At 59.4% G+C, this 57,145-nt stretch carries 55 protein-coding genes and 2 tRNA genes (1 of these 57 cut by a window edge); 40 read left to right on the top strand and 17 right to left on the bottom strand.

Translation table 11 applies throughout. From position 1 onward, the window contains the following. The 3 genes in view from fusA to AB7E65_RS00830 are tightly spaced (at most 26 nt apart) and all read right to left on the bottom strand, a layout consistent with a single transcriptional unit that may run on beyond the window. A protein-coding gene (fusA, locus tag AB7E65_RS00840) for an elongation factor G (protein ID WP_428745091.1) crosses the window boundary here: on the bottom strand, positions 1–560 show its beginning. 1,507 nt of this gene lie to the left of the window's left edge; only the first 560 of its 2,067 coding nucleotides appear in the window; its start codon is at positions 558–560; its stop codon lies beyond the left edge, outside the window. Positions 561–586: 26 nt separating this feature from the next. Then, positions 587–2,407: a TIGR04442 family protein gene (locus tag AB7E65_RS00835; protein ID WP_072286413.1), complete on the bottom strand. Its 1,821-nt coding sequence runs from the start codon at positions 2,405–2,407 to the stop codon at positions 587–589. Continuing rightward, positions 2,404–3,264 (bottom strand): GPMC system MBL fold metallohydrolase, encoded by an 861-nt coding sequence (locus AB7E65_RS00830; RefSeq protein WP_320361363.1) that lies wholly within the window; start codon positions 3,262–3,264, stop codon positions 2,404–2,406. Before AB7E65_RS00830 ends, AB7E65_RS00835 begins: the two co-directional genes overlap by 4 nt. Before the next feature lie 338 nt (positions 3,265–3,602). On the opposite strand from AB7E65_RS00830, the gene AB7E65_RS00825 reads away from it, so the two are divergent. The 39 genes from AB7E65_RS00825 to modA all read left to right on the top strand — a co-directional run bounded on the left by AB7E65_RS00825 (position 3,603) and on the right by modA (position 44,670). Beyond that, positions 3,603–5,102, top strand: a complete 1,500-nt coding sequence (locus AB7E65_RS00825; RefSeq protein WP_320361364.1) for a leucyl aminopeptidase — start codon at positions 3,603–3,605, stop codon at positions 5,100–5,102. Between the two features lie 244 nt (positions 5,103–5,346). Further along, positions 5,347–5,547 carry a cold-shock protein gene (locus AB7E65_RS00820; protein ID WP_072286416.1) on the top strand — a complete coding sequence of 67 codons (201 nt, stop codon included), beginning with the start codon at positions 5,347–5,349 and terminating at the stop codon, positions 5,545–5,547. Positions 5,548–5,742: 195 nt separating this feature from the next. After that, positions 5,743–7,029, top strand: a complete 1,287-nt coding sequence (locus tag AB7E65_RS00815; RefSeq protein ID WP_072286417.1) for an ATP phosphoribosyltransferase regulatory subunit — start codon at positions 5,743–5,745, stop codon at positions 7,027–7,029. Positions 7,030–7,050: 21 nt separating this feature from the next. Then, positions 7,051–8,361 (top strand): adenylosuccinate synthase, encoded by a 1,311-nt coding sequence (locus AB7E65_RS00810; protein WP_072286418.1) that lies wholly within the window; start codon positions 7,051–7,053, stop codon positions 8,359–8,361. Positions 8,362–8,504: 143 nt separating this feature from the next. Continuing rightward, positions 8,505–8,580: transfer RNA gene (locus tag AB7E65_RS00805), tRNA-Lys, on the top strand. Between the two features lie 5 nt (positions 8,581–8,585). Continuing rightward, a tRNA-Glu gene (locus AB7E65_RS00800) sits at positions 8,586–8,663 on the top strand. Positions 8,664–8,742: 79 nt separating this feature from the next. Next, positions 8,743–9,198, top strand: coding sequence for a ribonuclease HI (gene rnhA, locus AB7E65_RS00795; RefSeq protein WP_428745090.1), 456 nt, complete (start codon positions 8,743–8,745; stop codon positions 9,196–9,198). A gap of 174 nt (positions 9,199–9,372) precedes the next feature. Beyond that, positions 9,373–9,795, top strand: coding sequence for an NADH-quinone oxidoreductase subunit A (locus AB7E65_RS00790; RefSeq protein ID WP_072286420.1), 423 nt, complete (start codon positions 9,373–9,375; stop codon positions 9,793–9,795). A gap of 15 nt (positions 9,796–9,810) precedes the next feature. Further along, the gene (locus AB7E65_RS00785; RefSeq protein WP_428745089.1) at positions 9,811–12,195 is read left to right on the top strand and encodes an NADH-quinone oxidoreductase subunit B/C/D; all 2,385 of its coding nucleotides are present in this window, start codon (positions 9,811–9,813) and stop codon (positions 12,193–12,195) included. Between the two features lies 1 nt (position 12,196). Next, positions 12,197–12,685 (top strand): NADH-quinone oxidoreductase subunit NuoE, encoded by a 489-nt coding sequence (nuoE, locus tag AB7E65_RS00780; RefSeq protein WP_320361366.1) that lies wholly within the window; start codon positions 12,197–12,199, stop codon positions 12,683–12,685. Further along, the gene (nuoF, locus tag AB7E65_RS00775; protein ID WP_428745088.1) at positions 12,682–13,959 is read left to right on the top strand and encodes an NADH-quinone oxidoreductase subunit NuoF; all 1,278 of its coding nucleotides are present in this window, start codon (positions 12,682–12,684) and stop codon (positions 13,957–13,959) included. Before nuoE ends, nuoF begins: the two co-directional genes overlap by 4 nt. 34 nt (positions 13,960–13,993) lie before the next feature. Then, a complete protein-coding gene (nuoG, locus tag AB7E65_RS00770; protein ID WP_428745087.1) occupies positions 13,994–16,387 on the top strand; it encodes an NADH-quinone oxidoreductase subunit NuoG in 2,394 nt (797 codons plus the stop codon). Positions 16,388–16,390: 3 nt separating this feature from the next. Beyond that, positions 16,391–17,383 carry an NADH-quinone oxidoreductase subunit NuoH gene (gene nuoH / locus AB7E65_RS00765; RefSeq protein WP_428745086.1) on the top strand — a complete coding sequence of 331 codons (993 nt, stop codon included), beginning with the start codon at positions 16,391–16,393 and terminating at the stop codon, positions 17,381–17,383. A gap of 1 nt (position 17,384) precedes the next feature. Beyond that, positions 17,385–17,915 carry an NADH-quinone oxidoreductase subunit NuoI gene (gene nuoI / locus AB7E65_RS00760; protein WP_072286426.1) on the top strand — a complete coding sequence of 177 codons (531 nt, stop codon included), beginning with the start codon at positions 17,385–17,387 and terminating at the stop codon, positions 17,913–17,915. 39 nt (positions 17,916–17,954) lie between these two features. After that, entirely contained in the window at positions 17,955–18,467 is a 513-nt protein-coding gene (locus tag AB7E65_RS00755; RefSeq protein ID WP_072286427.1) for an NADH-quinone oxidoreductase subunit J family protein, read from the top strand. Further along, positions 18,464–18,769, top strand: coding sequence for an NADH-quinone oxidoreductase subunit NuoK (gene nuoK, locus AB7E65_RS00750; protein ID WP_428745085.1), 306 nt, complete (start codon positions 18,464–18,466; stop codon positions 18,767–18,769). The genes AB7E65_RS00755 and nuoK overlap by 4 nt, the downstream gene beginning before the upstream one ends. After that, positions 18,766–20,619, top strand: a complete 1,854-nt coding sequence (gene nuoL, locus AB7E65_RS00745) for an NADH-quinone oxidoreductase subunit L (protein WP_428745084.1) — start codon at positions 18,766–18,768, stop codon at positions 20,617–20,619. The genes nuoK and nuoL overlap by 4 nt, the downstream gene beginning before the upstream one ends. A 37-nt stretch (positions 20,620–20,656) precedes the next feature. Next, a complete protein-coding gene (locus AB7E65_RS00740) occupies positions 20,657–22,132 on the top strand; it encodes an NADH-quinone oxidoreductase subunit M (RefSeq protein WP_320361767.1) in 1,476 nt (491 codons plus the stop codon). Then, complete coding sequence (locus AB7E65_RS00735; protein ID WP_072502115.1) at positions 22,129–23,520, top strand: NADH-quinone oxidoreductase subunit N; 1,392 nt, start codon at positions 22,129–22,131, stop codon at positions 23,518–23,520. The genes AB7E65_RS00740 and AB7E65_RS00735 overlap by 4 nt, the downstream gene beginning before the upstream one ends. Before the next feature lie 18 nt (positions 23,521–23,538). Beyond that, positions 23,539–23,943, top strand: coding sequence for a CoA-binding protein (locus tag AB7E65_RS00730; RefSeq protein ID WP_072286432.1), 405 nt, complete (start codon positions 23,539–23,541; stop codon positions 23,941–23,943). A gap of 912 nt (positions 23,944–24,855) precedes the next feature. Continuing rightward, positions 24,856–25,278: a NifB/NifX family molybdenum-iron cluster-binding protein gene (locus AB7E65_RS00725; protein WP_428745083.1), complete on the top strand. Its 423-nt coding sequence runs from the start codon at positions 24,856–24,858 to the stop codon at positions 25,276–25,278. 369 nt (positions 25,279–25,647) lie between these two features. Beyond that, positions 25,648–25,968 (top strand): hypothetical protein, encoded by a 321-nt coding sequence (locus AB7E65_RS00720; RefSeq protein WP_072286434.1) that lies wholly within the window; start codon positions 25,648–25,650, stop codon positions 25,966–25,968. Between the two features lie 136 nt (positions 25,969–26,104). Next, entirely contained in the window at positions 26,105–27,130 is a 1,026-nt protein-coding gene (locus AB7E65_RS00715) for a molybdopterin-binding protein (RefSeq protein ID WP_072288037.1), read from the top strand. A 107-nt stretch (positions 27,131–27,237) separates the two neighbouring features. Further along, positions 27,238–30,012 carry a molybdopterin-dependent aldehyde oxidoreductase gene (locus AB7E65_RS00710; protein ID WP_072286435.1) on the top strand — a complete coding sequence of 925 codons (2,775 nt, stop codon included), beginning with the start codon at positions 27,238–27,240 and terminating at the stop codon, positions 30,010–30,012. 184 nt (positions 30,013–30,196) lie between these two features. After that, complete coding sequence (locus AB7E65_RS00705) at positions 30,197–32,545, top strand: pyridine nucleotide-disulfide oxidoreductase/dicluster-binding protein (RefSeq protein WP_072286436.1); 2,349 nt, start codon at positions 30,197–30,199, stop codon at positions 32,543–32,545. Further along, positions 32,532–32,735 (top strand): DVU_1557 family redox protein, encoded by a 204-nt coding sequence (locus AB7E65_RS00700; RefSeq protein WP_072286437.1) that lies wholly within the window; start codon positions 32,532–32,534, stop codon positions 32,733–32,735. Before AB7E65_RS00705 ends, AB7E65_RS00700 begins: the two co-directional genes overlap by 14 nt. A gap of 16 nt (positions 32,736–32,751) precedes the next feature. Then, positions 32,752–33,471: a DVU_1556 family methyltransferase gene (trsM, locus tag AB7E65_RS00695; protein ID WP_320361754.1), complete on the top strand. Its 720-nt coding sequence runs from the start codon at positions 32,752–32,754 to the stop codon at positions 33,469–33,471. Positions 33,472–33,484: 13 nt separating this feature from the next. After that, entirely contained in the window at positions 33,485–33,931 is a 447-nt protein-coding gene (locus tag AB7E65_RS00690) for a DVU_1555 family C-GCAxxG-C-C protein (RefSeq protein WP_072288038.1), read from the top strand. 7 nt (positions 33,932–33,938) lie between these two features. Beyond that, positions 33,939–35,330, top strand: a complete 1,392-nt coding sequence (gene trsS / locus AB7E65_RS00685; RefSeq protein ID WP_428745082.1) for a radical SAM (seleno)protein TrsS — start codon at positions 33,939–33,941, stop codon at positions 35,328–35,330. Continuing rightward, complete coding sequence (locus tag AB7E65_RS00680) at positions 35,299–36,666, top strand: DVU_1553 family AMP-dependent CoA ligase (RefSeq protein WP_320361750.1); 1,368 nt, start codon at positions 35,299–35,301, stop codon at positions 36,664–36,666. The genes trsS and AB7E65_RS00680 overlap by 32 nt, the downstream gene beginning before the upstream one ends. Beyond that, on the top strand, positions 36,647–37,702 hold the full coding sequence (locus tag AB7E65_RS00675) for an XdhC family aldehyde oxidoreductase maturation factor (RefSeq protein WP_072286441.1): 1,056 nt from the start codon (positions 36,647–36,649) through the stop codon (positions 37,700–37,702). The genes AB7E65_RS00680 and AB7E65_RS00675 overlap by 20 nt, the downstream gene beginning before the upstream one ends. Further along, on the top strand, positions 37,695–38,837 hold the full coding sequence (locus tag AB7E65_RS00670) for a DVU_1551 family NTP transferase (RefSeq protein WP_428745081.1): 1,143 nt from the start codon (positions 37,695–37,697) through the stop codon (positions 38,835–38,837). Before AB7E65_RS00675 ends, AB7E65_RS00670 begins: the two co-directional genes overlap by 8 nt. Before the next feature lie 12 nt (positions 38,838–38,849). Then, positions 38,850–39,602, top strand: a complete 753-nt coding sequence (cobC, locus tag AB7E65_RS00665; protein WP_072286443.1) for an alpha-ribazole phosphatase — start codon at positions 38,850–38,852, stop codon at positions 39,600–39,602. Between the two features lie 259 nt (positions 39,603–39,861). Beyond that, a complete protein-coding gene (gene modB, locus AB7E65_RS00660; protein ID WP_072286444.1) occupies positions 39,862–40,548 on the top strand; it encodes a molybdate ABC transporter permease subunit in 687 nt (228 codons plus the stop codon). After that, entirely contained in the window at positions 40,541–41,242 is a 702-nt protein-coding gene (locus AB7E65_RS00655; RefSeq protein WP_072288039.1) for an ATP-binding cassette domain-containing protein, read from the top strand. The genes modB and AB7E65_RS00655 overlap by 8 nt, the downstream gene beginning before the upstream one ends. Before the next feature lie 282 nt (positions 41,243–41,524). Further along, positions 41,525–42,271, top strand: coding sequence for a Rossmann-like domain-containing protein (locus tag AB7E65_RS00650; protein ID WP_428745080.1), 747 nt, complete (start codon positions 41,525–41,527; stop codon positions 42,269–42,271). Between the two features lie 37 nt (positions 42,272–42,308). Continuing rightward, on the top strand, positions 42,309–42,578 hold the full coding sequence (locus AB7E65_RS00645) for a DUF3343 domain-containing protein (RefSeq protein WP_428745079.1): 270 nt from the start codon (positions 42,309–42,311) through the stop codon (positions 42,576–42,578). A gap of 35 nt (positions 42,579–42,613) precedes the next feature. After that, positions 42,614–43,783, top strand: a complete 1,170-nt coding sequence (locus AB7E65_RS00640; RefSeq protein ID WP_428745078.1) for an aminotransferase class V-fold PLP-dependent enzyme — start codon at positions 42,614–42,616, stop codon at positions 43,781–43,783. Positions 43,784–43,857: 74 nt separating this feature from the next. Continuing rightward, the gene (gene modA / locus AB7E65_RS00635) at positions 43,858–44,670 is read left to right on the top strand and encodes a molybdate ABC transporter substrate-binding protein (RefSeq protein ID WP_072286447.1); all 813 of its coding nucleotides are present in this window, start codon (positions 43,858–43,860) and stop codon (positions 44,668–44,670) included. 13 nt (positions 44,671–44,683) lie between these two features. Here modA and AB7E65_RS00630 read toward each other — a convergent pair whose 3' ends face one another. After that, positions 44,684–45,079, bottom strand: coding sequence for a hypothetical protein (locus tag AB7E65_RS00630; protein ID WP_072286448.1), 396 nt, complete (start codon positions 45,077–45,079; stop codon positions 44,684–44,686). Positions 45,080–45,125: 46 nt separating this feature from the next. Between AB7E65_RS00630 and grxC the strand changes: the two genes are divergently transcribed. Then, positions 45,126–45,398 carry a glutaredoxin 3 gene (gene grxC / locus AB7E65_RS00625; RefSeq protein WP_428745077.1) on the top strand — a complete coding sequence of 91 codons (273 nt, stop codon included), beginning with the start codon at positions 45,126–45,128 and terminating at the stop codon, positions 45,396–45,398. 2 nt (positions 45,399–45,400) lie between these two features. Here the strand turns inward: grxC and AB7E65_RS00620 are convergent, their stop codons facing one another. The 13 genes from AB7E65_RS00620 to folK form a co-directional block, all read right to left on the bottom strand. Next, on the bottom strand, positions 45,401–47,230 hold the full coding sequence (locus AB7E65_RS00620) for a bifunctional homocysteine S-methyltransferase/methylenetetrahydrofolate reductase (protein ID WP_320361037.1): 1,830 nt from the start codon (positions 47,228–47,230) through the stop codon (positions 45,401–45,403). Further along, entirely contained in the window at positions 47,227–47,823 is a 597-nt protein-coding gene (locus AB7E65_RS00615) for an NUDIX hydrolase (protein WP_235605477.1), read from the bottom strand. The genes AB7E65_RS00620 and AB7E65_RS00615 overlap by 4 nt, the downstream gene beginning before the upstream one ends. Further along, a complete protein-coding gene (gene rpe, locus AB7E65_RS00610; RefSeq protein ID WP_428745076.1) occupies positions 47,820–48,482 on the bottom strand; it encodes a ribulose-phosphate 3-epimerase in 663 nt (220 codons plus the stop codon). Before rpe ends, AB7E65_RS00615 begins: the two co-directional genes overlap by 4 nt. 39 nt (positions 48,483–48,521) lie before the next feature. Then, the gene (gene rsmB, locus AB7E65_RS00605) at positions 48,522–49,877 is read right to left on the bottom strand and encodes a 16S rRNA (cytosine(967)-C(5))-methyltransferase RsmB (protein ID WP_072286451.1); all 1,356 of its coding nucleotides are present in this window, start codon (positions 49,875–49,877) and stop codon (positions 48,522–48,524) included. 86 nt (positions 49,878–49,963) lie between these two features. Continuing rightward, on the bottom strand, positions 49,964–50,803 hold the full coding sequence (htpX, locus tag AB7E65_RS00600; protein ID WP_320361034.1) for a zinc metalloprotease HtpX: 840 nt from the start codon (positions 50,801–50,803) through the stop codon (positions 49,964–49,966). 130 nt (positions 50,804–50,933) lie between these two features. After that, positions 50,934–51,767, bottom strand: coding sequence for a DUF116 domain-containing protein (locus tag AB7E65_RS00595; RefSeq protein ID WP_083558556.1), 834 nt, complete (start codon positions 51,765–51,767; stop codon positions 50,934–50,936). Next, entirely contained in the window at positions 51,745–52,716 is a 972-nt protein-coding gene (gene fmt, locus AB7E65_RS00590; RefSeq protein ID WP_072286453.1) for a methionyl-tRNA formyltransferase, read from the bottom strand. Before fmt ends, AB7E65_RS00595 begins: the two co-directional genes overlap by 23 nt. Next, positions 52,716–53,231, bottom strand: a complete 516-nt coding sequence (def, locus tag AB7E65_RS00585) for a peptide deformylase (RefSeq protein WP_072286454.1) — start codon at positions 53,229–53,231, stop codon at positions 52,716–52,718. The genes fmt and def overlap by 1 nt, the downstream gene beginning before the upstream one ends. A 100-nt stretch (positions 53,232–53,331) precedes the next feature. Next, positions 53,332–54,231, bottom strand: coding sequence for a succinate--CoA ligase subunit alpha (gene sucD / locus AB7E65_RS00580; protein WP_072286455.1), 900 nt, complete (start codon positions 54,229–54,231; stop codon positions 53,332–53,334). A gap of 12 nt (positions 54,232–54,243) precedes the next feature. After that, positions 54,244–55,410 (bottom strand): ADP-forming succinate--CoA ligase subunit beta, encoded by a 1,167-nt coding sequence (gene sucC / locus AB7E65_RS00575; protein WP_072286456.1) that lies wholly within the window; start codon positions 55,408–55,410, stop codon positions 54,244–54,246. A 46-nt stretch (positions 55,411–55,456) separates the two neighbouring features. Beyond that, the gene (gene fsa, locus AB7E65_RS00570; RefSeq protein WP_072286457.1) at positions 55,457–56,104 is read right to left on the bottom strand and encodes a fructose-6-phosphate aldolase; all 648 of its coding nucleotides are present in this window, start codon (positions 56,102–56,104) and stop codon (positions 55,457–55,459) included. 58 nt (positions 56,105–56,162) lie between these two features. Then, the gene (locus tag AB7E65_RS00565; protein ID WP_158513988.1) at positions 56,163–56,309 is read right to left on the bottom strand and encodes a YHS domain-containing protein; all 147 of its coding nucleotides are present in this window, start codon (positions 56,307–56,309) and stop codon (positions 56,163–56,165) included. A 133-nt stretch (positions 56,310–56,442) separates the two neighbouring features. Further along, positions 56,443–56,958: a 2-amino-4-hydroxy-6-hydroxymethyldihydropteridine diphosphokinase gene (gene folK / locus AB7E65_RS00560; protein WP_428745075.1), complete on the bottom strand. Its 516-nt coding sequence runs from the start codon at positions 56,956–56,958 to the stop codon at positions 56,443–56,445. Between the last annotated feature and the right edge of the window lie 187 nt (positions 56,959–57,145).

Genomic DNA, 57,145 nt, shown 5'->3' with positions numbered 1-57,145 from the left:
TCAGTGAAAATGAGACAGCGCTCCTCCAGCAGATCGACGACCCCGGCGAATTCGCCCTCCAGCCCCAAAGGCAGCTGCATCAGCACCGGCTGGGCGGCAAAACGCTTGCGCACCTGGTCGAGCACCCGCCGGTGGTCACAGCCTACGCGATCCATCTTGTTGATCATGCAGATGCGCGGCACCGCATAGCGGTCGGCCTGGCGCCATACCGATTCGGTCTGGGCCTGCACTCCCTCGACGGCACTGAAAATCACCAATGCCCCGTCGAGCACCCGCAACGATCGTTCAACTTCGATGGTAAAGTCGATATGACCGGGAGTATCGACAAGATTGATCCGCACATCCCGCCAGTAGCAACAGGTCGTGGTGGCGGTGATGGTTATGCCGCGCTCCTGCTCCTGCTGCATCCAGTCCATGATAGCCGTACCGTCATGCACTTCGCCGAGACGATGACTTTCACCGGTATAAAACAGAATCCGTTCGGAAACGGTGGTCTTGCCGGCATCGATGTGGGAGATGATTCCCATGTTGCGCAGGTTCTGGAGTTTTTGCCGGGCCATGACACCTCACGCCAGCGGAGTTGGTTTCAATTCTCGTTTAACCGGGACAAAAGTTCCATGTCCAGGCCGTTGTACTCGAAATATTCCCGCTCGAGCTCTTCAACGTAAAAGCGGTCCAGGCCGCTGTTGTTGAGAAAATCGTCGCGCAGAGCACGGTTGTTTCCGGCGACAACGCGGGGCAGAAGATTGTGCAGATACAGTTCCTCCATCTGCACATGATGGACAACGCGGCGGAAAAGCTTGTTCAGCAGCTCATCGTCGACGGTACCGTTGAGTCCCGTCTCCCGCACCACCTCCGCCAGCAGCATCTGCTGCTCCGAGGGAGTGCCGTAGCGGGAATAAAAATTGCGGATGCGTTCCTTAGTGTGGGTCAGCAGCATATTGAACTGTTCTTCCTGCCGACAGATATCGCTGATCAGACGTTGCATCCCCTGCAGGGTCAAGCGTCCCTCTTCGATGGCGGTCAACCCCTTGCGCAGCGCCAGGAGCTTGCGCCGGCCGAACTGGCCGAGATAACGGTTCTGCAGGATGCCGGTGAAAAACAGGTCGTCAAACAGGTCCTTGCCAAGGGTATCGAATTCTTTCTTGTTGTTGAGAAGGCTGCGCACCAGCTCTTCGGAAAACCGGATCTTGTCCATGAAGGCAAGCTGATTGATATGCTCCGAAGTGCTGTCGAACAGATCGAAATAAGTAATGATGCGCGAGAAATTCTCCACCAGAAAAACGTCGGCTCCGTCGCGCACCTTTTCGTCGCAGGCTTTGGCCGCCTCCAGCAGCATCTGCTCAAAAGCGTAATCCCGGTTTTCCACGGCGCGGCGCTTGGCTTTCAGCAACTGTACCAGATCTTCACGATCGATACGGGCGTCGATCTGCCGTTCATGCAAAAAGATGCCTTCGAGTATCTGGCGGGTCTCCGAAAGATAGTCCTGCTCCTGGGTACTGACCAGCAATTCCGGCTTGAGCACCTCATCAAGGGCATAGAACAGGGCCGAGGGGATCTTGCTGCGCACGGACAGGGTTTTGAGCCGGGTCAGGCGGGCGCTTTCGGTGGCGCCCATGCGGCCCTTGAGCTTGCAGTCAACAAGGATGTTCTTGTATTCATCGACGATAGGACGGTTGGCGGCATGCTTGTACATGACATCGATGCGGATGCGCTCCTGCTGGTAACTGTCGATGCCGAGGTCTTCGGCCAGCTGCACCAGCCGTGCGAATTCCGGATCCGGAATGTTCTGGTGGGCGTGGTAAAGCTCGCGAAAGGTGTCGCGGTAGCGCTTGTGCTTGGTGTTGATCAGTTTGATCAGGTACAGGGCGCTGCGGTGTCCGAGCAGTGGCAGCAGCTCCTCAACCAGGCGGCCGTCATCCCCCTCGCCAACAAACGGAAATCGCTTCAGGTCCTTGCCGGCGAGGCGCAGAATCTCTTCCTGCTGGTCCTGCAGCGGGCCCGACACAGAGCCGAAAATGAAAAAGAAGTAGTTATGCACCGCATTGCCTTCAAGAAAGACGCGGTCGTATTCCTCATAACCATCGGTGCGGTTGGAAAACAGCAGCGATCCGTCATTGCGGCTGCTGGCGCCGAACATGACCAGCCGGTTGCGCACCTCTTCCTTGATGAGGTCGGCAAGAGGCTGCTCGACGCCGAACATGTATTCGCAGAAGGAGCCGCCGTTGCCCCGGTGAGAAAGGCCCTCGGCATCGATAATCAGCTCATTGCCCGGCGAGAAGATGCGCAGAGACGCTCCGGACACCTCGTAAAAATAACTGCGGTAAGCTTCGGCCGAGGCGACGGTAACGTAGTATTCGATGCTGTCGGTGGCCTGGCCGTGCAGGCGCACTTCCTGATGCTTCATAGTCGGATCCGGTCGGCGGCCTCGCGCGGCAAACGCGGCTCGGGTTTGGGAAGACAGCCGGTTCTCCCGGCGGCCTCGACAAAAAGATGGAAACACTGGCCGTCATAAGCCAGCTCGATTCCCGGGGGCAGTTCCCGATTGTGTCGTGCGTGGCTGACCTCGTGACACAAATGAGTCAGCAGGGTGCGACGGGCGCCGATACGGCTCGCCACTTCGATGGCTTCACCAATGGAGAAATGGCTCGGATGGGAACGAAACCGCAAGCCGTCAAGCACCAGCAGCTCAAGTCCTCCGAGGCGCTCCATGGAAGTTTCGGGCACCCCGTTGCAATCGGTCAGATAAGCGAAAGGACCAATGCGATAGCCGCTGGATGCGCCTGAGCCGTGCCGCAACGGGATCGGCTCGACGGGAAGGCCGAACAGACTGAAAGGACCATGAATATCCCAGGGGTCGAGCCGGGGACGGAACCCCTCCTGAATCCCGCGGTCAAATATGTAGCTGAAATTGCGCCGGATCACCGCCATGGTGGCGGCGGAGCCGAAAATTGGAATGGATTGTCTGCTAACCATGTTGAAGGCCCGCAAATCATCGATGCCATGCACATGGTCGGCGTGAGCATGGGTATAAAGCACCGCGTCCACCCGGGCAACTCCCTCGCGCAGAGCCTGGTGATACAGGTCGGCGCCGGTATCGATCAGGATATTGCGATCGCCCCAGGAAATCAGGGCACTGCAGCGTGTGCGCCGGTCGCGGGGATCGCACGAACGGCAGACATCACAGCAGCACCCGAGCATGGGGACCCCGGTGCTGGTGCCTGTGCCGAGCAGCACAATGTTCATGGTTTGAGGGCTTGCCACGATGGACTCCGAAACGGTCCCGGTCCCGAATTGCATACCGGGCTGACAGAAAGATCCTTTCGATGCGGCGTGAATACATTGTAGTGCGCAGGCAAAATAGCATTTTTCCCGCGGATGAGGCAACAACCACTTGCCTTTTCATGAAGGGGCACAGAAGACGGCGCCGCTAAACACCAGGGGGCAGTAGCATAAAATCGGCGACCCGGCGTTGCCGGAGACCTTGCTTCAGCATGGCGTTGCATCCTTCGGCAAAGGGCATTAGACTCGTTTTCACCCGGAAACGGCTCTTTTCCGCCCTGGCGGGAAAAACATTACCGACTTTCACGAAAGGAAATATCATGCAAATCGCCGCTGTCTGTGCTCCTGCCCTGACCCTGGAAACCGACTGTCTGATCCTCGGCGTCTGGCAGGAACACACCGATGCCCTGCCGCTCAGGGAGCTCGACGTGTCTCTGCGAGGCGCCTTGCGTCAAGCCCTGGACAGCAAGGCTTTTTCCGGCAAAGAGGGCGAGACCCTGCTGTTCCCGACTGGTGACACGCTCCCTGCCGCACGGGTGCTGCTGGTTGGCCTGGGATTTCGCGCCAAAGCATCCGCGGCAGCCTTGCGCCGGGCAACCGCCGAAGCCGCCCTCATCCTGCAGCAGCAGCGGCTCTCCGAAGCCTGCGTGGCGCTGTCCGAACCGCCGCCCGCCGACCTCGCCGCGGACCTGGCAATGCAGGCCCTGGTGGAGGGATTGATACTCGCAGGCTACCGGTTTGATCGCTACCGCACTCAAAAACGCGATGAATTGCCGCCCCGATGGGAAAACCTGCGTCTGCTCGTTGCGGAAAAGGAGTTCCTGGAACCCTCCGCAAAAGGTCTCGACAGGGCGCGGCGGATCTGCGCCGGCGTGACCCTGGCCCGCGACCTGGTCAATGAACCGGGAAACGTCAAGTCCCCGGAATTCCTTGCGGAACAGTCTCGGCAACTGGCCGCGAAACACGGCCTTAGATGCACTGTGCTGGATCAGCAGGATCTGTCTCGCGAGAAGTTTGGCGCCCTGCTCGCCGTAGCCGGGGGTAGCGCCCGGCCGCCACGCCTGATTATCATGGAATACACTGGCGGCAACCCGTCCGACAAACCTCTGGCGCTGATCGGCAAGGGCGTGGTCTTTGACTCCGGAGGGATCTCCCTGAAACCCGGAGAAAAAATGGATGAAATGAAAATGGACATGGCCGGCGCCGCCGCCGTGCTCGGCACCCTGGATGCCGCGGCCGCGCTGCGACTGCCGGTAAATCTGGTTGGCATCATTCCGGCAGTGGAAAACCTGCCGTCGGCCACGGCATACCGACCCGGCGACATCGTCACCGCGCTGTCCGGGCGCACCATCGAAATACTCAACACCGACGCCGAGGGCCGGCTGATTCTCGCCGACGCTCTGAGCTATGCCGCACGTTTCGAACCCCGCGCCATCATCGACCTGGCCACCCTTACCGGTGCCTGTATCATCGCCCTGGGGCACGAAGCGTCAGCCGTTCTCAGCAATCGGGATGAATTGGCCCGGCAACTGATCGCCGCCGGAGAAGACAGCGCGGAACGAGTCTGGCAACTGCCCCTGTGGGAAGACTACGCCAGGCAGATCCGAAGCGATATCGCCGACGTGAAAAACACCGGCGGACGCCCTGCCGGCACCATCACCGCCGCGGCATTCCTGCAGCAGTTCGTCCCCGATTGTCCCTGGGCCCATATCGATATCGCCGGCACCGCATGGGAAGAAAAAGGCACCGCCTTACGTCCCAAGGGGGCCACAGGGGTTGGGGTCCGGCTGCTGATCGCGTTCTTGATGCGGAACGGATAAGGGCCCTTGCGTAACCGAGCAGGCCCGCATGCGAAAATTTTACGGAAAACCCGAAAAAATGACGCCAGCCGTTTGCACACCCCCGGAGCCTGTGTTATTAGGTTTGGCTGATTATGCCACGCCTATGCAGCGGAGCGCGACCGCGAATCAGGACCTCGGCGGTGGCGCCAGCAGCGTGGCCAACGCGCAATGGAAGGTCCGCATGACTCCGGCAGGGCCGGAACAACACAAGGAGTAAACAGGTATGACGCAGGGTACGGTAAAATGGTTCAACGATGCCAAAGGTTACGGTTTTATCACTCCGGATGACGGGCCTGACGTGTTTGTCCACTACTCCGCCATCCTGGCCGACGGTTACAAATCCCTTGCTGAAGGCGACCGGGTCAGCTTCGAAGTGACGCAAGGCAGCAAAGGCCCCCAGGCTTCCAGCGTCGCCAAGGTCTGATCCTTTCGCAAAACGATCTCCAGGGTTCCACGCCTGCCGTGGAACCCTTTTTTCATGCCTGCCGATTCACAACCACCCTGCCCTGCATCTTGACTTTCTCCGGGGGGATTGATAGTTTCACAGTTTGGTGATTTTCGTCAATTGTCCAGACCCGTCGCCGGACCCGATCTTCCCGGAAAGGAATGCCCATTGCCCATGAACCGCCAATCAACCGTCCCGGATGCAACGCTGCCGAGGGGGGTCAAGGACTTTCTGCCCAACAAGGCTGCCAAGATAGAGTTTCTGCAGCACTCCCTCAAACGGGTTTTTCACCGCTGGGCCTTCCGCCCCATCATCCCTCCGACCCTGGAATATCTCGATGTTCTCGAGCGCGGCCTGGGCGCGGACCTGCGGGAGAAAACCTTCCGCTTCGACGACCGGCAGAACGGCAAACTTGTCGCTTTCACGCCCGACATTACACCGCAGGTCGCCCGCATTGTTGCCACTCGGATGCAGGGCGCGCCCCTGCCTCTGCGCCTCTGCTATAGCGGCAAGGTACTGCGGCACACCGAGCAGCAGGCAGGCAAGGACCGGGAGATCATTCAGGCAGGGGTCGAACTGATCGGCCTGCGGGGACCGGAAGCCGATGCGGAAATGATTGCCATGGCCATCGAGTGCCTGCAATCCCTCGGAGCCACCGAATTCACCGTGGATATCGGACAGGTGGAATTTTTCCATGGCGTAATGGGCAACCTCGACCTGCCCGCCGACCGGGCAATGGCCGTGCAGCAGGCCATTGCCCGCAAGGACGCCTCGGGGCTGGCGGAGGTGCTCGCCGATCTGCATCTCGAAGAGCGCAAATACGCGGAAATCATGGCCCTGCCACGCCTGTTCGGAGGACCGGAAGTACTGGACCGGGCGGCGGACATCGTCGCCAACGACCGCTCACGCCAGGCACTGGAAAACCTGCGCCAGATTCTTGCGGTGCTTGAAGCCTACGGCGTCGAGCAGCACGTCACTTTCGACCTGGGCGAACTGCGCGGGCTCGGTTATCATACCGGCGTAACCTTTCAGGGGTTTCTCAGCGGCATGGGCAGCGACGTCTGCTCCGGCGGCAGATACGACACGCTCACGGAGCGATACGGCATGTCCGCCCCCGCAACAGGATTCGCCTTCAACCTGCTCAATCTGCTGACCGCCCTCGATCGGGACCTGGAGCAGACCGCCACGCAGAAGCTCGATGTGCTGATCCTGCAGAGCGGGCCGGACAAGCGAACCGCCCAGCAGCTGGCACGCACCCTGCGTGGCCGCGGGTACGCCTGTGCCCGCGACATCATCGAGCGCCCCCTGCAGGACAGCCTTGATTACGGCCGCAAAATGAATTTCCGTCATGTCATGATCGTGACGGCCCAAACCGGTGAGGTGCGGTTGATCAAGCTTGCGGACAACAGCGAACAGATGATTTCACTGCAAGCGATTCTCGCCGGAGACTTTCGCCTGTAACAGCGATCAGGAGATATACATATGGCAAATGTTGTTATTGTCGGTGCCCAGTGGGGCGATGAAGGGAAAGGCAAGGTTGTCGATATCTATACCGAGCATGCCGATGACGTGGTGCGCTTCCAGGGTGGCAACAATGCCGGACACACCCTTGTGGTGGGAGACGAGACAACCATATTGCATCTCATCCCCTCGGGCATCCTGCATGAAGGCAAACGCTGCATCATCGGCAACGGCGTCGTGCTGGACCCCAAGGTGTTCCTGGAGGAAATCGACAAACTTAAAAAACGCGGCTACATGAAGGATGACCGACAGCTGGTCATCGACGGCAACGCCCATATCATCATGCCCTACCACAAGGCCATTGACATCGCCCGCGAACAGAAATCCGGCGCCCGTAAAATCGGCACCACCGGCCGGGGCATCGGTCCGACCTACGAAGACAAGGTAGCCCGGCGCGGCATCCGGGTCATGGACCTGATCCGCCCCGACACCTTTGCACGCAAGGTCAGGGAAATGCTGCCGGAAAAAAACTTCTACCTGGAGCAGTACCTGGGAGGCAAGCCTCTGTCAGAGGACGCTATTCTGGATGAATACAACGGCTACGCCAGGCAGTTGGAGAAATACGTGGACCGTGCATCCCTGCTGCTGAACCGAAGCATCGCCGCGGGACGCAACGTTCTCTTCGAGGGAGCACAGGGCACCCTGCTCGACATCGACCATGGCACCTATCCCTACGTGACCTCGTCATCGACGGTAGCGGGCGGAGCCTGCACCGGCAGCGGCGTCGGCCCCACCACCATCGACGAAGTTATCGGCATCGTCAAGGCGTATGTCACCCGCGTCGGCGAAGGGCCCTTCCCTACCGAACTGAACGATGAAATGGGCGAGCAGTTGCGCCGGGAAGGCTCTGAGTTCGGGTCAACAACCGGACGCCCCCGCCGCACCGGATGGTTCGACGCCGTGGCACTGCGGGAAGCGGTACGCATCAGCGGCATGACGGGCCTTGCCATCACCAAGATGGACGTGCTCAACAATCTGGACAACATCCACATCTGCACAGCCTACGCCTACCAGGGCCAGTTGCTGGAAGATTTCCCCCACGATCTCGATATCCTCAAAGAATGCAAGCCGGTTTACGAACAAATGGACGGATGGCAGGCGGATCTGGGGACAGCGACTTCTTTTGAAACCCTGCCGGCCAAGGCGCAGGACTACCTGCGCAAAATCGAGGAGGTCTGTGGCTGCCCGATTGTGCTGGTTTCCATCGGACCGCGGCGGGATCAGACCATCCAGCTCAAAAATCCCTTTGACAAACAGGGAAAAATAGAGTAAAAATCCATCCATTCGGCGGCAGTATGCGAGTCGCTTTCCCGCCTTGGGGCAAACATCCGGGGCACGGGAGAAAAAATGACAAACCTGAAAAAAAGGGTTGACTCGCAAAAAGCTTTCAAGTATAAAGTGGCCTCCGTAGCAAGGAGCCGCTAGCTCAGTTGGTAGAGCATCTGACTTTTAATCAGATGGTCGTAGGTTCGAATCCTACGCGGCTCACCATTTAAGTCCCTATCGTCTAGCCCGGCCTAGGACACCGGCCTTTCACGCCGGCGACGGGGGTTCGAATCCCCCTGGGGACGCCAGAGTCAACAGCCCCACTGCCATAAGGCGGTGGGGCTGTTTTCGTTCCGGCCTCCGGCGGCCGTCCGATGAAAGGTCAGCATGTCCGAATCCCGCCCCGTAGTTGAAATTTTCAGTGACGGTGCCTGCTCAGGCAACCCCGGCCCCGGCGGGTGGGGTACGCTGCTGCGCTGCGGAGGCCATGTGCGTGAACTGTCAGGTTTCGATCCGCAGACCACCAACAACCGCATGGAACTGCTCGGTGCCATTGCCGGCCTCGAAGCCCTCAAACGCCCTTGCCTGGTGCATCTGACCACCGACTCCCAATATGTCTGCAAAGGCATCACCGAGTGGATTCACAGCTGGCGCAAAAAAGGCTGGAAAAACTCTAAAAAGGAAGAGGTCGCCAACCGCGACCTGTGGGAACGCCTGCTGAAACTGACGGCCAGACACCAGGTGGAATGGCACTGGGTGCGGGGGCATGCCGGCCACCCGGAAAACGAACGCTGTGACGAACTGGCGCGCCAGGCCATCGCCAGCGGCCAGAAAAGGTCCTGACCCCCCTGCCGGAAAGGCGACCGCGCCGGCCGATGCGGCAAACAGCGGCCCATTGCCCTTTTTCGCCAACGGGCCGCGCTACAGGTACCTTGGATATCCTTTAAAACTGTGTTATCCTTGGCCAGATTCACTGCCGCCGGGCTTTTTCCTGGGACAGAAGGGGGGGAAGACCACATGTCTGCTGACAGAGCCTTGCATCTGGCCGACTCCGGCGTATTGCCGCCGGCTCCCGGTTGGGATTTTGTGGCGTTCTTCATGTATGCCGGGGTGGCACTCAGCATCGTCATCGGCCTGCTGCTGGCGGCACGATTTCTCGGGCATCGCTCCCGCACTCCCCTTAAAAATCAGCCTTACGAATGTGGCGTGGAACCGACCGGAGCCGCCCGGGCAGGCTATCCCGTACCCTTTTACCTGACGGCGATCTTTTTCGTGGTATTTGATGTGGAGGTGGCTTTTATCGCCTCCTGGGCTACGGCTTACGACCTGCTGGGTTGGCGCGGCCTGGCGCAGATTGCCTTTTTCATCGTCACTTTGCTGATGGCGCTGCTCTACCTTTGGCGCCGGGGGGCTCTCGACTGGAGCCGCCAGCGCCGTTAAAGGATCTCCCCGGGAATGAACCAAGCCTTGCCCAAAAATATTATCCTGACCACCCTGGACGATGCCATCAACTGGGGCAGGAAAAACAGCCTGTGGCCCATGTTTTTCGGCCTGTCCTGCTGTTTTGTCGAGATGATGGGCAGCATGACGCCGCGCTTTGACCTGGCGCGATTCGGTGCGGAAGTACTGCGAGGCACGCCGCGCGAAGCGGACCTGATGGTGATTGCCGGCACGCCATTCAAAAAAATGGCGGCCAGCATGCTGCGTATCTACGAAGAAATGGCCAATCCCAAATGGGTGATCGCCATGGGCAGCTGTGCCAACTCCGGCGGCATGTACGATGTCTACAGCGTCATGCAGGGCGTCAACCAGATTCTGCCCGTGGATGTTTACATTCCCGGCTGTCCGCCGCGCCCTGAAGCCTTTATGCAGGGGCTGATGATGCTGCAGGACAAAATCGCCCGTGAGGAGCGCCCGGCGCGGCCTGTATTGAACCTGGCCGGCGGCTGCGAAGGCACCACGGTGCCCATTCTGATTGACGGCCACAGTAAAACCCGGGATACCCGCGGTCCCGGATACGGAAGCTGTCCGATTCGCGGGACCTCCCAGCAGCCCCCCGAATTTCGCGGCAGCCGCGTGGATGGCATGTGGCGGCCACAGCAGCCGCGCATCGCTTTTTCTCCCGCAACCATGCCAATGCTGGAGCAGATCCGGCAGCGTTTCGGCGACAGCGTCAGGGAAGATGCCTCTGCCGACATGCCGACCCTCATCACCGACCCTGCCCGGGTCCCTGCGTTGCTGGGTTTTTTAAAACAGGACATCGAACAGCCCTACCTGCGTCTCGAAGACCTGACCGCGGTTGACGAAACGGCCCGCCGGCACCGCCCGGACCACGAATTGACCCTGATCTATCACCTGCTGTCCTTTGATCGGGCTGCTTACCTGCGGGTCAAGACACCACTGCCCGCGGAACGGGCCGAGGCGCCATCCATCACCGGTTTGTGGCCGGCTGCCGGGTGGTACGAGCGAGAGGTGTTCGACATGTTCGGCGTGAAATTTGCCGGGCACCCGGACCTGCGCCGTATCCTGATGCCGGAAGGCTGGCAGGGACATCCGCTGCGCAAGGATCATCCCAGCCGCGCCACGGAAATGCCGCCGTTTACCCGCGACACCGCAACCACCATGGTGCCACCGGAAGGATCGCACTTTTTCCGGGGCCGCGAAAAAACCGATGGCCAGCGTCTTTCAATCCTTAATCTCGGTCCCCAGCATCCGGGGACGCACGGCATTTTGCGGGTCATAATGATGCTGGCGGGAGAAGAGGTGGTCGATCTCGATCTGGAAATCGGCTATCACCATCGCGGCGCCGAAAAAATCGGCGAACGCCAGAACTGGAATCAGTTCATCCCCTACACCGACCGCATCGATTATCTTGCCGGATCCCTGAACAATCTGGCCTACCTGCAGACGGTGGAAGCCCTCTGCGGCGTGGAAGTGCCAGCCCGCGCCCGCACCATCCGCATCCTGCTCAGCGAACTGTTCCGCATCGCCAGCCATCTGGTCTGGCTCGGCACCTTCGCCCACGATGTAGGAGCCATGACCCCGGTGTTCTACGCCTTTGACAGCCGCGAAAAGATTTTCGACATCGTCGAGTTGATCACCGGCGGGCGCATGCATCCGGCGTGGTTCCGCATCGGCGGCGTGCCGGATGACCTGCCCGACGGCTGGTGGGCGGCCGTGGACGCCTTCTGCAAGGATTTTGCCACCCGCATCGACGAGTTCGATCGCCTGTTGACCGATGGCCCGATCTTTCGGGCCCGCACCGAAGGCATTGGCGCCATCAGCCGGCAACAGGCCATCGATCTGGGGTTCAGCGGACCCAACCTGCGCGCCACCGGACTTTCCTGGGATCTGCGCAAGACCATGCCCTACGCTGGCTACGATGACTTTGACTTCGAGGTGGTGACAGCCCATCAGGGAGACTGCTTTGCGCGCTACCTGGTGCGGCTCGGGGAATTGCGCCAGAGTCTGTCCATCGTGCAACAGGCCGCCCAGCGCATGCCGCAGGGCCGCTGGATCAGCGACGACTACCGGTATGCCTATCCCAAACGCGAAGACGGCCTGCAGGACATCGAAAGTCTGATCCATCATTTCCTGCATGTCAGCCGCGGGCCGGCGGCGCCGCGCGGCGAATGCTACCGCGCCATCGAATCGAGCAAGGGCGAGTGCGGGTACTACGCCGTCAGCGACGGCGGCAGCGGCGCCTACCGAATGCGCATTCGCACCCCGAGCTTCCCTCACCTGCAGGCGCTGCCCGAGCTCTGCCGCGGCCTGCTGGTGGCCGATGTCATCACTATCCTCGGCTCACTCGATTACGTGCTGGCCGACCTGGACCGCTGACATGGCAATGTTGCTTTCGGAAAAACAGATCGCGCAACTTAAACGGCGCGTTACGGAAACACCTCATCCCCGGGAAATGGTACTGGACGTACTGCATGCCATCCAGGAAGCCAAGGGCTGGGTGTCCGATGAAGGTATCGAGCTGGCAGCGGCCATCCTCGGCCTGACGCCGCTGCAGGTCGAGGAAATTGCCACCTTTTATGACAAGATCTATCGCCGCCCGGTGGGACGCAAGGTCATTCACGTGTGCGATTCCATATGCTGCTGGAGCCGCGGCAGCGAGGCCATCATGCTGCGGCTTCAGCAACTGCTCGGCATCGCGCCCGGGGAAACCACCGCGGACGGCATGTTCACCCTGCTGCCGACCTGCTGTCTGGGCGCCTGCGGCGACGCACCGGCGGTACGTATCGGCAAAAACCTGTACGGGCGGGTCACGCCGGAAGACCTGGCCGGGATTCTGGAAGGCGAGCGAACGGAGGCGGGCCCATGAGGATCTGCGCGCCGCTGCTGTTCAAAAACCGCCAACCCTCAATGACGGTCTTTCTGGAGGGTTACCGCAAAACCGGCGGCTACCAGGGTCTGAAAAAGGCCCTGCGCGACATGACGCCGGCGGCGGTACGCCAGGAGGTCAAGGCGTCCGCCCTGCGCGGACGCGGCGGCGCCGGTTTTTCCACCGGCCTGAAATGGTCGTTCTTCCCGGCGGACGAACCCGGTGATAAATATCTGGTGTGCAACGGCGACGAAATGGAGCCCGGCACCTTCAAGGATCGCCAGCTGCTGCTGGCCGACCCCCATCACCTGCTCGAAGGTATCCTCATTGCCTGCTATGCCCTGGGCATCGCCACGGCCTACATTTTTTTGCGCGACGCCTATCGCGACTGCGCGGCCAACCTGGAACGGGCGATGGCCGAAGCTCGCGACGCCGGGCTGCTGGGGGACAACATCCTTGGCAGCGGATTCAACTGTGAAATCCATCTTCATCGCAGCGCCGGACGCTATGTCTGCGGCGAAGAGACCGCACTGCTCAACAGCCTCGAGGGCCGGCGTCCTAATCCCCGCGCAAAACCGCCGTTTCCGGCCGTCAAGGGGCTGTTCGGCAAACCGACGGCGCTGAACAACATCGAAACCCTCGCCAACGTGCCGCATATCATCACCGGCGGCGCCGACTGGTACCGGGGCCTGGCACTGACCGAACAAGGCGCCGGCACCAAACTCTACGGGCTGGCGGGACATATCGAAACCCCGGGTTGCGTGGAACTGCCCATCGGCATGCCGCTGGGGGAACTGATCCGCGATTTCGGCGGAGGCGTATGGCAACAACGCTCTTTCAAGGCATGCCTGCCCGGCGGAGCCTCGACGCCTTACCTGACAGCCGCGCATCTGGATGTGGCACTCGATTACGACCCCCTGGAGCAGCTTGGCACCCGCCTCGGCACCGGCGGCGTGGTGGTGTTCGACGACCGCACCTGCATGGTCGCCGCCACTCTCAATTTACTGCGGTTTTTTGCGCGGGAAAGCTGCGGATGGTGCACGCCGTGCCGCGACGGGCTGCCTCTGGTCTGCTGGCTGCTGGAACGCATCGAATCAGGGCAGGGCAGCCATGAACACCTGGCCATGCTGCAGGAACAGCTGCGCCACATCAACGGGCGTTCCTTCTGCGCCCTTGCCCTCGGAGCGATGGGGCCGGTCGAGGGGCTTTTGCGGCATTTCACCGAAGAAGTAGTGGACCATATCCGGCGCGGTTGCTGCCCGCTGAAGAACTGAAATTCATTTTTCTCGAACCCGCGGAAAGCCCAGAATGCCGACGCTTATAATCGACAACCAAACCGTCACCGTGCCAGAGGGGACCAGCGTCCTTGAAGCCGCCCTCAAGCTCGGCATTGAAATCCCCCATTTCTGCCACCACGAAGCGCTGGGGGCCATCGGGGCCTGCCGCATGTGTGCCGTGGATATCATCGAAGGACCGGCCAGGGGCATCCAGATGTCCTGCATGCTTGCCGCAAAAAACGACATGGTGGTTGCCACCGGCAGCGAGGCTGTGCTGGCCTATCGCGCCCAGGTCATCGAGTGGCTGATGACCAACCACCCGCACGATTGTCCGGTATGCGATGCGGGCGGTGAGTGCCAGCTGCAGGACATGACCGTGGCCGGGGGCCACGGTATCCGGCGTTACACCGGACCGAAGCGGACCTATCGCAACCAGGATCTGGGGCCGTTTATCGCCCATGAAATGAACCGCTGCATCCAATGTTACCGCTGCGTGCGCACCTACCAGGACTACTGCGGCGGTACCGATTTCGGCGTGCTCGGCTCCCGTCAGCGTCTTTATTTCGGGCGCTTTGCCGACGGCCCGCTGGAGAGCCCCTTTGCCGGAAATCTGGTGGATGTATGCCCTACCGGAGTACTGACGGATAAAACCTGCCGATTCAAAAGCCGCGGCTGGGATCTTCAGGAAGCGCCGTCCGTCTGCCTGCACTGCTCGCTGGGCTGTGCCGTGACCGGCGGCGCCCGCTACCGGGAACTGCAACGCCGTCGGGCGCGCACCAACCTGCAAACCAATGGTTATTTCATCTGCGACCGGGGACGTTTCGGTTATGGGTACGTTAACCGCGCCGACCGCCCCCGCCATCCGATGATCGGCCACCGACGAGCGACCTGGCAGGAAGCATTGGCCACCCTCGAAAACAGGTTGCAGGAGATGATTGAAGTTTTCGGCGCCGCCAGCATCGCACTACTGACCTCCTCCCGGGCCTGCCTCGAAACCCAGTTCCTGGCGAAACGCTGGGCCGCGGCGCTGGGAAGCCCCCATGTGTGCTTTGAGCCTCATCCTCGCCGGGATCTTGCGGCCCGCGTCGCCGCCTCGCAATCCTCGGATTGTTGTGCAAGCCTTGCCGACATACGGCAATGCGATGTGGCCGTCCTGGTTGGCGCCGATCCCCTGTCCGAGGCACCGGTGCTGGCTTTGGCCCTGCGCCAGGCAGCGCGCCGTGGCGCACGCATCGTGGTGATCGATCCACGGCCGGTGGACCTGCCCCTGACTTTCGAGCGGCATGCCATACCGCCGGAAAGCCTTTCGCGGGTGCTGCAGGCAATAAGACATCCCGACCAGGAAGACGAAACCAGAACCGGAAGGCTGGGCCGGCCCCTGGGCCGCGCCTTGCGCAAGGCGCAGAACCCGGTGCTGATCGGGGGTACCGATATTCTCGGTCCGCAAGGGTCCCTTGCCCTGCTACAGGCAGCGGCCGCCTGTTCTGGCCACCAGGCTCCCTGCCGCAGCATGCTGCTGCTGGGCGGCGCCAACAGCTTTGGCGGAGCCCTGCTAGGTGGCGACAATCCCGGCTTCGATGACGTGATCGAAGGCATGGAACAAGGCCGCATCAAAGCCCTGTTGTGCATAGAGGCGGATCCGTTGGCCGATTTCCCGGATCGCAAGCGCAACCGTGCCGCCCTGGCCCGGCTCGAATGGCTGGCGGTCTTCGACTACGCCGCCACCGCGACCTTGCAGGAGGCGGATTATTTCCTGCCCACCACCGCACTGGAAGAAAGCTTTGGCACCCTGATCAACAACGAAGGTCGCATGCAGTCCTTCGACCGGGTGTTCACCGCCGGGGCACCTGTTGCCGAAACGGCCGGGGACAGCCACCCGCCCCGCATCTTTACCCGCGAGATTCCCGGAGCCGAACCGCAGCCGGCGTGGGCCTTGATGGCCGGGCTGATGGGACGGGACGCCAACCTTGATGTGTTGCGGGGCGAAATCGATCATGCCGGCCGACATTTTGCGGGCATTTCAACCCTGATCGCCGATGGGGAGGGATGCCGCATCGCCATCCCCGGCCCGGTTCCGGAACTTGCTGAAACCAGCCATGGGGAGACTGTTTTTATCGATGACCTGCGGCTGCTGATCACCCAGTCCTTGTACGGATCGGAAGCACTCAGCAGTCTTTCACCACACATCGAGCCCCTGCTACCCCGTCCATTCGTTATGCTGCACCCCCAGGATGCAGCTCGTTTTAAGATCACGGAAGGCGCGCAGGTCACCCTCTTCACGCCGCTTGGCAACTTCCCGTTGACGCTTCGGCTGAGCGAGGAAATGGCCCGAGGGCTTGCCATCGTGCCGCGCTTGCGCAACACGGTGACCGAACCGCTGGTGTCGGGCGGCGAACCGATGATCTGTCGCATCGAGAAAGTCTGAACCATGAATGAGGTGCTGCCGAACATCATTCTGATCCTGGCCAAACTGGCGCTGGTGCTGGGATTCGCCCTCACCCTGGCCGCGTATCTGGTTTTGGCCGAACGCAAGATCCTCGGCCGCATGCAGATGCGCCACGGACCCAACCGCGTCGGCCCCTTCGGCCTGCTGCAGCCGTTGGCGGATCTTATCAAACTGCTGTGCAAGGAAGACCTGATCCCCGACAAGGCCGACCGCCCAATTTTCATGCTGGCCCCAGCCATCCCCGTCATAACGGCACTGCTGGCCTTCGCCGTCATCCCCTTCGGTCCGCCCGTGGTGTTTTTCGGCCGCGAAATTCCCCTGGTCATCTGCGGTTCGGATATCGGCGTGCTGTACCTGTTCGCCCTGTCCTCCCTGGCGGTATACGGCGTCGCCCTCGCCGGATGGGCATCGGCCAGCAAATACGCCCTGCTGGGCGGCCTGCGGGCCATGGCGCAAATGATCTCCTACGAACTCGCCATGGGGCTGGCCATCGTGCCGGTCGTTATGACGGCGCGCTCCTTTTCCCTCACCGCCATCGTCGAGGCACAGCGCCCCCTGCCGAATCTGCTGGTTCATCCCCTGGCTTTTCTTATTTTCCTGATCGCCATCATGGCTGAATCGAAACGCACGCCCTTCGATATGCCAGAGGCGGAAAACGAACTGGTGGCGGGTTTCCACACGGAATATTCCGGCATGCGTTTCGGCATGTTCTTCGTCGGCGAATACCTCAACCTGATCGTGCTCGGCGCCATGCTCACCCTGTTGTTTCTCGGCGGCTGGCACGGTCCGCTGCTTCCCGCAGCCTGCTGGTTTATTCTCAAGGTGCTGGCCGTGGCCTTTTTCTTCATCTGGGTGCGCGGCACCCTGCCGCGTCTGCGCTACGATCAGCTCATGGCCCTCGGCTGGAAGGTCCTCGTGCCACTGGGCCTGCTGAACATTCTGGCCACGGCGTCCTGGCTGATCTGGAGAGGTTGACATGCGTTTCTGGAAGCACATCAAAGGGGCGATCCTGCCCTTCTGGGTCACATTGCGCTATCTGTTCAAACGGCCAGTGACTGTTTGTTATCCCGAGCGCAAACAAACACCGGCGCCGCGCTACCGGGGCCGGCTGGTACTAACCCGTGATCCCGACGGCGAGGAGCGTTGCGTGGCCTGCTACCTGTGCAGTGCCGCCTGTCCCGTGGACTGTATTTCCCTGCAGGCTGCCGAAAGGGAAGACGGGCGCCGCTATGCGGCCTGGTTCCGCATCAATTTCTCCCGCTGCATTTTTTGCGGCCTGTGCGCCGAGGCCTGCCCTACCCTGGCGTTGCAGATGACCCCTGAATACGAATTGGCCACTCGCGAACTGCTGCAGGTGGTTTATGAAAAGGAAGACCTTCTGATTGACGGCTGCGGTAAAAACACCGAATACCATTTCTATCGGCACACCGGCATCGGGGTCGTCGCGCCACGCGGTGGCAATCCTGGCGAAACGCCACCGGAAGATATCCGGAGCAACCTGCCCTGAGGCTGCGCCGCCCCGGCGCGGAACCCGGAAGGAATCATCATGACGGCTTTGTTGTTTTACATATTGTCCGCCCTGGCACTGCTGGCCACGCTCCTGTGCCTGACACGCCCGAATCCCGTGCATGCGTTGCTCTACCTGATGCAGGCCCTGTTTGCCGTAGCTCTGCTGTATTACCTGCTCGGAGCGCCTCTGCTGGCGGCGTGGCAGGTCATTCTGTATGCCGGAGCCATCATGGTGCTGTTTTTGTTCGTGATCATGCTGCTTGAACCTGCATCCGCAGCAAAAAATGCCGCTGCAAAACGATTTCGATGGATTCCCCCGGCCATGATCGGTAGCCTTTTACTGGCATGCGGCGGGATTCTGGTCGGCATGGATCCTTTAAAAAGCGGCGAGATTGCCGGATTCTGGTTGTCCCCACGAGGCTTCGGCCAGGCCCTGTTCGAACATTTCGGCCTGGCGGTGGAAATCGTATCCCTGATCCTGCTGTTTGCCGCGGTGGGCGCATTTCACCTGGCCCGTCGTCACAGTGCCAACCGGGAGGATGCCTCATGATGGTGCCACTCGGACATGTTGTGACTTTGGCCGGCCTGCTGTTTACGGCAGGGCTTTTGGGCGTTTTGCTGCGACGCAATCTGATCATGATTCTGATTAGCGTGGAAATCATGCTGAATGCTGCCGGGATCGTCCTGGTCGGCGCCTCCGCCTACTGGCGGCATCCGGCCGGCCAATTGTTCGCCCTGCTTCTGATGGCCGTGGCCGCCGCCGAAGTGACCGTGGCCCTGGCTCTGGTCATCTACCTGAAGCGCAGTCGCGGCACCCTCGATGTGAACCGCTTTGACGGGATGAAGGGATGATGGTCGAATTGCTGTTTCTTATACCGTTGCTGCCCCTGGCCAGCGCCTTGTTCATCATGGTTGCCGGCGATGCCGTGCCGCGGCGGGTACTGACAACCATGGCTGCCGGCGCGGTCGGCATCGCCGCCGCGCTGACCATCTGGATGTGGCCCCTGGCGGCCGACGGCGCCCGTGCGACCCTTTACACCTGGATCGAATCGGGCCCGCTGCAGATACCGGTACAGATTCTTTTTTCGCGTCTTTCAGCGACCATGACCCTGATGGTGACCAGCGTTTCATTTCTGATCCACGTCTACGCGGTCTCCTATCTGCACCAGGAAAGGGATCTCCGTCGTTTTTTCAGCCTTTTCAATCTGTTCGTCGGGGCCATGCTGGTCATCGTGCTGGCCGACAATCTGCTGCTGCTGTTTCTTGGATGGGAAGGCGTAGGTTTCTGCTCCTACGCCTTGATCGGCTACTGGTACCGCAATCCGGAGTTCGCCGATGCCGGCCGCAAAGCGTTTTTGACCACGCGCGCCGCCGATGTGCTGTTTGGCATCGCCCTGCTGTGGCTTTTCCAGTTGACCGGCAGTCTGTCCATCACCGCCATCAACCAGCAAGCCGTCATGCTCCCATCAGGCTCGGTGACGGCGGTGGCGCTGTTGCTGGCGGCAGGCGCCTGCGGAAAATCGGCACAGTTGCCCTTCAGTTCCTGGCTGCCCGATGCCATGGCCGGCCCGACCCCGGTGTCCGCCCTGATTCATGCTGCCACCATGGTAACTGCCGGCGTTTATCTGCTCTGCCGCCTGTTCCCGCTGATCTCCCTGTCACCCACGGCGCTCGCGGCCATCGGCCTGACCGGCGCAGCCACCGCTTTCTACGCTGCCGCCAGTGCCTTGGTGCAACGGGACATCAAGCGGCTGCTGGCCTACTCCACGATCAGCCAGGTTGGCTATATGTTTCTTGCCGTCGGTGCCGGAACCGTAACGGGCGCCATGTTTCACCTTCTGACCCATGCGTTTTTCAAATCCCTTATGTTCATGGCAGCGGGGCTCGTTATACATCTGGCCGGCGGCGAACAGGACCTGTACCGGCTCGGCCAATTGCCAAAACGCGCCCCGGTGCTGTTCTGGCTGATGCTGGCCGGCGCCGTGGCTCTGGCCGGAGTCCCCCCGAGCAGCGGCTTCTTCTCCAAGGATGCCATCCTTGCAGCCTGTTTCGCCCGGGCCACACCTTACTGGACCGGGCTGGGCGGCCTGGGCCTGCTGGCCGCCTTTTTGACTGCCCTTTACGCGTTGCGTCTGGTCTATCTGCTGATCGCCGCCCCCATGGACCTCCCGTCACACGGCCAAGCACCGCTGGGCAAGACCTGGCCATTGCTGCCGCTGAGCCTGCTGGCTTTGACGGCCGGCCTGCTCAACGTGCCGCATACGCTGGGCGGGACAGCCCTTCTTGACCAATGGCTGTCCGCACCGACAGGCATCGCGCCTGCCCGGCGCATGGAATGGGGGCTGGCGGTAGCAACCTGCCTGTTGGTCATGGCAGCCTGGCAGCTGATCCGTAATTGGCGCCGGTCCGCGCCGGTTTTCACCGTTGGCGGCTGTACGCGGTTTTTTGCCTCGGGCTGGCGGCTGGACAAAATGATCCGGGCCGTGCTGACCGTACCGTTTCGGAACACCGGGCGATGGCTGCAGAGATGTCCCGAAAAATGGTTGACACTTGTTTTGCCCGGCAGGCTTGGCCGATGGAGCCAGAACGCGGGCCAGGCCTTTCGCCATGTCACATCTGGTCATGTCAGTGACTACCTGTCGGCCATGCTCTGGGGCACGACCTGGCTGCTGATTATGCTGACCGCTTTGCTGGCGCTTTGATATTGATCGTTTCCATCCATCCGATTGCGAGCCGAGAATGAATGGTTTTATCCAATTACCCTGGCTGACCCTGCTGGTGCTTGCTCCCTTGGGCGGCGCCCTGGCCTGCATGGCATGGGGGCGGCGCGCCGCCGTCATCGCGGCAATGACGGAAATCGCCATCGCGCTGCGGCTGTCACTCGGGCAGAAGCCGGCCGTCGAAGCCTGGATCCGCTTTGAGTCCTGGCCCTGGATTAAAACCTACGGAGCCCGTTTTTCCCTCGGCATGGATGGCCTGGCGCTGCTGCTGATCTGGCTTACAGTGATCCTGATGGCCGTGGCGCTGGGCATTTCCTGGCCGCGGTACCGCCAGGGCGGATATTATGCCCTGCTGCTGACCAGCTGCAGCGGCACCCTCGGGGTGTTTCTGGCACGGGATCTGTTGCTGTTTTATCTGTGCTGGGAGATCATGTTGCTGCCGCTGGTGCTGTGCATTGCGCTGTGGGGAGAAGCCCGGAGAGTCGAGGCCGGCCTGAAACTGCTGCTCTTCACCCTGACCGGCAGTCTTTTGATGCTGTTTGCCTTTTTGACACTCTATATCCTGCACGGTCGGACCACGGGGGATTATACCTTCGCCATGCAGGCGATTCTGGCAACCCCTGTCGCCCCCGAGCTCGTACCCTGGCTTTTTGGCTGCCTGATGGTGGCTTTTCTGATCAAGGTGCCGGCAATCCCCCTGCAGGGATGGCTGCCGGATGCCTACCAGCAGGCCCCGCTGGCGGTCGCTCTGCTGCTGGCCGGAGCGCTTGCCAAAACCGGCATCTTTGGCCTGATACGCATCGTGCTGCCCCTGTTTCCTGACTGCTGGGTCGGCTTTGCACCGTTTCTGGCAGGCATCGGCCTGGCAGGCACGATTTATGGCGCCTGGCTGGCCTTCGTACAGGATGACCTCAAGCGCCTGATTGCCTACATGTCCGTTGCGCACCTCGGTTTCGTCCTTCTGGGTATTGCGGCAGGCAACGAACTGGCCCTCCAGGGAAGCCTTTTGCAGCTGTTCAGCCATGGCATCACCATAAGCGCCCTGTTCGTGCTGGTCGCCTTCGTGGAGCGACGCACCACTGTACGTCAGTTGCCCGAACTGGGGGGCCTCTGGTCCCGGGCTCCCCGTCTTGGCGCCCTGTTTCTGCTGTTTTCCCTGGCTTCGCTCGGGCTGCCGGGTCTCAACCTTTTCGTCGGGGAAATTCTCATTCTGATGGGCGCCTTCCTGGTGCGTCCCTGGTGGGGCGCCGTCGGCATGGTCGGTGTCCTGCTGGCAGCCTGCTACACGCTGCGCATGGTGCAGGGGGTACTGTGGGGAGCTTGCAAGGGGGGGGAGCAACCCGCGGATCTTCGCCACGGTGAAGCGGCGCTGCTTATCCCGCTTGCGATCCTGGTACTGTGGACAGGACTTTATCCGGCGCCGTTCATGAAACTGCTGGACAATCCGGTACGGCAGATTGTGCTGCAACTCACGTCCACGGGAGGACTGCCATGATCGGCAACATCCTGGGATTGATGCCGATGCTGGTACTGTTCCTCGGTTCCGTAGCGGCTCTGTTCCTTCCGGCGCGGCGCTCCCTGGTCTTCGGTGCCTGCTGTGCCTTGCTGGCCGCGGCCACGGCCTGTTGGCCGGAACCGCCCGGCGCTGCCGAGACGCCGTTGATCGCAACTCACCTGTTCGCCAGGGGATGCACCATTCTGTGGTCACTGTTCGGAGCTTCCGCCTGCCTGCTGGCCGGGCGTTACCGCCGCGGCAGTCGCCTGCCGGGTCCCGAATTCGCCGCGTTAACGCTGTTTACCGTTCTCGGCATGGCAATTCTTTCAGCCGCGACATCCTTGGTCAGCCTGTTTCTCGGGCTGGAAACCATGACCCTGGGATTCTATATCCTGATTGCTTTCGACCGGCAAAATCCAACCGGTGCCGAGGCCGGTCTCAAATATCTTCTCCCCGGGCTCGTGGCGAGCGCGCTGCTTGCTTTTGGAACGGCTCTTGTTTTTACAGCGACAGGAACTTTTGCCCTGCCCGATGCCGTCACTTTGTCGATGGCCGGCGCTTCCATGCACGGCATTGCGCTTCTGGGGTGGACCTTGATTTTATGTGCCGTTGCTTTCAAAGCTTCTCTGGCGCCGTTTCATCTGTGGACCCCCGATGTGTACCAGGGGGCTCCGGCACCGGTAACCGCACTGCTTGCCAGCGGATCCAAGGGCGCGGTATTTGCGGTGCTGCTGTCATCCGCCCCGATAGCGCTGTTGTTGCCAATGCGGCCCCTGCTGACCGGGCTGGCAGCCTTGTCCATGATCGTCGGCAGCTTCGCCGCCCTGCCTCAGACCAACCTCAAGCGTATGCTGGCTTATTCATCCATAGTGCATATGGGCTACCTTGTCCTCGCCGTGCTTGTCGGAGGGGACTCCGGTCTCAAAACAGGGCTGTTTTATCTGATCTCGTACGCAGCCGCCACTCTGGCAGCCTTTGGCCTGCTCGCTTCTCTGTCCGAAGATGGGGAGGAGCCGCAGCAATACGCCGCGCTGGAAGGGCTTGCCCGCAGGTCCCCATGGCGCGCCGCCATACTTGGCGGCGCGCTGCTGTCGCTGGCCGGCTTCCCCCCCATGGCGGGCTTCATGGCCAAAATGGTGCTTTTCACCAGCAGCCTGAGCGCCGGCTTCAGGGAGCTTGTTATCCTGGCTTTGCTATCTTCGCTGGTTTCCTGTTATTATTACATGCGTCCGATACTGGCCATGTTCCGCCGCAGCCCGATACAAGGGTGTTTATTACCGCCCAGTCTGACCGAGGGCGTGGTGCTTGGCCTCTGGTCGATTATCATGCTGACAGGCGGTTTCTACCCGGAGCCGATTTTTCTCTGGATCGCATCTCTCGTGCCCTGACCCCCGACAGGAGTTGCCATGGACATCACCGAACGTATTGCCCAGTTCCTTGCCGCCGACGGTTTCGCCGTTGCGGGGGCTTCCACCAATCGTGAAAAATACGGCAACAAGGTGCTTCGCTGTTACATGCAGCACGGCAAGCACGTCGTGCCCGTCAATCCCCATGCCGTGCAGGTCGAAGGACTGCCCAGCGTAACAAGTGTTTCCGAACTGCCCGACGGCATTCAGAGCCTGTCCATCATCACGCCGCCGCAAATCACGGACAAGGTCGTCGAAGAGGCCATTGCCAAGGGCATCCGGAATATCTGGATGCAGCCTGGCGCACAAAGTCCCCAGTCAATACAACGCTGCGAGGACGCCGGGTTGAATCTCATTGCCGACGGCAGTTGCGTACTGGTGGTGATGGGCTATCACGAATCCTGATATCGGGCAAAACCGCGTTTTTATTCCACCAGACCAGCCGAATCGCTGCGCCAGGCGCAGGGTCCCGAAAAACCCTGCCAGCCCCCCTGGCGTTTTGCTCAAGCGTATACACAGCATCTGCTAACCTATTTTTTTTAAAGGTTTTTTGTTGCTTTTGCGTTATACCGCATGTTATATAACCGAAACCTGTTTCAGGTTGCAATTTAACAGAAAATGGATTTTGTTTTCCTCTCGGAAACGAGTTGCTCACACTTTAACCAAAGAAAATCAAAGTATTCAGAAATGCACGATAGTGAAGAGCGTCAACGTAGAAGACAAGTCGTCACCAACATCCGGGTTCCTAACTCTGTCTGGAAAAAGCGAGTATGTGATATGTTTGTCGATTTACTCATCATCCCTGAAGGTTTTTCAGGAAAGCTGGTGATCTCATTTAAAGACGGGGGCATCAGTTACATTGAAAAAACCCAGACATACAAATAACCCGCGCTAATTTCGACCTCTGTCTTCCAGTACAGACTCAACGAAACCCGCACTGAATGCCACTCTCGATGGTATTGGTGCGGGTTTTTTCTTTATTCGAAAAACAGCACATAAACACCTGTTTTTCTGTTTTTACAAGGACTTCCATCCTGAAATGGATGGTTAAAAAGGAGAGTTCCATGGCTATTGTCAAATGTGCGATTTGCGGCGAAGAAGTCGATAGCGAATTTTATGGCGTCAAGCAATGCTCTAATTGTGGATTATGGTTCTGTTATAAACACCTGGGGCAATATAAGTCCCAATGCATTGTATGTAAGGAATATGCGCTTAAAAACAAATACGGCAGATAGTCAGGACGAACCTTTCCATGGCAAATTTCACCAACTTCGATCACCCAAAAAAATAATTACAATCCATCAAGGAGCCTGTCTGATGAAACTATGCTTCCCGGTTGCCGAGGATCGCGGCATCAACAGTAAAATTTACGGGCATTTCAATTCCGCGCCTTTTTTCCTCATCGTGGATGCGGATAGCCTGGAAACCGAGACGGTGGCCAACATCGACTCTGACAATCCGGCAACCAGCTGCAACCCCTTCGCGGCCCTCAAAGGGCACCAAATTGACGGCCTGATTACCGCCGGCATGGGGGATTCCGCGCTGCAGGCCATGCATCTGTGCGGATTTCGGGCATACGAGGCCCAATCGGAAAACCTCCTTGAGAATATGGAGATGTTCAAACGCAAAGAGCTCCCGGAAAGCCTCGTGCAGGACAGCGCCGCCCAGGGAAGATGCTCCGATGGCGACGATACTGCCGACAGCGGGTCCGGATCCTGCGGCGATGCCCACGAGCATTAACCCGGGCAGGCTTTCCCGGGGTGTGTGTGGCATGCACCGTTTTGACTCTGCCAGAGGCGTCTGGCCCCTTCGGGCAGGCCCGACCGCTGGGGAATAGGACCTTCGCTATGCTCGGTTGAATGACAAATTTTCGGCAACACTGTTATTTATGGTTGTTTACGGTAATATATAGTTTTTTTTGTCCGGTGTGGTTATTTTTAGCTTGCCTGTTAACAGGTGCTTTGTTAAAAAGGCACTGCAGCCGGATCGCTGGTTCAAAAAAGAAACACTGTTTTTCTCTTAGCACCGGCACTGCGGTCCCAGAAAGGCCGGAATTTCATCGAGCGCAAGTCTGGAGAAGGCATATCGATCCTGTCTGGCGGAGACGATATGCTACATGGGAGCACCGGCGACATGAAACCTCCCTTTACGGCATTCAACGCCAGAGACGTGGGCAAAAGCCTCCAGGTGGAAATCATGCATATCCCTGAACTCTGTTATCAGGACCAGGTGCTGGAACAAAAAGCCCGCCTTCGGGCAGAGAAGAAACGGCTGGGCAACGGACCCAAAAACATCGCTGCGTGCAAAAAGGCCATTGCAAAATTTCTTGCAAGCACTGAATTGATTGCAACGGATTTTTCCGGCAAGTTGATTATCTCTTTCAAGGAAGGTGGCGTGAGCTACATCGAGAAGGTAGAACAGATCAAGTAACCGCCATCGACAAAACCAGAAACTACGCGCTTATTTCGTCCTCTGCTTTGGCAGACACACCGAAACCCGCATTGATTCCGAGTCGTCCCGGAAATTAATGCGGGTTTTTTATTCATCAAAACCTGGGGAAAAGAACATGGTACAGATCATTCCGGTTGAAGAGGCTGTAGGCAAGATTTTATCCCACGATATCACCCGTATTGTGCCAGGTGAGTTCAAGGGTCGTGCCTTCAAAAAGGGTCATATGATCACGGATGAGGATGTACCAAAGCTCAAACAGCTCGGCAAGGACCACATCTATGTACTCAACCTCTGTGAGGGGTTGGTACACGAAAACCTCGCTGCAGAGCGCATCGCCAAAGCGATTTGTGGTCCTTGCCTGAAGTTCGGAGAGCCGAATCAGGGGAAAATCGAGCTGACGTCGCAATTGAGCGGGTTGCTTAAAATCGATGTTTCACTGTTGCAAAAGCTCAATGAGATCCCGGACGTAACCATAGCGACCCTGCTGACCAATCAGCCGGTGTGCGTTGGAACAACGGTTGCCGGCACACGTATTATCCCGCTGTTTACCCGGGAAGAAAACCTGCTTCGATTGGAAGATGTCTGCCGACAGCACGCCCCCCTGATTACGGTCAAACCCTTCCTGCCTTTTCGCGTGGGCCTGATCACAACAGGAACCGAGGTATTTCACGGCCGCATCCCGGACGGTTTCGGGCCTATCGTTCGCAGCAAGTTTAAAGCGATGGGGAGCGAAATCTATCGGCAGGATATTGTTCCTGATGAAATTCCCATTATTGCGGAAGCCATTAGCAGACAAGTCTCCGAGGGTGCGCAACTGGTGGTTCTTACCGGGGGGATGTCGGTCGATCCGGATGACCTCACGCCTGCCTCCATACGCGCCACGGGCGCCTCTGTCATCTCCTACGGTGCTCCTACATATCCCGGTGCCATGTTCATGCTGGCGGAACTGAACGGGGTCCCGATCCTGGGCCTCCCGGGTTGCACCATGTACCACAAAGCCACCATCTTCGAGCTGGTAGTCACCCGCCTGCTGGCGGGCGAAAGAGTCACACGCTCCGACATTATCGCTTTGGGCCATGGAGGTCTTTGCGCTGGCTGCCAGAATTGCCACTACCCCAACTGCGGATTCGGAAAGAGCTGAGAGTTCGCAAAAACGGGAGCATTCGCTTCTAACCGGTTTTTGTTCGGGGTTCCCCGGGGCTTCCGGAAGGACACTAACTGAAAACGACAACAAGGAGGAAAACAGGAATGATCAAAAAGGTACTGAATGTCAACGGCATCGACCGTACCCTGATCGTCGATCAGGAAGCGTTGCTGTGCGACGTACTGCGCAAACAGTTGCAGCTGACCGGCACCAAGGTCGGGTGCGGAACCGGCGTGTGTGGCGCCTGCAACGTCATTGTTGACGGCAAACTGGTGCGTTCTTGCGTGACCAAGATGAAGCGGATTCCGAACCTCGCAAAAATCACCACCATCGAGGGTATCGGATCGCCCCTGAATCTGCATCCCATCCAGAAGGCTTTCATCTTTCATGGCGCCATCCAGTGCGGCTTCTGCACCCCCGGCTTCGTTGTGTCGACCAAGGTTCTGCTCGACCAGAATCCCAACCCGACCCGCGAACAAGTCCGCGACTGGTTCCAGAAGCATCGCAACGCCTGCCGCTGCACCGGCTACATCATGATCGTCAACGCAGTCATGGATGCGGCCAAGGTGCTGCGCGGAGAAATGCCCGTGTCCGCCATCGAGTACAAAACTCCCGCCGATGGCAAGGTCTATGGCACCTGCATGCCGCGGCCGACATCGGTGGCCAAGGCCTGCGGCCTGTGGGACTTCGGCGAGGACATGCGCCAGCAGCTGCCTGAGAACACCCTGGAATGCGCCCTGGTACAGCCGGAAGTTTCCCATGCCATCATTAAGGGCATCGATACCTCCGAGGCCGAAAAAATGCCCGGCGTAGTCAAAGTCGTCACCCACAAGGACGTCAAGGGCAAGAACCGCATTACCGGCCTGATCACCTTCCCCACCAACAAAGGCGACGGCTGGGATCGTCCGATTCTGAACGATGAAAAAATCTTCCAGTATGGTGACGTTGTTGCCATCGTCTGCGCCGATACGCGGGAGAACGCCAAAGCGGCGGCGGCCAAGGTCAAGGTTGATCTGGAAGTGCTGCCCTCCTATATGAACGCCATCGCGGCCAAGGCCGAGGACGCTATCGAGATTCACCCCGGCACTCCCAACGTATATTATGACTGCATCATCAAAAAAGGCGAAGAAACCAAGCCGATCTTTGAAAAAGCCGCCCACGTGGCCGAGGGCTATTACTACCTGCAGCGCCAGCCGCATATGCCCATCGAGCCCGACGTCGGCTTCGCCTACATCGACGACGACAAGCGAGTGATTGTGCATTCCAAGTCCATCGGCATCCATTTGCACCACGCAATGATCTGCCCGGGGCTGGGCCTCGAGCCCGAACAACTGGTGCTCATCCAGAACCCCACCGGCGCCACCTTCGGCTACAAATTCAGCCCGACCATGGAAGCCTTGGTCGCCGTGGCCACCATGGCTACCGGCCGCCCCTGCTTCCTCGGTTACGACTGGGCCCAGCAGCAGTTCTACACCGGCAAGCGTTCGCCGGCATTCCTGAATGTACGCCTTGCCGCTGACGAGGAAGGCAATTTCCTGGGCTTGGAAAGCGACTGGGATCTGGACCATGGCCCCTATTCCGAATTCGGCGACCTGGTAACCGTGCGACAGGCCCAGTTCTGCGGCGCCGGTTATGACATCAGAAATATCCGCGGCCACGGCCGCACCGTCTGCACCAACCACGGCTGGGGCTCGGCCTTCCGCGCTTACGGTTCCCCCCAGGCGTTCATGGCTTCCGAGTCGCTGGTCGACGAACTGGCCAAGCAGATGGGCGTGGACCCCTTCGAATTGCGCTACAAAAACCTGTATCGCGAAGGCGCCACCACGCCGACCGGCCAGGAACCCGAAGTGCTGTGCTTCCCGGAGATGTTCGACATCCTGCGGCCCAAGTACAAGGCAGCCGTGGAACGTGCCAAGCGTGAATCCACCGACACCAAGAAACGTGGCGTCGGCATCTCCCTCGGTATCTATGGCTGCGGTCTCGACGGACCGGATACCTCCGGTGCCTGGGCGCAACTGGAAAAAGACGGCAGCGTAACCATCGGCAATGCCTGGGAATGCCACGGTCAGGGCGCGGACATGGGTACAGTGGCCTTCGCGCATCATACCCTGCGTCCCCTCGGCCTGTCGGCCGATCAGATTAATCTGTGCATGAACGATACCAGCCTGACCCCCAACAGCGGCCCGTCCGGCGGCAGCCGCCAGAACGTGGTTACCGGCAACGCCATCCACTCGGCCTGTACCAACCTGCTGAACGCCATGCGCAAGAGCGACGGCAGCTTCCGCACCTACGACGAAATGGTCGCGGATGGCAAGGAGCTCAAATACGAAGGCACCTGGACAACGCCCTGCACGCACATGGACCTCGATACCCAGCAGGGCAAGCCTTTCTGCATCTACATGTACGCGCTGTTTATGGCCGAGGTCGAAGTGGACGTTACCACCGGCAAGGTTGACGTGCTCAAGATGACCTATGTCGGCGACAACGGCACCATTACCAACCGTCTGGTGGTTGACGGGCAGGTCTATGGTGGCCTTGCCCAGGGTATCGGCCTGGCCCTGACCGAAGATTTCGAGTTTATCAAGAAGCACTCGAATATGGTCGGAGCCGGCTTCCCCTACATCAAGGATATCACCGACGATATGGAGCTGATCTATATCGAAACACCGCGCAAGGACGGAGCCTTCGGCCAGGCCGGCGTCGGAGAAGGTCCGCTCACCTCGCCGCACGTGTCGATCGTCAATGCCATCGACAACGCCTGTGGGGTGCGTATCCGCCATCTCCCCGTGTATCCTGAAAAAGTGCTGGCCGCCCTCAAGTCGGAGAAAAAATCCTTCGATGTCGAGGACGCATTTGCCGGCGGATTCTTCACCGAGTAACACCTGCCACGGCGGGCCCGGCTTGAGCCGGGCCCGCATGGGTTGCGATGACTTTGCGGCAAACATGAAAAGTTTAGTATTCGATGGGGGGGATGTCCCATGGAGCCCCTCCATCGTCTTTTCTTTGATCCTGACAGTTTAACCTCTAGGTTTGGTCGACCGCCAAACCCCGCGAGAGCGACGGATGGAAAAACAAGAACTTACAGCCTGGGAACAGAGATGCATTCAGGACGAGGCGCCAGCTTGTACCAGTGCCTGTCCTATCCACGTCGATGTACGGCAGTTTGTTCAGCAGATAGGGCAGGAAAACTGGAAGGGCGCCCTGGACACCCTGGCCCGCACCATGCCCTTTCCGCGGATTCTGGCGCACATATGCGATCACCCCTGTGAAGAGCACTGCAAGCGTCGCCAGGCCGGCGGCGCCATTGCCATTGGCGCTCTGGAACGGGCCTGCATCCAACATGCGCAAAACTGGCGACCCAAAGCCGTCATGGCGCAGAAACGCGCACATGTCGCCGTGGTTGGCAGTTCGCTCAGCAGCCTGACCGCAGCCTGGGATCTGCTCACAAAAGGCTATGCCGTCACCATAATCGAGCCGCAACAGCGCCTTGGCGGACGCCTGTGGGAGTTGCCGGAGGAACTGCTTCCCCGGGCTATCCTTGACCAGGACCTGCAGGCTCTGAACGCCCTGAGAGCAACGGTGGAACTGGCTGCGAAATGCGACGGCGAACGATGTCTGGAGCGACTGCAGGCTGAATTTGACGCCGTGTATATCGGCTTCGACCACGATCTGGGCAAGGCCTTTCCCGAGCTGCGCGATGATTCGGGCCGTTTTATTTCAAACCTGCCCCTGATGACCACGGTGTGTCAGAATGTTTTTGCCGGCGGCATCGCGCCCGATGGGGAAGCCTGCTCCAACATCATGCAGGTACTTGACGGTCGCCGCGGCGCGACTTCCATAGACCGCTACCTGGCAAAAGTCGCTCTTACCTATGGCCGAGATGGTGAAGGGCCCCATGATACGCGTTTGTTCACCAACCTGACGGGCATCGAAGCACAAGCGCCGCTATTGTCATCCGACGAAACCGAACCTGCCACCGACGACGATGCCGTAAAAGAGGCGCGGCGCTGCATACAGTGCGAGTGTCTTGAATGCGTAAAGGTCTGCGATTATCTGCGCCAGGCCAAAAGTTATCCCAAAAAATACGCCCGCCAGATCTACAACAACGAGCGGGTGATTTTTGGCAGTGCCCATACCAAAAACCAGTTTGTAAATTCCTGCAGTCTTTGTGGGCTGTGCGCGGCTGTCTGTCCGACCAACTTTTCCATGGGCGAGTTGTCCCTGCAAGCGCGTCGCACCATGGTGGAGCAGAACTCCATGCCGGCCTCGTTTCACGAGTTCGCCCTGCAGGACATGGCCTTCAGCAACAGCGACAAATTCGCCCTGTGCCGCCATCAACCACGGCACAACAGCAGCAGATACCTGTACTTTCCCAGTTGTCAGCTGTGCTCCACCTGTCCTGGTGAAGTGCTGGACTCCTATGCATACCTGTGCGATCACCTGACCGGTGGCGTCGGTATCTGGCTGGGCTGCTGCGGTGCGCCGGCGCTGTGGGCCGGCCAGGAAGAGCTTTTCAAACAAGCCCTGACGGCCATGCGGGACCAGTGGTGCGAAATGGGCCTGCCCAAAATTATTGTCGCCTGCAGCAGTTGTCAACAGCTTCTGGAAAAACATTTACCCGACATCGAAACCATTTCATTATGGTCCCTGGTCGATACCGACACGTTGGCATCACGCGGCCAGACAACTAACCACACCGCCACGCCTCGAACACTGGCAATCGTCGATCCCTGCAGCAGCCGTCACAACCATGCCGGCCAGCAGACAGTCAGGAAACTGGTGCGGGATCTGGGCTTCCGCATCGAGGAGTTGCCATTGCACGGGGAAGAAGCAGAATGTTGCGGTTATGGCGGGTTGATGTTCAACACCAACCCGCGACTGGCAAGGGAGATCGTGAACCGTCGCGCCCAGGACAGCCCGTGCGACTACCTGGCCTATTGCGGCATGTGCCGGGACAACTTCGCCGCGACCGGCAAACGTACGGCGCACCTCATCGAGCTGCTTTTTTCCGGTCCGGGAAAAGGCGATCCGGCGGCACGCGGCTGGATTTCCTGGTCAGAGCGACGGGCCAATCGCAGCAAGATAAAAACACACCTCCTCCAGACCCGGTGGAACGAAAACGCTACCCGGACGGATTCGGAAAACAAAATGATCCTGCACATGTCACCCGAGATCCAAAGGCGCATTGATGAGCGCCGCATACTGGAAGATGACATCCAGCGCGTTATCGCCCATGCCGAGAAAACAGGTCAGCGTCTGATCGACAAGCGCAACGGGAACTTCCGGGCCTGCCAGGCACTGGAAAATGTTACCTTCTGGGTGGAGTACGCTCCCGAAGATCAGGGCTTCACGGTCTACAATGCCTACAGTCATCGGATGAAAATCAAGGGAGTCAAGCATGATACCGCCTGAAGAAGCAGAAGCCTGGATCTGCGCCAAATGCGGAGCGCCACTGAAAATTCTCAAGGTGGAGTTCAGTTACATGAAGGGAAATTTCACCGTTGACCTGCCGGCCTGTGCCGGATGCGGAATGGTTCTGGTCACGGAAGATCTTGCTCTCGGGAAAATGGCCGAGGTGGAACGCATTCTTGAGGACAAATAGCGTCGACCCGTGTTGCATGGCAGAACCGCCGCGGCTCTACGAATCGGCTCTTGTGCGCCAGGCCACCGGAAATACGATTCGTCCCGGAGGCCTGACCCTCTTGCAGCGCGCCATGGAACTCTGCGCCATGGCCAGCGGGGCGCGGGTGCTGGACGTCGGCTGCGGTACGGGCGCCAGCACAACATACCTGAGACATCGATATCAGTTGCGAGCGGCAGGGGTGGATCTTTCCGCCAAACTCCTCTTGGAAGGATCAGTGACAGTTCCGGGTCTGCCACTGATCCGGGGGAGAGCGGAATACCTCCCCTGCCGAAACGCATGTCTCGACGGACTGGTATGTGAGTGCGTTCTATCCCTGCTACCCGACAGCCATGCGACCCTGTGCGAATTCAACCGGGTTCTGAAACCTGGCGCCAGGCTGATTGTCAGCGATCTATACCGGCGCGCGCCGGATGAAAACGGGCAGGCTGAGGTATCCGTACCCTGCTGCGTCGCAAGCGCCCGAAGCCATTCGTTCATTCGGAAGCAGGTGCTTTCGGCAGGTTTCGAGTTGCAGCTTTGGGAAGACCACTCTTATCTGCTTGGCAATCTGGCGGCTCGACTGATACTGGATCATGGTTCCCTGCAAGCGTTTTGGGTAAAGGTTTTCGGCGAGACGGCGGGCCAGGAGATAGCGCACGCCGTGGCGGCCTCCCGCCCTGGATATTTTCTGATGATTGCGCAAAAACGGATTTGAAGGAGACGGGATGATGCTTGAAAATACAATGCGTATGTTTGAACTGGCCGAAAAAGGTTATTACTGCAGCCAGATACTGTTGTCTCTTGCCCTGGACAGCTGTGGGCGAACCAATCCCGACCTGATCAGAACCATGGCCGGGCTTGCGCACGGTGCGGGTTTCGGTGCCGGCACCTGCGGCGCTCTGACTGGCGGCTGTTGTCTGCTCGCTTTCTATTCCGCCAAGGGCAGCGATACGGAAGAAGAGACCGAGCTTTTCATGGGCATGCGCCAGCAACTGACCGAATGGTTCATTGAATCCGTCGGCGAGCAGTATGGTGGCGTCGACTGTGAAACCATCGTCGGAGACGGCGCGGACAAACAGATTCGCTGCGGACAGATTGTCGGGGCGGTTTATGCCAAGGCACGGGATATCCTGACCCGTAACGGTTTTGACATGTCGATTTGCAAACAGGACTGACACCATTATGTCGATGCCACTGGAAACCGCCAGCCTGTGCCCTTACTGCCTGCGCCGGGTACCCGCCCGCCGGATTTTTAGCGGAAATGACGTGCAGCTGGTAAAAGAGTGCCCCGAGCACGGCCGGACAAGTACCGTTATCTGGCGCGGAACGCCGTCCATGCCGACCTGGCGACGCCCCAAAACACCCTCCCGGCCGCCGGTCTGTTTTACAGAAAGCAAACACGGTTGCCCCTTCGACTGCGGACTTTGTCCCGACCATGGCCAGCACAGTTGCTCCGCCCTTCTGGAAATAACCCAGCGCTGCAACCTGCACTGCCCGGTCTGCTTTGCCGACAGTGGTGACACCGGGACTGCTGATCCGGATCTTGAAACAATCGAATCATGGTACCGTTCAGTGCGGCATGCCTGCGGTGATCACATTGCCGTTCAGCTCTCCGGGGGGGAACCGACCGTGCGTCAGGATCTGCCGGAAATCATCGCCGCGGGGCGTCGCCATGGCTTCAGCTTCCTTCAACTCAATACTAACGGCCTGCGGGTGGCAAAAGACCCGAATTATGCACGGCAACTCAAGGAAGCAGGGCTCGCCACCATGTTTCTGCAATTCGACGGCACCGATGATACCATCTATCGGAAACTGCGAGGCCGCGATCTGCTGGAAATAAAGTTGCGTGCCATTGATCATGCCGTGGCCGCGCGGTTGGGTGTGGTGCTGGTGCCGACCATCGTGCCCCGGGTCAACACGCAAAACATTGGCGACATCCTTCGTTTTGGCCTGGAGCGCAGTCCGGGAGTGCGCGGCGTGCATTTTCAGCCAATCAGCTATTTCGGCCGGTTCCCCTACCCCCCCGCGGATGAAGACCGCATTACGCTGCCGGAAATTCTGCAGGCCATTGAGCGCCAGTCAGGCGGCGACATGCGCGTCGATCATTTTGCCCCGCCCGGCTGTGAGCATTCCCTGTGTTCTTTTCACGGCAACTTCGTGTCATTGCCGGACGGCCGACTGCACGCGCTTACAGACCCATCTTCAAGCTGCTGCTGCAAGCCAATCGTGGCGGCAGAAGGTGCCAGGAAATCAACGGCTTTTCTTACCCGACAGTGGGCCGCGCCCGAATCCGCCACAGAGCAGAAGAAAAAAACCGGAACAGAAGCCTGCGGTTGCGAGCCGGCAGCATCCGACCTGGACGATTTTCTGCAAAGGGTCAAAACCCATACCTTCGCCGTTTCGGCAATGGCTTTTCAGGACGCCTGGAACGTTGACCTGGAGCGCACCCGCAATTGCTGTATTCATGTGGTCGCGCCCGATGGTCGCCTCGTCCCTTTCTGCCTGTATAACCTGACTTCAGCCGAGGGCAAAACTCTTTATCGTGGTCACAATCGTGCAGATGTCGCCCATTGAAAACTGGACCGCCCGACAGATTGGCCTGCCAGGCGGAGAAAATCTGTCCCTGCAGGCGCTGCGCGCTTATCAGCTTGACCGCCTGAATGCAACCCTTGCGCACGCTGTCGTTAACAGCCCGTTTTATGGGCACCGGCTGCAAAGCTGTGGACCTTTGCGAAAGCTGGAAGAACTGAACCGGCTGCCCTTCACGACAGCGGCGCACCTTTCCGGGCAGGGCCTGCAGATGCTGGCCGTCTCTCAAAGCAAAATCGATCGCATTGTAACTTTGCGCAGTTCCGGAACCACCGGGCAAGCCAAGCGGCTTTACTTCACACGCGCGGATCTGCGGCGGACCCAGGATTTTTTCCGTTGTGGCATGTCCCAGGTACTGCAACCCGGCAGCCGGGTGCTGGTCCTGCTGCCCGGCGACCTGCCGGACAGCCAGGGACGCCTGCTGGCGGAGGCCCTTGAAACCGTCGATGTGGAATGCGAGATTTATGGCCTGCTGAACAAGCCAGGCCACGCCGCCTCATTGCTGGTCAAAGAACCCTTCGACTGCGTAGTGGGCATACCGACGCAAGTGCTGGCGTTGGTAAGGCACCCCATGGCGGCCGACGTACCGCGCGGTCGCATCGGCGGCGTTTTTCTGACCTCGGACTATGTCCCCTCGGCGCTGGTGCAGGATATCCGTCGCATCTGGGGGTGCCCGGCCTTCAACCATTACGGCATGACCGAACTTGGTTTGACGGGGGGCGTGGAATGCCAGGCATTGAGCGGCTATCACCTGCGCGAAACCGACTTTTATTTCGAGGTGATCGATCCCGACTCCGGTAAGGGATTGCCCGCCGGTGAAACTGGCGAGGTCGTGGTCACCAGTCTGCAGCGCACCGGCATGCCTCTGATCCGCTACCGTACCGGGGACCTCGCCCGCTTTATTGACACCCCCTGCCCCTGTGGGAGCAGCCTGCCGCGCCTGAGCAAACTTCAGGGACGCCTTGCTGGGCAGATCGATATCGGCGGCCCCCTGAAACTCTCCATGTCAGACCTGGATGAAGCATTGTTCACCATTTCCGGTCTGCTCAACTACCGCGTCAGGCTGTATACCCCGGCGTCCGGCAAAAAGGCCTTGCAGCTGACCCTGGAAACCCTGCCCGGCAGGGAAGGCCAAACCCGCGACACCATCAACCGACGCCTGCCAGCCATCCCTGCACTGCACGAGGCGGCTGCCACCGGAGCCCTTGTTCTGCTCCCCGCACAGCTGGCCGAAGCACCCTTTTCCGCGTCGGCGAGGACTAAACGTATGATTGAAATATCAGAAAAGGAGCATCCCTGCCTTGAAACAGCTCATCACTGAAATTTGTAAATACCTCGGCGCCGGAGAATCTCTGGCCGTGGCGACCATCCTTACACGCAGTGGCTCGGCACCGCGCACGGCCGGAACCAAAATGATCATTCGCGCCAATGGCGATATCTCAGGGACGATCGGCGGCGGGCTCGTGGAAGCGCGAACCCAGGAAGCGGCCCGGGAAATTTTTACCACGCGCCAATCCCGAACATACGCTTTTGATATGACCGGAGCCGCGGCCGATACCATGGATATGATCTGTGGCGGCGTTGTCGAAATTCTGCTGGAATACGTGGATGCCACCGATGAAACGCGAACCGTTTTCGAGGCTTGGCTTGCCGCGCTGCAGACCGGCAGGGATTGCCTGCTGATCACACCTTTGCCGGCGGAAAAACAGGCACCGACGTTGAAACGCTGCCTGCTGTACGCGGACGCCTCCTGTTTCGGACCGACCCTTCTGCCTCAGCAGCTCCGCCAGAATTTACTGACGGCCGCCGATGGCAGTCGTTACCCGATGCTGATCGACGTAATGGGTTCCCTCTTCTTTGTCGAACCCAGCCATGCTCCCACAACGCTTTATCTGTTCGGGGCGGGGCATGTCTCCCGGCCCACGGCGGCATTGGCGTCAATGGTCGGATTTCGCACAGTGGTTCTCGACGATCGCGCTGAATTTGCCAACCGGCAACGGTTTCCCGAGGCACAGGAAATCTTGGTGGTTCCCTCCTTTGACGACTGCATGACACCGCTGGGTATCGATCGCCACAGTTTCCTGGTAATCCTCAGCCGCGGCCATCTGCACGATCAGAACCTGTTGCGCCAGGCGGTACAGACTTCGGCCGGATATATCGGTATGATCGGCAGTCTGGGCAAACGCGACAAAATCTACCAGAACCTGCAGGCCGAAGGCATCCCCAAACAAACCCTGGACAACGTCTTCTCGCCCGTAGGTATCGCCATCAATGCCGAAACGCCGCAAGAAATCGCCGTCAGCATTGTTGCGGAACTGATCAAGGTCCGTGCCACCCTGGGGCAGGGTCATGAATGAATCGTTTGCCGCCATCATTCTGGCTGCCGGCTTTTCATCCCGCATGGGGGCTTTCAAGCCCCTTTTGCGATTGGGCGCGGAAACCGCCCTGGAAAAATCGATAAAGCTGTTCCGCCGAACCGGCATCGCGCATCTGCAGGTGGTTGTCGGACACCAGTCCGAGGCGCTGATACCCCTAATCGAGGATTTGAACGTCTGCTGCACCATCAACCCCCGCTACCAGGAGGGCATGTTCACTTCGGCGCAATGCGCCATGGCCCGCTTGCCGGAGGGGATAGATGCTTTCTTTATGCAACCGGTGGACATACCGCTGACCAGAAACCGGACTCTGGATGCCCTGATTCAGGCCCGCCAGGCAACCGGCAAGGGGATCATTCATCCGGTATTTTGGGGCAAACGCGGACACCCGCCCCTGATCAGCACCACATATCGGGACCTGATTCTGCAAAGCGACGGAGAAGGCGGACTCAAGGCTCTGCTGCTGCCATTTGCCGATGATATCCTCGAAATCGAGGTCCCGGATGAACATTGTACCCTGGATATGGACACCCCTGCGGATTACGCTTATCTGCTCTATCGCCAGGAACACTTTGCCGTGCCTTCCCATCGGGAATGCGAACATCTTCTGACGCATCATTTTTCGGTATCCGAGAAGGTTGCGGCACACAGTCGCCAGGTTGCTCGGGTGGCCCTGACCCTGACGTCGCACCTGAACCAGGCGGGCATCGTGATGGATCGCGAGCTTGTCCGGGCGGCAGCATTGCTGCACGATTGCTGTCGCAGCCAGACGGATCACGCCCGGACGGGGGCCAGGGCGCTGCGGGAACTCGGTTACGAAACCATCGCCGGGCCGGTCGCTTCACATATGGATATTGACGTTCCCCCGGAGGCAGTTCCCACTTTGCACGAAGTGCTGTTTTTGGCGGATAAGCTGGTGATGGGTTCTCGGTTGACCGACCTGAATGAGAGGTTTGCGGAAAAGCTGGAACGTTTCTCCGGCCAACCGGCCATTGTTGACGCGATAGAACGTCGCCGGCAGGCCGCCTGCCGGATCGGAAAAAAATGCGAGACGATTTTCAAGAGATCGCTGACCGAGGTACTCAGGCGCGATCATCTGGACGAACTGGAAGGGTAAAAGGTCGCAACCATGCCACATAACAGTGATAATTCCTGCACCCTCTACCTGGTGCGACACGGAGATTCACGTCAGGACGCTAACCGGCGCTATATCGGACAGTGCGATCCGCCCCTCAATCCGCAAGGACGCGCCCAGGCCAAATCTCTGCAACAGATGCTGGCGCATACCGACCTGAAGAGTGTGTATTGCAGCGATTTGCGCCGCTGTCGGGAAACCGCCCGCATTGTTGGCGGGCACCGGGGGCTGAGAATTCGTCCCGTGCCAGCCCTGCGCGAGATTGCCCTGGGTGACTGGGATGGTCTGACCGTGGCGGAAGTTTGCCATCGTTTTCCCGGTGAATATGAAAAACGCGGCAAGGACATGGTCAACTACAGACCCCCCTCGGGGGAAAGCTTTGCCGATCTTCAGGCGCGGGTGGTTCCGGCGTTCCTCGAAGTGATCCGCGAGGCGAGAGGTCCGGTTCTGCTGGTCGGCCATGCCGGCGTCAACCGTGTCATCCTGTGTCATGTCATGCGGCGTGCACTGGAGGAGTTATTCGAGATTCCACAAAACTATGCACGCCTGAACATCATCGAACGCCGCGACGACACATTAAATGTGAAAGCCATGGATATTGCCCCGCGAAGCACGGCCTGGGAGGCGCTGGAAATTTCGCCGGTCCGAAGCGCGCAAACCTCACCCTTTGCAGCGGAGCAGGTACGCAAATATGGCACGGGACAATCGACCGTGAAGCCGTTATCGAAACCGGCTGTTTCTTCATAAACCTGAAGGTCTGCCTGCAAGACATGTCTCCATTGCTGCTTAAAATACAGGCAAATATTGCATCGATACGCTTATCGCAGAAACGGCTCCTGAAGGGTGCGAAAAACCGGATATCGCGCTGCACGCCTTCCAGGCCGGATCTGACAATTCCAAATTCCGATCAGCGCAGCCTGCACAGCGACCGGCACAAATCTTGCCCATATAATAAAAACCGCCTTGATGCCGAGGTGCTTATTTCCGGGGGGAAGCCGTTGCCGCCATGATCACACCCATTGTCCTTTCGCTCAAAGTCGCCCTGATCGCCGCCGGCGTCGATGCCGTACTCGGCACCCTTCTGGCCCGCACCATGGCCCGCAGGGATTTTTCCGGCAAAAATCTGATTGAATCGTGCATCATGCTGCCGATGGTTCTTCCTCCTACCGTGCTCGGCTATGGACTGCTCATGCTTCTGGGCAAACGTGGACCGCTTGGAAGATTATTGCAGGAAATCCTGGGAGTGCAGATCGTGTTTACCTGGTGGGCGGCCATCATCGCCGCCGCCGTTGTATCCTTTCCCCTTATGTATCAGAGCGCCAAAGCCGCATTCTGCAGCGTCGACGTATCCCTGGAACAAGCTGCCAGAACCCTCGGCAGCGGTGAAGCCAGGGTTTTCATGCGTATCACTTTGCCCCTGGCCTACCCCGGCCTGCTGGCCGGCGTGGTACTGTCACTGGCCCGGGCCCTCGGCGAATTCGGTGCCACTTTGATGATCGCCGGTAACATCCCCGGTAAAACCCAGACGATCCCCCTGGCGATCTACTTTGCCGTCGAGACTGGCGACAACCTGCTGGCAAGAAACCTGGTTCTGGTCATCACGGCCATGGCGGTCGGAGCCCTTTTCTGGCTTAACAGCTGGTCGAGGAAAAAACTTCAGACCCTGCAAAAAGGAGGCGATGCGCGTGCTTAAGGCTGCCATTTTCAAAAAACTTCCGAATTTTGCCGTCGAAGCCGAACTGGCCATCGACCAGGGAATTCTGGTACTGTTCGGCCCCTCGGGCTCTGGCAAAACCACGATTCTGAACTGTCTTGCCGGTCTGCAAAAACCGACATCGGGACAGATCTCCCTCGGTGACAGGCTGTTTTTCGACTCGGCCCGCAACGTGAATATTCCAGCCCGGCTACGACGCATCGGTTATGTCTTCCAGGACTATGCGCTGTTTCCGCACATGACGGTCAAAAACAATACGCTTTATGGAATGCCGTCCAGTGCCATGCTTGCCAAAAAAAATGCCGGCAACGCCAATGCCCTGGCGGAAATACTCGCCATGTTGCGCATTTCCCATCTGCGGGACCGCTACCCGGCACAACTGTCGGGGGGAGAAAAGCAGCGCGTGGCACTGGCACGCGCCCTGATGATGGAGCCGGACCTGTTGCTGCTGGACGAACCCCTCTCGGCGCTTGATGCCGATACCCGATGCGCCCTGCAGCAGGAACTGAAAAAAATCCAGCGCATCCGGAACATTCCTTTTGTGCTGGTTACCCATAGCAAAAAGGAGCTGGATGCCCTTGCCGACACGGTGGTCTTCCTGAACAATGGAAAGGTCGCCACCCCGGCCGCCCAAAAAATCCCCCTGGGCTGGGCCACGGGTCAATGGGCCTGAGTCCCGGGTGTTTCGGCGTCCCGACAAAATGACGCCGGTTTTTCGCCGCTATCCATCCGGAAACTCCGGATGGATACAGCGTAGTTTTCATATGGGAAACGAGCAATTTTTCGTTGTGGAAAGGAAATCAAGGGGTTGCGCGGAGGCGTACATCGGTACGCCGCACAAGCAAGCCTGCCGATTGACGCCGCCACAGCGGAAAAGGGCTGTTTCCGGATGGAAACCAGCTATCTCCAACAGATCGTCATTGATCGTCACCTGATATCGGAAAGGAACCGCAGAATGAGTCTTTTGCAACAAGCGCAGACCAAATTGACAAGCCTGTGCGATGCCGCGCGACTGGAACGCGACAGCACCGTAACCGTTCGGGTACTGACCCCCGACGAGGCCATTGGCGCCAAGGCCGATCCGAATTTTGTCATTAAAAAGGGCAAAGAGCGGGTCATTGAAGCCTGCTGGAATGAATCTCGCGGGCAAGCCTTTACGGATCGCCCCTGCGACTGGCAAGGCAGCCTCGACGAATTACTGGCCATGGATCTGCACCAGGTCGATCGCAGGGCGGTATTCACCGCCGGCCTGAACGCCGTGCTGTGCGGATTGAACCAGGCGGAGGGCACCATCCACTGCAAGGATGAGGAACCGGCTCGCTGCGGAGAGGAATTTACCCGACGGCTGTATGCGCGTTTTGGCGTCAAGCGTTTCGGCATGATCGGATTGCAACCGGCCATCCTGGACGCCATGGTGGAGGGCTTCGGCGCCGTCAGGATGCGGGTGGTGGATCTGAACGAGGACAACATCAACAAAAAGATTTGTGATGTCATGGTCTGGGATGGGGAAAAAGATCTGGAAAAATTGATCGAATTCTGTGACGTGGGTGTCGCCACCGGTTCCACCGTCGTGAACGGCAGCATCAACGATCTGATAGAAAAGTTTCAGGAAGCCAGCAAGCCACTGGTTTTCTTCGGCAACACCATCGCCGGGGTGGCTTCACTTATGAACCTGGACCGCATTTGCCCTTTCGCCCACTAACATAAAAAGCCTGTGTGAACCTGGACGACGCAAACCGATGATAAATGACGATCAACTGCTGGCCCTGTTCAATTCCCCGGCCAGGGTGCTGAAAGCGGAGCAGATATTGCGCAAGTCCGCGCTGTCCTGTCGGCTGGTTCCGGCACCGCGCGAGGTGGCCGAAGGCTGCGCGCTGGCATTGCGGTTTGCGATGTCCGACAAGAATTTGGTCCTGTCGGAGCTTGCCCGGCAGGAACTGCCCCCGCAGCGCATCTATCGAAAGGAAAAAGGGCTTTTTCAGAAGGTTTTCCCCTTGCAGGAAACCTGAGAGTACCATCTTGTTGATATTGTCCGGAGACAAACGTGGCCATTTATCTCGATAACGCCGCAACCAGCTTTCCCAAGCCTGACAGTGTTTACCGCGCCGTCGATGCAACCTTTCGGAATCTCGGAGTCAGCCCGGGCCGCGGCAGTTACCAGCTTTCGCTGGATGCGGGGCGGCTGGTGCTGGAAACCCGGGAGACCGTCGCCCGGTTTTTCGGCATCGCCGATCCCCTGCGCGTGGTATTTTGCGCCAACGCCACGGAAGCCATCAATATCGGCCTGTTTGGCACGCTGCGACCCGGAGACCGGGTTATCACCTCAACCATGGAACACAATGCGGTGAGTCGCCCCCTGCACGCCCTTGCTTCCCACGGGATCGAGGTTGTGCGGGTGACGGCCGATGCGAAGGGACGCATAGAGCCGGGCGCCATCCGCGAGGCGGCGCGCCGTGGCACAGGACCAACCCGCATGGTCGTGATGAGCCACTGTTCCAACGTCACCGGCACCGTACAGCCCGTCGAGGAAATCGGCACCTGGTGCCGTCGCGAGGGGATACTGTTCATGGTCGATGCGGCACAGAGCGCGGGAATACTGCCTGTCGATGTCCAGGAAATGGGCATCGACCTGCTGGCTGTTCCGGGGCATAAGGGCCTTTTAGGGCCGCCCGGCACCGCCATCCTCTACGTAGCGCCGCAGCTTGCGCCACAGCCGCTGATTTTCGGCGGCACCGGAGGGAACTCCATGTCTCGGCACATGCCGGACGAACTGCCCGAACGTCTGGAGAGCGGTACCATCAATACGCCGGGACTGGCCGGCCTGCATGCCGGCATCACGTTCGTCACACAAACCGGTCCGGATCGAATTCTGCGGCATAAAACGGCCTTGCTGGAGCGGCTGTGCTATGGGTTGCGTTCCCTGCCCGGTTGCTGTCTTTACGGTACCGGCTCCGCCGCCCAGGCGGGCGGCGTGCTGTCCTTCAATATCACCGGTCGCGACCCGGCCGAAATCGGTTTTTTTCTGGACGAACAATACGCTATCTGCGTGCGTACCGGCCTGCATTGCGCACCGGATGCTCACCGCAGCATCGGCACGCTGCCCAGTGGCACGATCCGTGTCAGCCCGGGACTGTTCAATACAGAAAGCGATATCGATGCGCTGCTGGCTGCTTTGGAGAATATCGTCCGCAAACGTGAAGGCCTCGGTTTGTAAGGGCCTGCTACCGGGCCAAGCCGGCAATGCCCGAGCATGCCGACTGGTCGATCAAATTTTAAAGGAGAGGTTTGATGCGCTGCGCAATCGTGCGATGGATGCTTGCCTTTTTCATCATGGCCACAGCCCTGATCCCCACACCGGGCTTTGCCCGGGAAGACAAACCGACCGTTCTTCACATATCGGCCGGAGTCGGCCTGAAGGATGCTCTTTTCGACATTCAAAAAGCCTATGCGCGAAAACAACCGGGCGTTGTCCTGGAACTCAATTTCGCCGCTTCCGGATTTTTGCGCAAGCAGATCGAACAGGGAGCCCCGGTCGATCTGTTCCTGGCACCGGGCATACAACATCTGCAGGCCCTTATCGATGCCGGGCACACCGACGCCAGGCATTCCTGCGCCCTGCTGGGCAATCGTCTGGTGCTTATTGTTTCCAAGGAAAAACGACACGTCATTAAAGGCTTCGCTGATCTTTCCAGGCATGCGCACAGCATCAGCATCGGTCTCCCGGAGATGGTGCCGGCCGGCAGTTACGCCCGGCAGGCCCTCGAACACCAGCAACTTTGGAAAAACCTGGAACCGCGGATGATCTATGGTAAAAGCGTCCGTCAGGTACTCGCTTATGTCGACTCGGGAAATGTGGATGCCGGTCTGGTATTTGCCTCGGATGCGCCATTGGCCAACAACGCCACGGTGGCAGCTCTGGCCCCCGAGTCCAGTCATCAGCCTATCGTGTTTGCCATGGCCGGAATGCTCGGCAGTCCCCGCAGCGCCGCACTGCAGGTATTCATGACCTTCCTGAAAGGAGGCGAAGCTGCTGCGATCTTTGCCCGTCACGGTTTTACCCCCCTGCAAGGCAAGCCATATCAAGCCGTGCTCGACAAGTAAAAACGGAACCGGGTCAGGGAAGGTCAGGGAAGGGGCTGACAATTTTCCAGCCCTTCTCCCGGAATTCCCACTCCAGCCGGATTTTCAGGTTTTTCAGGGTGTTGGATGGCAGACGGTAATAGTCAATACGCAACAGGCAAACGGCTCGCTGCTGCTCAGGGTCTTCAAACAGCACCTCTTCGGGGCGTATTTCCAGGATGCGTATATCCCCGCGCTGAGGAAATTTTTCCTGAAAATCATGCCGGTAGTCCTGCGCCATGAAACCCGCCGCACTATCATAATCCTGCCAGACCAGACGCTTGGCAAATTCCTGATAGTTTTCACCGAAACTGTCGGCTGGCCGTGGTTGCAGGACGGGGGCACAAGCGGCTATCCCAAAAAACAGCAGAAGAAGGTATACTGTTTTCATGCTCTCTCCTGTGTGCGGGCATGGCATATGACAACCCGGATATCAAGTGATCAAATTTGCCGCCATGAAAAAAATCGAAGTCTACACAAAAAACTATTGCCCCCACTGCCAGCGAGCCAAAGAGCTGCTGCGCCGCAAAGGGATCACCTTCATCGAATACGATGTCACCGACGACGCTCTCCTGGAGCAGGAAATGCGAGAACGCTCGGGACATGCGACGGTTCCGGAAATCTTCATCGAAGATGCCTGGGTAGGCGGCTGCGACAGCCTTCATGCCCTTGAGCAAAGCGGAACCCTGGACCGGATGCTCGAAGACTGATATCAGACCCGGATAGCCTCGATCAGGCTCAGAGCCATGTCGACCTTGCCAAACGGCGGCATGAGATAAAACCCGTCCACCCGGCCGCGACCCGCCTCGACAAGTTCCCGGGAAATGGCCAGGCCCCGGCGCACACCCTCTTCTCCGCTGGCGCCATGCATGCGCCGGCGAACCTCTTCCGGCAGCCGGATGCCAGGCACCTCGTTGTGCAAAAACTCCGCATTGCGCTCACTCACCAGGGGCAAAATCCCTACCAGCACGGGTATGTCGACATCCGCCATCCCATCGAGCATGGCATCAAGCACCGGGATCGAATAGATCGGTTGCGTCTGAACAAAACAGGCCCCGGCGGCGATTTTCTTCCCCAATCGGCGCAACTGGGCGTCCATGTCCGACACATTGGGGTTGAAAGCGGCACCGGCTTTGAATCGGGTCGGCTCCCCCAATTCCCCGCCCACCAAAGTGTGCCCGTTGTTAAGCGCCCTCACAAGCTCCAGCAAACCGATACTGTTCAGGTCAAAAACATTGCTGGCGCCGGATTCTCCACCGACGGCCACAGGGTCTCCGGTGACCGCCAGCACATTGCGCAGCCCAAGCAGATGCGCACCCATGAGTTCCGAGTGCAGACCGATCAGATTGCGATCCCGGCCGGTCACATGGATGATGGTTTCAATGCCGATTTCATCCTGAATCCGTTTGGCCAGGGCAATGTTTCCCATGCGGATACGCGCCAAAGGGTTTTCCGCCAGACTGATGGCATCGGCGCCGGCTACCGCCAGGCGCCGGGCTCCTTCCAGAATTTTTCGGCAATCCATGCCGCGCGGGGGATCGAGCTCGACCGTGATCAGAGGGCGTTTGCCCCAATCGGACAGAAAACCCTGCCGTGGAGTGTCCCTTGCAACGGTTGCGGGAGCGACTGCTGCAACCTGCGGCTTTATCCTGCGTATTGGGGGTTTGAACCCGGCCACGGCGGCGGCCAGAGCGCGTATGTGCTCGGGGGTCGTGCCGCAGCAGCCACCAACCAGACAGGCGCCGGCTTCCACCATTTCGCGGCCGCGCGCCGCAAAATACCCGGGGGTTGCCAGATAGATGTAACGGCCGTCGACATATTCGGGAAAGCCGCTGTTGGCAAAACCGGAAAGAGGAATGTTTACCTGTGTCGCCATGGTGCGCAGCACCGCCAGCACATCGCGGGGCCCCGACCCGCAATTGGCCCCGACCACCGATGCACCCGCTCCGACCAGACGTCTGGCGACTTCGGCGGCCGTCACCCCTTCGCGGGTTTTGCCCCCCTCAAAAAACGCCATCTGGGCCACCACCGGCAGACCCGTGCCGCCAGCTTCGGCAACTGCCAGTTCCAGTTCTTCGAGGCTGGCAAAGGTTTCCAGCAGCAGAAGATCCACGCCACCTTCCGCCAGCCCTTCCATCTGCTCGCGGAACAGGGCGGCCCGCTGCTCCCGTGACAACTCCGCGGTCTCGCCCGGCGCCCTGCCCAACGGCCCTACGGCGCCGGCAACCAGAAACCGGCGACCAGCCTCCTGCCGCGCCAGTCGTGCACCAAGGGCATTGATTTGTCGCGTCTGCTCCTCCAGACCGGCGGCAGTCAATCGCAGCCGGTTGGCCGCGAAGGTATTGGTCTCCACCAATTCGGCCCCGGCCGCCAGATAATCCCGGTGAATCCGGCGCACCACATCCGGCTGCCGCAGATTGAGGCATTCGAAACAAAAGGACAGGGGAATCCCCCGCTGATAGAGCAGGGTTCCCATGGCGCCATCGCCAACAATGACACCCTGCTCCAGACGCTCCAGAAAACCGCAAGCGGCGCGTTTCATGGCCGGGCTCCGCAAGGATGGTCCTGTGGCAACAGCCCGGTGCGCTGCAGAAACTGACGCAGAATCGCCCCGGTCAATCCCCAGATCCGATTGCCATCCACATTGAAGAAACAGACAGGGTAAAGACGTCCGAGATGTTCCCAGCTTTCGGTGTGATAAATGCGCGGATCGCACAACCTGTCAACAGGAACTTCAATCACTTCGGCAATCTCCTGATGGTTGACGGTAAAAGGGTAGCCGGCAGCGATGCTCCCGACATAGGGCACCACATGAAAACCGTACACCGAAATAAAGTCATCCAGACGCCCAAGGATCGTCACATCTTCCTGGCGCACGCCCATTTCTTCTTCCGTCTCACGCAACGCCGTGGCGCACAGATCTGCATCCTCGGGCTGGGCGCGGCCGCCCGGAAAAGCAATTTCTCCGGCATGATGCGGCAGATGCTCGGTACGACGGGTAAACAGAATGGTATCGATGCCTTGCCTTGGATAAAACAGGAGCAGCACGGCCGCCGGTTTCAGCACGCCCCGATCGACGCGGCGGCAGGTATGCCGTGACAGGTCTTGCCGGACCTGTTCCGGCTCCAGCTTCACCGTCCAACCCCGCAGGCAGCCTTTAAAGCGGCAATAGTGGCCGCGTAGTCTTCGGTACCGTACACGGCACTGCCCGCCACCATCACATCCGCACCGGCCGCGGCGATGCGGGCGATGTTGTCCAGCTTGACGCCGCCGTCCACCTCCAGCTCGACCGGCAGGCCACGGCGATCGATCTCCTTGCGCAAAGCCTCGATTTTTGAAAGGCATACGGGAATGAACTGCTGGCCGCCAAAACCGGGATTGACGGACATGATCAGCACCAGTTCCAGTTCCTCCAGGATAATATCAAGACAGCTGACCGGCGTGGCGGGATTGATGGAGACGCCGGCCTTTTTGCCGAGGCTGTGAATCAGCTGCACGGTGCGGTGCAGATGCGTGGAGGCCTCGTAATGCACGGTGATGATATCGGCGCCGGCCTTTGCAAAGGCGGGAATGTAACTGTCGGGATTTTCAATCATCAGGTGCACATCCAGGGGCAAATCGGTAACCCGGCGTGCCGCTTCGACCACCAAAGGCCCGATGGTGATGTTGGGGACGAAATGTCCGTCCATGACATCGACATGCACATAGTCGGCGCCGCCGGATTCAATGGCGACAATTTCCTCTCCCAGACGGGAAAAATCCGCGGACAGAATGGAAGGAGCGATTTTGATCATGATGTACTCCGTGTTTTGGAAACAAAGGGCGCCGCCGGATCAGGCGCGTTTTTCGAAAGCTGTCGCATAGAAGGCATCCATGCCGTCATGCCGATGAGGCATGGTGCGCAGGCTGCCCGCGTCATCGAAGAGTTCATGCCATTCGGCGGGGGTCGTGGCGCGCAGATCGCATCGCACAAAATCAGGATGTTTTGCAAGAAACGTCCGCACCACCCCTTCCGTTTCCTCCGGAGTGAACGTGCAGAGGGAGTAAATCAGTCGGCCTCCCGGCCGCAACAGCGATGCCGTATTCTCCAGGATAACGGCTTGTTGGCCAGCCAGTTCTCTGATATCGGAAGCGGTGCGACGCCAGCGAATCTCGGGGTTGCGGCGCAAAACGCCGAGGCCGCTACAGGGTGCGTCGACCAGCACCCGGTCGAAACTTTCCGGTTCGAGGAACGGGGCGGGGCGGGTCAAATCCCAGCTTCGGCCTTCAATCCCCAGGCAGCCGAGACGCCTGGCGCCGCGCATGAGCAGCTCTATCCGCCGGGCGTGCAGATCGAGGGCCACGATGGTGGCGCGGTTGCCCGTCAAAGCGGCGATGTGCGTGGTCTTGCCGCCCGGCGCCGCGCAGGCATCGAGAATGCGCTGCCCCGGTCGGGGATCCAGCAGGTGGCTGATCAGCATGCTGGCCTCATCCTGCAACTGGAACAATCCTTCACGGTGCCCCGGCAGATGCCGGATGTTACCGTGCAGAATACGCACCCCTTCCGGAGCAAAACAGGTCGGGCGCACCTCGCATGAGTCCTCCGCCAGCGCCTTGAGCAGATCATCGCGGGTTATTTTCAGAGTATTGGCGCGCACGCAGCAGGGAGCGGGCTGCAGCATGGCTTCGGCCAGCGCACAGGCCTCTTCGACACCGTAACTGTCCAGCCAGCAAGCAGCCAGCCAACGGGGCAGGCCAAGCACGCACTCCAGGTAGGCCAGCGGTTGTGCCTGTCGGTCAGGCCAGGGCAACATGCCGGCCTGACGCACCACGGACCGCAACATGCCATTGATAAATCCGGTAGCCCTGTGCAGTTTCAGGCGTCGGGCCATTTCCACGGTTTCAAAAACCGCCGCATGGTGCGGGATCCGCTCCAGCAAAAGGAGCTGATAACACCCCAGTCGCAGCAAAATCAGTATCGCGGCTTCGACCTTGGCCAGGGGTTTTTGGCAAACCTGCTGCAGGACAAAATCGAGGCGCCCCTGATAGCGAAGCACGCCGTAGACAAGTTCCGTTGCAAGAGCCCGGTCCCGGGGGTCCATGTCGGGCAGCTTTTCCAGCGCACCGTCCAGCGCCAGATCGGCAAAGGCCCCATGCTGTACTCTCTCGAGCACGTCAAAGGCAATGTCACGCGGATCTTTCCGAACCACCAGGAGTATTCCTTTCCGGACATGGACGCAAGGCGGGGGCATGTTGTGCCATGCCCCCGAATAAAAATTCCGCCAGAATGCCCTTATCAGGGCATGACCATGTTCTCAAGACGCCGGATACGCTCTTCCACCGGCGGATGGGTCGAGAACAAAGACTTCAGACCGTCACCCCGCAGCGGATTGACGATAAACATATGCGCCGTGGCCTCATTGACCCTGGGCATGGGCGCGCGACTGTTGGCCATCTCCAGTTTTCGCAGGGCGCTGGCAAGATAATGGGGCGTACCGCACAAAGCCGCACCACCCCGATCAGCGGCGTATTCACGGGAACGGGAAATGGCCATCTGCACCAGCATGGCGGCCAGTGGCGCAAAAATAATCAGCAGCAACAGGCCCAGCGGATTGCCGTTATCGTCATCCCGCCCGCCGAAGCCCCCAAACAGGGCAGCCCACTGGGCCATGTGGGCCAGGTAGGAAATAGCCCCGGCAATGGTGGCGGCAATGGATCCGATCAGAATATCCCGATGGCGCACGTGGCTCATTTCATGGGCCATGACCCCCATCAGTTCTTCCCGGGAGAGGATCTGCAGAATCCCTTCGGTCGCCGCCACGGCGGCGTGTTGCGGATTGCGTCCGGTGGCAAACGCATTGGGCGTCGCCTGGGGCAAAATGTACACCTTCGGCATGGGCAGGCCATTGCGCACGCAGAGCTCCTGCACCACATGGTACAAGGGGCCGCTGTTCACCTCGCGCCCGCGATACATGGCAATGACAATCTTGTCGGAAAACCAGTAGGAACCAAGGTTCATGACCGCCGCCAGTACCAGCGCGATCAATGCGCCGCCACGGCCGCCCATCATGCCGCCTGCCCACACCAGCAACAGGGTGAGCACGGTCATCAGCAGTACCGTCCTCAAAATATTCATGGTTCACCTCTCTTTTGTGGCGTTCTTTGGGTTGCATCCTGTCGCGACCACCCCCGAAAGGGCCGGAAGGCCTGACCAAAACAGGCAGGCGCGTTCCTGATTCGCTGAAGCACTTGCATCGCGGATATCTCTACGCACTGACGACATGCGCATCCAGCGCCTGCCGGACAGCCTCGATATCGATGCGAGTGTTGAAGCAGGGTCCTTCGGGGCGGGTATTGAAAACGCCGATGACCGGCAGAGGATAGGCATCACGAATCCCGGAAGCGAGATCGCGTTCACAGGCCACCGCAATGACAAGCCGGGGACGTTTTTCCATAAGCAGCTTGCGCGCCAGGGTTCCGCCGGTCGCCACGGCCAGCCCTACGCCACGCTCCTTCGCAAGAGTAGCCAGATCGCCAATGTCGCAACGGCCACAACGCGCGCATTTATCCACATCGCCGGTGACCTTGATGGAGCAATCGAAAAGTTGCAGGCAATGGGGCAACAGGATCATGACCCTGTCGGCCGGCACACGGGGATTGCGGGAACACACCAGCTGGTTGTTCAGGTGGATGAAGCAACGCTGCAAAGCATCGCGATCGAGCCGCATGACCGCACCGATAGCGATAACCGCCGGCATCAGGTAACGAATCACGATGCCGCGCAATTGCGGAAAAACAAACAGGTCACGGCCGGTCACCATGCTCAGGGCCAGAAGAAGCAATCCCCCGACAATCACGGCAACCAGCGTCAGGACGGCCAGGCCAAACCAGTAAGGCAGTCGGGGATGGATGGCGGACAACCCGATACTTGGCAACCACCAGACCAGGAAACCGCCGCAGGCGAACAAGCCTCCGACCAGCGCCAGAAGAATCAGAAACGGTCGTTGCTGGGACAGTGCGCTTTCCGGGGCTCCGGTTTTTCCGCATGCCGCCGAGCAGGCATGACCGCAAGCCTTGTCAGCTTCCTTCGGGCAAGCCATGTCCGGTCTCCAGGCGGGTACCGACCGACAGGCTGGCCCCCCGCAGAAAATCACCTGCCGGCAACTTTTTTTTGCCGGCCAATTGCAGTTCGCGCACCCGCAACACGCCCTGCCCGCAAGCTATGCAGACCCCGCAACCATCCGCCGCGACCACGGTACCCGGCTCGGCGTCAGGCCCTTCTTCCGCCAGGGTGCGCCCAAGCTTCAGCATCTGGCCGTTCCAGGAGGTAAACGCTCCCGGCCAGGGGCTCAATCCCCGCACCAGATTGTGAATGTCCCGGGCTGGATGTCGCCAGTCAATGCGTCCATCCTCTTTTTTCATCATGGGCGCGTAACTGCTCTGTGCATCATCCTGCGGCTCCGGCCGCAGGGTACCTTCGCACAATCGCCGCAGCGTCTCAGCCATGGCTTCCCGGCCCAGCAGCGCCAGTCGATCATGCAACTGTCCGGCCGTTTCTTCGATGCCGATTTCCGTGGCACGCTTCACCAGCATATCGCCGGTATCCAGACCCACATCCATAAGCATGGTGGTGACGCCGGTGACCTGCTCTCCATCGACAATCGCCTTGTTGATGGGCGCGGCGCCCCGATATCGCGGCAGCAGAGAGGCATGCACGTTGATGCAGCCGTAGCGCGGAATGTCAAGAATGCTCGCGGGGAGGATCTGACCATAGGCCACCACCACGATCAGGTCGGGGCGCAGCGACCGAAGGGTCTCGACCACCGCCGGATCGCGCAGCTTTTGCGGCTGGAATATCGGCAGGCCGTGGGCCACGGCCATCTCCTTGACAGGCGGCGGAGCAAGCAGTTTGCCCCGCCCCCGGGGCCGGTCGGGTTGGGTAAACACGGCGCAAAGATCAACCCCGGCGGAGAGCAGACCCTGCAGAGTCGGCAAAGCAAACTCCGGTGTCCCCATGAAAACAGTACGGATAGCCGCTGGCGCGATCATCACAATTCGTGCTCCTGTTGCCGGCGGAGTTTTTCGTATTTTTTGCGAAACATGCCCTTTTTCAGGGACGAAAGGTGATCCACAAACAGCAGGCCGTGCAAGTGATCGATTTCATGCTGAAAGGCGATCGCAAGCAACCCGGAGGCTTCCCGGACCACCTCCTGCCCCGCGAGATCAAGATAACGGACCTTGACCCTGGCACTACGCTCGATGCGGGCGTAGTAACCGGGCACCGACAGACAGCCTTCCTCTTCAAAGCTCTCGCCGTCGCGCGCAATGATCTCAGGGTTTATCGCGACAATGAGATCCTTTTCTTCCTGTGGAGAGCAATCGATAATGATCAGATTTTTGTTGATACCCACCTGGGGCGCCGCAAGACCGACACCGGGGGCGGCATACATGGTATCGGCCATATCCGCCACCAGGGTTCGAATTTCCTCGGTGATGCTCTGGATTGGCGCCGATGTTTGCTTCAAGACCGGATCGGGATAATGTCGGATAGGTAAAATTGCCATTTAATCAACCTGTTATGAAATAAACCTGGGCAGGACCCAGGCCAAAAAGAGCCACTGTTGACTTTTCATGATACGTGCAGGCAATACGCAAAGTCAACCATCATGGGGCTTGTCGCGGATGGCCCCCATTGGGTTCCAGCGCCTGCCGCATGGCATCGGCCATGCGGGCCGGACTCTCGGCGACCACCACGCCGGCCCCACGCAATGCCGCGATTTTGTCCCGGGCCAGGCCCGATCCGCCATGAACAATGGCACCGGCGTGACCCATGCGTTTTCCAGGTGGCGCCGTGACCCCGGCAATATAAGCCGCCACCGGCTTTTGCATGTGGCAACGGATCCAATGCGCGGCCTCTTCTTCCGCGGACCCTCCGATTTCGCCGATGAGAAATACGCCGGCGGTTTCAGGATCATCGTTGAACAGCGCCAGAACATCGATAAAGGACGTCCCGATAATCGGATCGCCGCCAATCCCGACACAGGTCGACTGACCCAATCCCGCCTCGCTCAATTGCAGAACCGCTTCATAGGTCAGAGTCCCGCTACGAGACACCACGCCGATATGCCCGGGACGATGAATGTCGGCGGGCAAAATACCTACCTTGCACTGGCCGGGGGTAATGAGACCCGGGCAGTTTGGACCGAGCAGGCGCATGGGGCGACCGGCCAGTGCCCTGTTGACCAGCACCATATCCTGAACCGGTACCCCTTCAGTTATGCAGACCCCCAGCCGGATGCCGGCATCCGCGGCTTCCAGAATTGCCTCCGCCGCTGCCGGAGGCGGCACAAAAACCATCGATACATCGGCCGCGGTATGCTCCACCGCCTCCAGAACCGTATCGAAGACGGGAATGCCTTCCACCTGCGAACCTCCCTTGCCAGGCGTGACGCCAGCCACGATCCGGCTGCCGTAATCACGACATGACAAACCATGGTGGCGTCCGGCGCTGCCGGTCAGCCCCTGGACCAGAATACGTGCATTGCGGTCGATAAGAATGGCCATGCTGTCGATCCTTCAGGCAGACGCGGCAATACGTCCGACGATGGTTCTGGCTGCCGATTCCAGACAATCCTGCCAGACGATGTTTAATGCGGAACCTTCGAGCAATTTACGCCCCTCTTCCCGTCGCGCCCCGGCCATGCGAACCACGATGGGCAGGCGACAATCCTTCTCTTGCGCGGCGGCGACCAGACTTTCGGCAATCAGATCGCAACGCATGATGCCACCGAAAATATTGACCAGGATACCCGCCACCATCGGATCTTCGAGCAATATGCGAAAGGCCTCCACAACCTTGCCCTGGTCGGCCCCTCCCCCGACATCGAGGAAATTGGCCGGCTGCCCGCCGCACTCGGCAAGCATATCGAGAGTCGCCATGGCCAGTCCCGCGCCGTTTACCAGGCATCCGATACGGCCATCCATTTTGATGTAGGCAATATCCGAAGCCGCAGCCCGCACCTCCAGCGGCTCGAATTGCCGGTCATCACGCAGCGCGGAAAGAGCCGGCTGCCGGAACAGGGCACTGTCGTCAACCGTAAATTTGGCATCCATCGCCAGCAGGCGCTCATCTTCAGTCACCACCAGCGGATTGATCTCTATCAAAGAAGCGTCCTTGTCCTGAAAACATTGATACAGCGACAGGATCATGCTGGTAGCGGTTTCCGCCACCCGGCCCTCCAGACCAAGAAACCGGGCAATATCCCGGGCATGAAAGGCGCGCAGCCCGATCAGCGGGTCAACAACCACGCGCCGGACAAGCCGCGGAGACTGGCGCGCGAGTTGTTCGATATCGACGCCACCTTCGGCCGAAGCGATCAGACAATAACGCCCGGCACCGCGATCAAGGGTCACAGAGAGATACATTTCGCGGCGCACGGCAACAAGCTCTTCCACCAGCAGGCTGTTGACCGGCAACCCCGCCTCTCCGGTCTGCGACGTCACCAGATGGCTGTCCAGCAGACGGCCGGCCAGAACGCGCGCCGCATCGGCGCTATCCACCCGAACCACCCCGCCGGCCTTGCCCCGCCCACCGGCATAAATCTGCGCCTTGACCACACAGGCCCCGCCCAGCGCTTTTGCAGCCAATGCCGCCGCATCGGCGGAATCGACCAGACGGGCGCGGGGCACCGGGATGCCGTAGCCCTGGAGAAGCTCCTTGGCCTGATACTCATGCATTTTCATGACGATAACCGGTGCCTCTGAAGAAGCGGTCGACGAACCCGCCCCCTCACTGTTGGGATTTATTCCAGTCCGCCAGGAATTTTTCAATCCCGACATCCGTCAAGGGGTGTTTGGTGAGTTGCATGATGACCCCGTAGGGGATGGTGCAGATGTGAGCACCCATCAGTCCGGCCCTGAGCACATGCAGCGGACTGCGCACCGATGCAACAATCACTTCGGTCTCAAAACCGTAGTTTTTGAAAATGGTCAGAATTTCCCCAACCCCGCTCATGCCGTCATGCCCGACATCGTCCAAGCGGCCGACAAAGGGGGAGACATAGGCAGCTCCGGCCTTGGCCGCCAGCAACGCCTGCAGTGGAGAGAAGACCAGGGTCATATTGACACGGATGCCCTCGGCGGCCAGCGCGCGGGTGGCTTTGAGTCCTTCTCCGGTCATGGGAATCTTGATGACGATATTGGTTGGATGATACTGGATCAATTCCCGGGCCTCGGCGACCATGCCTTCCGCGTCGGTCGCAACCACTTCCGCGGAAATCGGGCCGTCGATAAGGGCGACTATGTCCTTCAGTACATCGGTAAATTTGCGGCCGGTTTTGGCGACCAACGAAGGGTTGGTGGTGACGCCATCGACCAACCCCATGTCGTGGGCGGCTTTAATCTGTTCGATATCGGCGGTATCGATAAAAAATTTCATGTGGACCTCCTTCCGCGATTAGCGGTGACAAGGATGGATTCGGGAAAAGGGTAATTTTTTATCCCTGAGACGTGTCGGAAGCATCGGCAGGATCGAAACTTTCCAGACACCGTTGCGAGCAGAAATAGTAGGTTTGTCCTTTGATCACCTTTTTAAGAGCCAGGCTGCGAGGCACAAAGGTGCCGCAATGCGGATCGCGCACCATGACCTCTCCCTCCGGGCTTTTCGCGGGCGGGGGTCGGTGGGTACTGCTTTTAAACAGTCCGGATACCGCCGTAACAAGGTAATAACATAGCAGAAAAAGAAAAAACAGCCACATCAAACGAAGCATAGTCGGCTCACCATTGATCGCGCAGACAGCGAATGCCCGCAGGAGAAGATAATCTGGCTATCATTTCCTCCACGGTCTGCCCCAGCAGCGGGTGGAGGAGTCCGGGTGACAGATCCCTGAGAGGAACAAGCACAAAGGCGCGTTGATGCAAACGGGGATGGGGAATCGCCAGATCCGCCTGGCGGTGGATTTCGTCGCCGAAAAGCAACAGATCGACGTCGAGAGTGCGAGGCCCCCAGCGTTCCGTGCGACGTCGGCCGAAAAGGTTCTCGACGGCAAGGGCCTCAGCCAGCAGTTCGGCCGCTGAAAGCAGGGTTTCCACTCGGAGAACGGCGTTAAGGTAGGGGGATTGGCCTGCCGGACCGCCGACCGGCGCGGTCTCATAGATGGGGGATGCGGCCACGACCCGAATCAGCGGTGGCCGATGCAACGCCCGTCTCGCCCCGCGCAGACAGGCGAGACGATTCCCGAGGTTGGACCCCAGGGCCAGATAGGCGGTAATGGATCGGCGGCAACCGTTCATAGGGGAGCATTTAACCACAGGCTTTCGCCGGGAGTCAATCGGATCAGGCTTTGCGGAGGCAAAGTAAGTATCCCCCGGTCAAACCGGGGGCTTTATGGGTGAACCGCTCAAAGCGGTTGGCTCAAACCTTGGGCCGCCTAAAGGCGGCTGGCTATTTGAGCAGGTTCAATTGATCCAATCTGCTATC

The organism is Syntrophotalea sp., assembly GCF_050253115.1.
In the GTDB taxonomy this organism is placed as follows: Bacteria; Desulfobacterota; Desulfuromonadia; order Desulfuromonadales; family Syntrophotaleaceae; genus Syntrophotalea; species Syntrophotalea acetylenica.
This window is presented reverse-complemented; position numbering and strand designations above follow the sequence as displayed.

Excerpts from the sequence above, each read along its gene's own strand:
- AB7E65_RS00835 (WP_072286413.1), bottom strand. The coding sequence starts at position 2,407 with ATGAAGCATCAGGAAGTGCGCCTGCACGGCCAGGCCACCGACAGCATC.
- AB7E65_RS00825 (WP_320361364.1), top strand. The coding sequence starts at position 3,603 with ATGCAAATCGCCGCTGTCTGTGCTCCTGCCCTGACCCTGGAAACCGAC.
- AB7E65_RS00820 (WP_072286416.1), top strand. The coding sequence starts at position 5,347 with ATGACGCAGGGTACGGTAAAATGGTTCAACGATGCCAAAGGTTACGGT.
- AB7E65_RS00815 (WP_072286417.1), top strand. The coding sequence starts at position 5,743 with ATGAACCGCCAATCAACCGTCCCGGATGCAACGCTGCCGAGGGGGGTC.
- AB7E65_RS00810 (WP_072286418.1), top strand. The coding sequence starts at position 7,051 with ATGGCAAATGTTGTTATTGTCGGTGCCCAGTGGGGCGATGAAGGGAAA.
- rnhA (WP_428745090.1), top strand. The coding sequence starts at position 8,743 with ATGTCCGAATCCCGCCCCGTAGTTGAAATTTTCAGTGACGGTGCCTGC.
- AB7E65_RS00790 (WP_072286420.1), top strand. The coding sequence starts at position 9,373 with ATGTCTGCTGACAGAGCCTTGCATCTGGCCGACTCCGGCGTATTGCCG.
- AB7E65_RS00785 (WP_428745089.1), top strand. The coding sequence starts at position 9,811 with ATGAACCAAGCCTTGCCCAAAAATATTATCCTGACCACCCTGGACGAT.
- nuoE (WP_320361366.1), top strand. The coding sequence starts at position 12,197 with ATGGCAATGTTGCTTTCGGAAAAACAGATCGCGCAACTTAAACGGCGC.
- nuoF (WP_428745088.1), top strand. The coding sequence starts at position 12,682 with ATGAGGATCTGCGCGCCGCTGCTGTTCAAAAACCGCCAACCCTCAATG.
- nuoG (WP_428745087.1), top strand. The coding sequence starts at position 13,994 with ATGCCGACGCTTATAATCGACAACCAAACCGTCACCGTGCCAGAGGGG.
- nuoH (WP_428745086.1), top strand. The coding sequence starts at position 16,391 with ATGAATGAGGTGCTGCCGAACATCATTCTGATCCTGGCCAAACTGGCG.
- nuoI (WP_072286426.1), top strand. The coding sequence starts at position 17,385 with ATGCGTTTCTGGAAGCACATCAAAGGGGCGATCCTGCCCTTCTGGGTC.
- AB7E65_RS00755 (WP_072286427.1), top strand. The coding sequence starts at position 17,955 with ATGACGGCTTTGTTGTTTTACATATTGTCCGCCCTGGCACTGCTGGCC.
- nuoK (WP_428745085.1), top strand. The coding sequence starts at position 18,464 with ATGATGGTGCCACTCGGACATGTTGTGACTTTGGCCGGCCTGCTGTTT.
- nuoL (WP_428745084.1), top strand. The coding sequence starts at position 18,766 with ATGATGGTCGAATTGCTGTTTCTTATACCGTTGCTGCCCCTGGCCAGC.
- AB7E65_RS00740 (WP_320361767.1), top strand. The coding sequence starts at position 20,657 with ATGAATGGTTTTATCCAATTACCCTGGCTGACCCTGCTGGTGCTTGCT.
- AB7E65_RS00735 (WP_072502115.1), top strand. The coding sequence starts at position 22,129 with ATGATCGGCAACATCCTGGGATTGATGCCGATGCTGGTACTGTTCCTC.
- AB7E65_RS00730 (WP_072286432.1), top strand. The coding sequence starts at position 23,539 with ATGGACATCACCGAACGTATTGCCCAGTTCCTTGCCGCCGACGGTTTC.
- AB7E65_RS00725 (WP_428745083.1), top strand. The coding sequence starts at position 24,856 with ATGAAACTATGCTTCCCGGTTGCCGAGGATCGCGGCATCAACAGTAAA.
- AB7E65_RS00720 (WP_072286434.1), top strand. The coding sequence starts at position 25,648 with ATGCTACATGGGAGCACCGGCGACATGAAACCTCCCTTTACGGCATTC.
- AB7E65_RS00715 (WP_072288037.1), top strand. The coding sequence starts at position 26,105 with ATGGTACAGATCATTCCGGTTGAAGAGGCTGTAGGCAAGATTTTATCC.
- AB7E65_RS00710 (WP_072286435.1), top strand. The coding sequence starts at position 27,238 with ATGATCAAAAAGGTACTGAATGTCAACGGCATCGACCGTACCCTGATC.
- AB7E65_RS00705 (WP_072286436.1), top strand. The coding sequence starts at position 30,197 with ATGGAAAAACAAGAACTTACAGCCTGGGAACAGAGATGCATTCAGGAC.
- AB7E65_RS00700 (WP_072286437.1), top strand. The coding sequence starts at position 32,532 with ATGATACCGCCTGAAGAAGCAGAAGCCTGGATCTGCGCCAAATGCGGA.
- trsM (WP_320361754.1), top strand. The coding sequence starts at position 32,752 with ATGGCAGAACCGCCGCGGCTCTACGAATCGGCTCTTGTGCGCCAGGCC.
- AB7E65_RS00690 (WP_072288038.1), top strand. The coding sequence starts at position 33,485 with ATGCTTGAAAATACAATGCGTATGTTTGAACTGGCCGAAAAAGGTTAT.
- trsS (WP_428745082.1), top strand. The coding sequence starts at position 33,939 with ATGTCGATGCCACTGGAAACCGCCAGCCTGTGCCCTTACTGCCTGCGC.
- AB7E65_RS00670 (WP_428745081.1), top strand. The coding sequence starts at position 37,695 with ATGAATGAATCGTTTGCCGCCATCATTCTGGCTGCCGGCTTTTCATCC.
- cobC (WP_072286443.1), top strand. The coding sequence starts at position 38,850 with ATGCCACATAACAGTGATAATTCCTGCACCCTCTACCTGGTGCGACAC.
- modB (WP_072286444.1), top strand. The coding sequence starts at position 39,862 with ATGATCACACCCATTGTCCTTTCGCTCAAAGTCGCCCTGATCGCCGCC.
- AB7E65_RS00650 (WP_428745080.1), top strand. The coding sequence starts at position 41,525 with ATGAGTCTTTTGCAACAAGCGCAGACCAAATTGACAAGCCTGTGCGAT.
- AB7E65_RS00645 (WP_428745079.1), top strand. The coding sequence starts at position 42,309 with ATGATAAATGACGATCAACTGCTGGCCCTGTTCAATTCCCCGGCCAGG.
- modA (WP_072286447.1), top strand. The coding sequence starts at position 43,858 with ATGCGCTGCGCAATCGTGCGATGGATGCTTGCCTTTTTCATCATGGCC.
- AB7E65_RS00630 (WP_072286448.1), bottom strand. The coding sequence starts at position 45,079 with ATGAAAACAGTATACCTTCTTCTGCTGTTTTTTGGGATAGCCGCTTGT.
- AB7E65_RS00620 (WP_320361037.1), bottom strand. The coding sequence starts at position 47,230 with ATGAAACGCGCCGCTTGCGGTTTTCTGGAGCGTCTGGAGCAGGGTGTC.
- rpe (WP_428745076.1), bottom strand. The coding sequence starts at position 48,482 with ATGATCAAAATCGCTCCTTCCATTCTGTCCGCGGATTTTTCCCGTCTG.
- htpX (WP_320361034.1), bottom strand. The coding sequence starts at position 50,803 with ATGAATATTTTGAGGACGGTACTGCTGATGACCGTGCTCACCCTGTTG.
- AB7E65_RS00595 (WP_083558556.1), bottom strand. The coding sequence starts at position 51,767 with ATGGCTTGCCCGAAGGAAGCTGACAAGGCTTGCGGTCATGCCTGCTCG.
- fmt (WP_072286453.1), bottom strand. The coding sequence starts at position 52,716 with ATGATCGCGCCAGCGGCTATCCGTACTGTTTTCATGGGGACACCGGAG.
- def (WP_072286454.1), bottom strand. The coding sequence starts at position 53,231 with ATGGCAATTTTACCTATCCGACATTATCCCGATCCGGTCTTGAAGCAA.
- sucD (WP_072286455.1), bottom strand. The coding sequence starts at position 54,231 with ATGGCCATTCTTATCGACCGCAATGCACGTATTCTGGTCCAGGGGCTG.
- sucC (WP_072286456.1), bottom strand. The coding sequence starts at position 55,410 with ATGAAAATGCATGAGTATCAGGCCAAGGAGCTTCTCCAGGGCTACGGC.
- fsa (WP_072286457.1), bottom strand. The coding sequence starts at position 56,104 with ATGAAATTTTTTATCGATACCGCCGATATCGAACAGATTAAAGCCGCC.
- AB7E65_RS00565 (WP_158513988.1), bottom strand. The coding sequence starts at position 56,309 with ATGGTGCGCGATCCGCATTGCGGCACCTTTGTGCCTCGCAGCCTGGCT.
- folK (WP_428745075.1), bottom strand. The coding sequence starts at position 56,958 with ATGAACGGTTGCCGCCGATCCATTACCGCCTATCTGGCCCTGGGGTCC.